General features: G+C 63.6%; 46 protein-coding genes and 2 pseudogenes (1 of these 48 running past the window's edge). 22 read left to right on the top strand and 26 right to left on the bottom strand.

Annotated elements, in window-relative coordinates; genetic code table 11:
* From DM374_RS25900 to DM374_RS25910, 4 genes are all read left to right on the top strand, one after another.
* Positions 1–332 (top strand): TonB-dependent receptor domain-containing protein (locus DM374_RS25900; RefSeq protein ID WP_157969748.1); only part of this gene is annotated, 332 nt, incomplete at its 5' end.
* A gap of 124 nt (positions 333–456) precedes the next feature.
* A complete protein-coding gene (locus DM374_RS25905; RefSeq protein WP_110972437.1) occupies positions 457–1569 on the top strand; it encodes a PepSY-associated TM helix domain-containing protein in 1113 nt (370 codons plus the stop codon).
* Positions 1566–1721: a hypothetical protein gene (locus DM374_RS33530; RefSeq protein ID WP_175653416.1), complete on the top strand. Its 156-nt coding sequence runs from the start codon at positions 1566–1568 to the stop codon at positions 1719–1721. Before DM374_RS25905 ends, DM374_RS33530 begins: the two co-directional genes overlap by 4 nt.
* 213 nt (positions 1722–1934) lie before the next feature.
* Complete coding sequence (locus DM374_RS25910; protein WP_110972438.1) at positions 1935–2522, top strand: DUF2780 domain-containing protein; 588 nt, start codon at positions 1935–1937, stop codon at positions 2520–2522.
* On the opposite strand, the gene DM374_RS25915 is transcribed toward DM374_RS25910, so the two are convergent.
* Positions 2514–3401, bottom strand: a complete 888-nt coding sequence (locus DM374_RS25915; protein WP_110972439.1) for an acyltransferase — start codon at positions 3399–3401, stop codon at positions 2514–2516. The genes DM374_RS25910 and DM374_RS25915 overlap by 9 nt on opposite strands.
* A 180-nt stretch (positions 3402–3581) precedes the next feature.
* Here DM374_RS25915 and rloA2 point away from each other — a divergent pair, with 180 nt between their 5' ends.
* From rloA2 to creD, 4 genes are all read left to right on the top strand, one after another.
* A complete protein-coding gene (rloA2, locus tag DM374_RS25920) occupies positions 3582–4079 on the top strand; it encodes a retropepsin-like aspartic peptidase RloA2 (RefSeq protein WP_110972478.1) in 498 nt (165 codons plus the stop codon).
* Between the two features lie 131 nt (positions 4080–4210).
* Entirely contained in the window at positions 4211–4897 is a 687-nt protein-coding gene (gene creB, locus DM374_RS25925; RefSeq protein ID WP_110972440.1) for a two-component system response regulator CreB, read from the top strand.
* On the top strand, positions 4897–6330 hold the full coding sequence (gene creC / locus DM374_RS25930) for a two-component system sensor histidine kinase CreC (RefSeq protein ID WP_110972441.1): 1434 nt from the start codon (positions 4897–4899) through the stop codon (positions 6328–6330). The genes creB and creC overlap by 1 nt, the downstream gene beginning before the upstream one ends.
* Positions 6331–6414: 84 nt before the next feature.
* Positions 6415–7749 (top strand): cell envelope integrity protein CreD, encoded by a 1335-nt coding sequence (creD, locus tag DM374_RS25935; protein ID WP_110972442.1) that lies wholly within the window; start codon positions 6415–6417, stop codon positions 7747–7749.
* Between the two features lie 262 nt (positions 7750–8011).
* Here creD and DM374_RS25945 read toward each other — a convergent pair whose 3' ends face one another.
* From DM374_RS25945 to aceE, 5 genes are all read right to left on the bottom strand, one after another.
* Positions 8012–8644, bottom strand: coding sequence for a glutathione S-transferase N-terminal domain-containing protein (locus DM374_RS25945; RefSeq protein WP_110972444.1), 633 nt, complete (start codon positions 8642–8644; stop codon positions 8012–8014).
* Between the two features lie 9 nt (positions 8645–8653).
* Complete coding sequence (msrA, locus tag DM374_RS25950) at positions 8654–9319, bottom strand: peptide-methionine (S)-S-oxide reductase MsrA (RefSeq protein WP_110972445.1); 666 nt, start codon at positions 9317–9319, stop codon at positions 8654–8656.
* A gap of 90 nt (positions 9320–9409) precedes the next feature.
* The gene (locus DM374_RS25955) at positions 9410–12100 is read right to left on the bottom strand and encodes a putative bifunctional diguanylate cyclase/phosphodiesterase (RefSeq protein ID WP_110972446.1); all 2691 of its coding nucleotides are present in this window, start codon (positions 12098–12100) and stop codon (positions 9410–9412) included.
* A 301-nt stretch (positions 12101–12401) separates the two neighbouring features.
* Positions 12402–14036: a dihydrolipoyllysine-residue acetyltransferase gene (aceF, locus tag DM374_RS25960; RefSeq protein WP_110972447.1), complete on the bottom strand. Its 1635-nt coding sequence runs from the start codon at positions 14034–14036 to the stop codon at positions 12402–12404.
* A 13-nt stretch (positions 14037–14049) separates the two neighbouring features.
* Positions 14050–16695 carry a pyruvate dehydrogenase (acetyl-transferring), homodimeric type gene (gene aceE / locus DM374_RS25965; protein WP_095156217.1) on the bottom strand — a complete coding sequence of 882 codons (2646 nt, stop codon included), beginning with the start codon at positions 16693–16695 and terminating at the stop codon, positions 14050–14052.
* 383 nt (positions 16696–17078) lie between these two features.
* Between aceE and glnE the strand changes: the two genes are divergently transcribed.
* From glnE to DM374_RS26005, 8 genes are all read left to right on the top strand, one after another.
* Entirely contained in the window at positions 17079–20012 is a 2934-nt protein-coding gene (glnE, locus tag DM374_RS25970) for a bifunctional [glutamate--ammonia ligase]-adenylyl-L-tyrosine phosphorylase/[glutamate--ammonia-ligase] adenylyltransferase (protein WP_110972448.1), read from the top strand.
* A gap of 133 nt (positions 20013–20145) precedes the next feature.
* The gene (gene waaF, locus DM374_RS25975) at positions 20146–21195 is read left to right on the top strand and encodes a lipopolysaccharide heptosyltransferase II (protein WP_110972449.1); all 1050 of its coding nucleotides are present in this window, start codon (positions 20146–20148) and stop codon (positions 21193–21195) included.
* Positions 21196–22257: a lipopolysaccharide heptosyltransferase I gene (gene waaC, locus DM374_RS25980; RefSeq protein WP_110972450.1), complete on the top strand. Its 1062-nt coding sequence runs from the start codon at positions 21196–21198 to the stop codon at positions 22255–22257.
* Positions 22257–23381: a glycosyltransferase family 4 protein gene (locus tag DM374_RS25985; protein WP_110972451.1), complete on the top strand. Its 1125-nt coding sequence runs from the start codon at positions 22257–22259 to the stop codon at positions 23379–23381. Before waaC ends, DM374_RS25985 begins: the two co-directional genes overlap by 1 nt.
* On the top strand, positions 23378–24184 hold the full coding sequence (gene rfaP, locus DM374_RS25990; protein ID WP_110972452.1) for a lipopolysaccharide core heptose(I) kinase RfaP: 807 nt from the start codon (positions 23378–23380) through the stop codon (positions 24182–24184). Before DM374_RS25985 ends, rfaP begins: the two co-directional genes overlap by 4 nt.
* Complete coding sequence (locus DM374_RS25995) at positions 24184–24918, top strand: lipopolysaccharide kinase InaA family protein (protein WP_110972453.1); 735 nt, start codon at positions 24184–24186, stop codon at positions 24916–24918. Before rfaP ends, DM374_RS25995 begins: the two co-directional genes overlap by 1 nt.
* A complete protein-coding gene (locus tag DM374_RS26000; RefSeq protein WP_110972454.1) occupies positions 24915–25667 on the top strand; it encodes a lipopolysaccharide kinase InaA family protein in 753 nt (250 codons plus the stop codon). Before DM374_RS25995 ends, DM374_RS26000 begins: the two co-directional genes overlap by 4 nt.
* The gene (locus tag DM374_RS26005) at positions 25667–27109 is read left to right on the top strand and encodes a lipopolysaccharide kinase InaA family protein (RefSeq protein WP_110972455.1); all 1443 of its coding nucleotides are present in this window, start codon (positions 25667–25669) and stop codon (positions 27107–27109) included. Before DM374_RS26000 ends, DM374_RS26005 begins: the two co-directional genes overlap by 1 nt.
* Positions 27110–27317: 208 nt before the next feature.
* Here the strand turns inward: DM374_RS26005 and fdhA are convergent, their stop codons facing one another.
* The 7 genes from fdhA to glyA form a co-directional block, all read right to left on the bottom strand.
* Complete coding sequence (gene fdhA, locus DM374_RS26010) at positions 27318–28517, bottom strand: formaldehyde dehydrogenase, glutathione-independent (RefSeq protein WP_095156226.1); 1200 nt, start codon at positions 28515–28517, stop codon at positions 27318–27320.
* 278 nt (positions 28518–28795) lie between these two features.
* Positions 28796–29653, bottom strand: a complete 858-nt coding sequence (gene purU, locus DM374_RS26015; protein WP_110972456.1) for a formyltetrahydrofolate deformylase — start codon at positions 29651–29653, stop codon at positions 28796–28798.
* A gap of 21 nt (positions 29654–29674) precedes the next feature.
* Entirely contained in the window at positions 29675–30307 is a 633-nt protein-coding gene (locus DM374_RS26020) for a sarcosine oxidase subunit gamma (protein WP_110972457.1), read from the bottom strand.
* 121 nt (positions 30308–30428) lie between these two features.
* Positions 30429–33446: a sarcosine oxidase subunit alpha gene (locus DM374_RS26025; protein ID WP_110972458.1), complete on the bottom strand. Its 3018-nt coding sequence runs from the start codon at positions 33444–33446 to the stop codon at positions 30429–30431.
* A complete protein-coding gene (locus DM374_RS26030; protein ID WP_095156230.1) occupies positions 33443–33772 on the bottom strand; it encodes a sarcosine oxidase subunit delta in 330 nt (109 codons plus the stop codon). Before DM374_RS26030 ends, DM374_RS26025 begins: the two co-directional genes overlap by 4 nt.
* Before the next feature lie 14 nt (positions 33773–33786).
* Positions 33787–35037 (bottom strand): sarcosine oxidase subunit beta family protein, encoded by a 1251-nt coding sequence (locus DM374_RS26035; RefSeq protein WP_110972459.1) that lies wholly within the window; start codon positions 35035–35037, stop codon positions 33787–33789.
* A gap of 15 nt (positions 35038–35052) precedes the next feature.
* Positions 35053–36306 carry a serine hydroxymethyltransferase gene (gene glyA, locus DM374_RS26040; RefSeq protein ID WP_110972460.1) on the bottom strand — a complete coding sequence of 418 codons (1254 nt, stop codon included), beginning with the start codon at positions 36304–36306 and terminating at the stop codon, positions 35053–35055.
* Positions 36307–36645: 339 nt separating this feature from the next.
* Here glyA and DM374_RS26045 point away from each other — a divergent pair, with 339 nt between their 5' ends.
* Positions 36646–37686, top strand: coding sequence for a threonine aldolase family protein (locus DM374_RS26045; RefSeq protein WP_110972461.1), 1041 nt, complete (start codon positions 36646–36648; stop codon positions 37684–37686).
* 86 nt (positions 37687–37772) lie between these two features.
* Here DM374_RS26045 and DM374_RS34520 read toward each other — a convergent pair whose 3' ends face one another.
* The 4 genes and pseudogenes from DM374_RS34520 to DM374_RS26060 form a co-directional block, all read right to left on the bottom strand.
* Positions 37773–38510 carry a methyl-accepting chemotaxis protein gene (locus DM374_RS34520; RefSeq protein WP_404821382.1) on the bottom strand — a complete coding sequence of 246 codons (738 nt, stop codon included), beginning with the start codon at positions 38508–38510 and terminating at the stop codon, positions 37773–37775.
* 129 nt (positions 38511–38639) lie between these two features.
* Positions 38640–39788, bottom strand: a pseudogene (locus DM374_RS34525) (HAMP domain-containing protein); the annotation flags it as partial.
* 99 nt (positions 39789–39887) lie between these two features.
* Complete coding sequence (locus DM374_RS26055; protein ID WP_095156235.1) at positions 39888–40190, bottom strand: cell division protein ZapA; 303 nt, start codon at positions 40188–40190, stop codon at positions 39888–39890.
* Positions 40187–40417 carry a hypothetical protein gene (locus DM374_RS26060; protein WP_095156236.1) on the bottom strand — a complete coding sequence of 77 codons (231 nt, stop codon included), beginning with the start codon at positions 40415–40417 and terminating at the stop codon, positions 40187–40189. The genes DM374_RS26055 and DM374_RS26060 overlap by 4 nt, the downstream gene beginning before the upstream one ends.
* 296 nt (positions 40418–40713) lie before the next feature.
* Between DM374_RS26060 and DM374_RS34670 the strand changes: the two are divergent.
* The 3 genes and pseudogenes from DM374_RS34670 to DM374_RS26070 all read left to right on the top strand — a co-directional run.
* Positions 40714–41469 (top strand): annotated as a pseudogene (locus tag DM374_RS34670) (MCP four helix bundle domain-containing protein); the annotation flags it as partial.
* On the top strand, positions 41461–42324 hold the full coding sequence (locus tag DM374_RS34675) for a methyl-accepting chemotaxis protein (protein WP_371864292.1): 864 nt from the start codon (positions 41461–41463) through the stop codon (positions 42322–42324). The pseudogene DM374_RS34670 and the gene DM374_RS34675, both read left to right, overlap by 9 nt.
* A gap of 364 nt (positions 42325–42688) precedes the next feature.
* Positions 42689–43564: a hypothetical protein gene (locus DM374_RS26070; RefSeq protein WP_110972464.1), complete on the top strand. Its 876-nt coding sequence runs from the start codon at positions 42689–42691 to the stop codon at positions 43562–43564.
* A gap of 9 nt (positions 43565–43573) precedes the next feature.
* On the opposite strand, the gene gbcB is transcribed toward DM374_RS26070, so the two are convergent.
* Positions 43574–44677, bottom strand: coding sequence for a glycine-betaine demethylase subunit GbcB (gene gbcB, locus DM374_RS26075; protein ID WP_110972465.1), 1104 nt, complete (start codon positions 44675–44677; stop codon positions 43574–43576).
* Positions 44678–44959: 282 nt separating this feature from the next.
* Here gbcB and gbcA point away from each other — a divergent pair, with 282 nt between their 5' ends.
* A complete protein-coding gene (gene gbcA, locus DM374_RS26085) occupies positions 44960–46249 on the top strand; it encodes a glycine-betaine demethylase subunit GbcA (RefSeq protein ID WP_110972466.1) in 1290 nt (429 codons plus the stop codon).
* 62 nt (positions 46250–46311) lie between these two features.
* Here the strand turns inward: gbcA and DM374_RS26090 are convergent, their stop codons facing one another.
* The 8 genes from DM374_RS26090 to DM374_RS26125 form a co-directional block, all read right to left on the bottom strand.
* On the bottom strand, positions 46312–47304 hold the full coding sequence (locus DM374_RS26090; protein ID WP_110972467.1) for an RHS repeat-associated core domain-containing protein: 993 nt from the start codon (positions 47302–47304) through the stop codon (positions 46312–46314).
* A gap of 127 nt (positions 47305–47431) precedes the next feature.
* Entirely contained in the window at positions 47432–48343 is a 912-nt protein-coding gene (locus DM374_RS26095) for an RHS repeat-associated core domain-containing protein (RefSeq protein ID WP_110972468.1), read from the bottom strand.
* Positions 48344–49114: 771 nt separating this feature from the next.
* Entirely contained in the window at positions 49115–49885 is a 771-nt protein-coding gene (gene etfB, locus DM374_RS26100) for an electron transfer flavoprotein subunit beta (protein ID WP_110972469.1), read from the bottom strand.
* Positions 49886–49900: 15 nt separating this feature from the next.
* A complete protein-coding gene (gene etfA, locus DM374_RS26105; RefSeq protein WP_110972470.1) occupies positions 49901–51124 on the bottom strand; it encodes an electron transfer flavoprotein subunit alpha in 1224 nt (407 codons plus the stop codon).
* Entirely contained in the window at positions 51124–53070 is a 1947-nt protein-coding gene (gene dgcB / locus DM374_RS26110) for a dimethylglycine demethylation protein DgcB (protein ID WP_110972471.1), read from the bottom strand. The genes etfA and dgcB overlap by 1 nt, the downstream gene beginning before the upstream one ends.
* A 152-nt stretch (positions 53071–53222) precedes the next feature.
* A complete protein-coding gene (dgcA, locus tag DM374_RS26115; protein ID WP_110972472.1) occupies positions 53223–55283 on the bottom strand; it encodes a dimethylglycine demethylation protein DgcA in 2061 nt (686 codons plus the stop codon).
* 17 nt (positions 55284–55300) lie between these two features.
* Positions 55301–55831, bottom strand: a complete 531-nt coding sequence (locus DM374_RS26120; RefSeq protein WP_110972473.1) for a DUF5943 domain-containing protein — start codon at positions 55829–55831, stop codon at positions 55301–55303.
* 74 nt (positions 55832–55905) lie between these two features.
* Entirely contained in the window at positions 55906–56883 is a 978-nt protein-coding gene (locus tag DM374_RS26125) for a dipeptidase (protein ID WP_110972474.1), read from the bottom strand.
* 247 nt (positions 56884–57130) lie between these two features.
* On the opposite strand from DM374_RS26125, the gene DM374_RS26135 reads away from it, so the two are divergent.
* Positions 57131–57671: the 5' portion of a hypothetical protein gene (locus DM374_RS26135; RefSeq protein WP_110972475.1), read on the top strand. It continues 209 nt past the right edge of the window; the window shows 541 of its 750 coding nt (coding positions 1–541); its start codon is at positions 57131–57133; its stop codon lies off the right edge, out of view.

The raw sequence follows: 57671 nt of genomic DNA on the forward strand, positions 1-57671 counted from the left end.
CCATCACCGCCAACGAAGGCAACGCCCCGACCAACGTCGCCAAGCAACTGGCCAAGGTCTACGCCGAGTACGACCTGGACGCGCTGCCGGGCGTAGCGCTGACCGGTGGTGCCTACTACACCGGCAAGCAATATGCCGATGAAGCCAACCACGTGAGCCTGCCATCGTTCACCACCTTCGATGCGGGTGCGCGCTACAAGACTCACGTGGCGGACAACGACGTGACCTTCCGGGTCAACGTCGCCAACCTGGCGAACAAGGAATACTGGCTGAACAGCTTCTACCTGGGTGATCCACGGACCGTGCAGTTCTCGGCTCAGCTGGAGTTTTAAGGCCCCCAATCGCGACGGTTCGGCGCCCCGACAAGCTCGCTCCTACAGGAAATCGTCTCTCCCTGTAGGAGCGAGCTTGCTCGCGATTATCTGCACCGCTTTCTACCGACGGTTAGCCAACCCCATGCAAGCCAAAACCATCCGCCGCTGGTCCGCGATCCACACCTGGACCAGCCTCATCAGCACCCTGTTCCTGCTGCTACTGGCAGTCACCGGCCTGCCGCTGATCTTCCACCACGAAATCGACCACCTGCTGGGTGACGCGCCCGAGCTGAAGGTGATGCCCGCCGACACCCCGAAACTGGACCTCGCGCAGCTTGTACTCAAGGCCGAGGCCCATCGTCCGGGTGAGGTGATGCAGTACTTCGGCTGGGACGAAGACGACAGCAACGGCGTGGTGGCGATCATGGCCGCCACCGCCGGCACCGAGCCCAACTCGTCGCACACCTTCATGCTCGACGCGCGTACCGGCGAGGCGGTGGAAATGCCGTCGGCCAACGGCGGTTTCATGATGACCATGCTGCGCCTGCACGTGGACATGTTCGCCGGCCTGCCGGGCAAGCTGCTGCTGGCATTCATGGGCGTGCTGTTTGTCGTGGCGATCATTTCCGGCGTGGTGCTTTATGCGCCGTTCATGCGCCGGCTGGACTTCGCCACGGTGCGCCACGACAAGTCGCGGCGGCTGCGCTGGCTCGACCTGCATAACCTGATCGGCGTCGTCACCCTGACTTGGGCGCTGGTGGTGGGCGTCACCGGGGTGATCAGCGCGCTGTCGGATCTGGTCATCGCAGCATGGCGCAACGACAGCCTGACGGCGATGGTCGCGCCGTACCGTGATGCACCGCCGCTGACCGTGCTGGCACCGGTCAGCCGGGTACTGGATATCGCCGCCGACGCTGCGCCGGGCATGACGCCCGACTTCATCGCCTTCCCCGGCACACGCTTCTCCAGCGAACACCACTACGCGGTATTCATGAAGGGCAGCAGCCACCTGACCGCCCACCTGCTGACACCGGTATTGATCGACGCCAGCACCCTGGCGGTCACCGCCGTGGGCGAGCGGCCGTGGTACATGGACGCCATGGGCCTGTCACAGCCGCTGCACTTTGGCGACTACGGCGGCCGGCCGATGCAGATTCTGTGGGCGGCGCTGGATGTGCTGACCATCATCGTACTGGGCAGCGGGCTCTATCTCTGGTGGGTGCGTCGGCGCACGGCCGCGGAGGGGGCGCGATGAACATGAAGGTGTTTGGCATGCCGCTGTTGATCGGGGTGCTCGGGGCGGCGGGGTTGTTTGCGGCGCTGCTTGGGGATGGTTGGTGGGATGCGCTGGCGTGGGTTGGATTGGGGTTGCCGGCCTGGTATGGGTTCAGGGGCTTTTTCAGGTAGATATCTGCCTTATCGCGAGCAAGCTCGCTCCTACCCCCTACCCTGTAGGCCTGTAGGCCTGTAGGCCTGTAGGCCTGTAGGAGCGAGCTTGCTCGCGATAAGGTCCCCCAACGCAGCCCCTCGTCGCGACACCGCCACCTCCGGGAACATTCCCCCGCCAATCCACTCCAACACCTCGTTTTCCCTGCCTTTACGGCTGACGAGGTCTTTGCCATGAAACGTTTCGCGCTGGTCACCCTGATGACCCTGGCCGCCAGTTCGGCCTTCGCTTTCAACCTCAACGACGCGGCCAATGCCGTGTCCGCCATGCAAGGCAAGTCCGATGACGCCGCCGTGCAGGCACCCGCCGCTTCGGCCAATCTGCTCAACACCCTCGGCAGCGAACTCAAGATCACCCCGGAACAAGCCATTGGCGGCACGGGCGCTCTGCTGGGCCTGGCGCGCAATCAGTTGAGCAGCGGCGATTACCAGCAACTGAGCAAGGCCGTGCCGGGCCTCGACATGTTGTCTGGCGAAAATGCCCTCGGCGGGCTGGCGGGGTTGGGGGATCTGCTCGGCAAGAGCGGTCAGGCTTCAGCGTTGAGCAATGCGCTCGGCGGAGAGGTGAAGAACGGGACGGACCTGAACAACGCGTTCAGCGCCCTCGGCATGGAGAACGGCATGATCGCCCGCTTCGCGCCACTGATCCTGCAGTACCTCGGCCAGCAAGGCGTGGCCGGGTCGTTGTTGCACAACCTGGCCGGCATCTGGGGCAACGGCACCGTCACACCGCTCGCCCCGGCAACCGTCCCGTCAGTTTAATTCCGCGCGCAGGGCCTCGATCCGCCCATCCTTCTCGCGCCACAACTGGTTGACCCAGTCCTGCACGGCCTGGCGCACCGCCGGGTCGGTCTCGTAGTCGCCGGCCCACAGCGCCGGGTCCAGTTCACGCACCTGAATATCGACGATCACCCGCGGCAACCCGCCGCTGACCAGATCCCAGAAGCCCGGCGCCTTGTCGCCGGGATAAACGATGGTCACGTCCAGCAGCGCGTCGAGCTGCTCACCCAAGGCCGCCAGCACAAAGGCGACACCACCGGCCTTGGGCTTGAGCAGGTGCCGATATGGCGACTGTTGTTCCTGGCGCTTGGCCTCGGTGAAGCGGGTGCCTTCCAGATAATTGACCACGGTCACCGGCTGACGCTTGAACAGCTCGCACGCCGCCTTGGTGATGGCCAGGTCCTGGCCCTTGAGGTGCGGGTGTTTGTCGAGGAAGGCCTTGCTGTAGCGCTTCATGAACGGGTAATCCAGCGCCCACCAGGCCAGGCCCAGCAGCGGCACCCAGATCAGCTCCTTTTTCAGGAAGAACTTGAAGAACGGGATCTTGCGGTTCAGGACCTGGATCAGCGCCGGGATATCGACCCAGGTCTGGTGGTTGCTGACGCAGAGGTAAGAAGTGTCCAACCGCAGGTTGGCATTGCCGCGCACATCCCAGCGGGTGGGGATGCACAGGGCGAAGATCAGCTTGTCGACTTCGGCCCAGGTCTCGGCAAACCACATCACCGCCCGCGAGGCGCGATCACGGTGATGGCCAGGCAGGACCAGCTTGAGCAGCGCGCAAAACAGCAGCGGTCCGATCATGATCAGGGTGTTGAGCAACAGCAACAGGATGACGAAACTGCCGGTGAGCAGGCGGCGCATAAATCCACTCTTATTGTGGGAAAGACGGCCGGTCATGATAAGCAGCCTCGCCATGAACGCCAAATTCTGCCCGGCGAGTGTCGTGAACAAATGTTTCACGTTGTGTTCATTACCGTAGCTTGCCGAACCTAAAGCACAACGGCAGTCTAACTGTCGTCTCGTCCCAAGGAAGTCATGCCATTGAAACCACTGATCGCCCTGCTTGGCCTGCTGTCGCTGCCGGTGATGGCCGCCGAGCCGACCCTCTACGGTCGCTACGAATACATCGGCCTGCCGGAAATCGGCCAGACCCTCAAAGCCAAGATGGACACCGGCGCCCTCACCGCCTCGCTGTCCGCCAAGGACATCGAACAGTTCAGCCGTAACGGCGAGGACTGGGTGCGCTTCCGCCTGGCCACCAGGGATGCCGACAGCAAGGTCTTCGAACACAAGCTGGCGCGCATCAGCAAGATCAAGAACCGCGCCGACGAAGAAGACGAAGAAGGCACCGAGATCGCCCACCGTCCGGTCATCGACCTGGAGCTGTGCCTGGGTGATGTGAAGCGCACCGTAGAGGTCAACCTGACCGACCGCAGCAGCTTCAACTACCCGCTGCTGATCGGCGCCAAGGCCCTGCGCGAATTCGGCGCCGCGGTAAACCCGGCCCGCCGCTTCACCGCCGACAAGCCGGACTGCTGACGCAGTAGCTGCAAGGGGCAAGCTTCAAGCTGCAAGTTAAAGCAGAGCGGCCGGGTTTGGACGTGAAAGCGCAGCCCGCAGCAAATCGCTTTAAACTTGCCGCTTCCAACTCGCCACTTGTAGCTGCCTTTATGCCGCACATATTGATCGTTGAAGACGAAGCGGCCATCGCCGACACCCTGATCTACGCCTTGCAGGGCGAAGGCCACAGTACCGAGTGGGTGACCCTCGGCCAGGCTGCACTGGAGCGACAGCGCCAGCAGCCGGCGGATCTGGTCATCCTTGATATCGGCCTGCCGGATATCAGCGGATTCGAGACCTGCAAGCAACTGCGCCGCTTCAGCGAAGTGCCGGTGATGTTTCTCAGTGCCCGCGACGGAGAAATCGACCGGGTGGTGGGCCTGGAAATCGGCGCCGACGATTATGTGGTCAAGCCGTTCAGCCCGCGGGAAGTCGCCGCCCGGGTGCGCGCCATCCTCAAGCGCATAACGCCCGCAGCCAGCACCGCCCCCGCCACCGGCACCACGCCGTTCAACATCGACACCCTGCGCATGCAGATCCACTACCGCGAACACCCGCTCAGCCTGACCCGCCACGAATTCCGCCTGTTGCAGTGCCTGCTGGAGCAGCCGCAGCGGGTCTTCAGCCGCGAGCAGTTGCTGGACGCCGTGGGCGTGGCGGCCGATATCGGCTACGAGCGCACCATCGACAGCCATATCAAGAGCCTGCGCGCCAAGCTGCGCCTGGTCGCCGCCGAAGCCGAGCCAATCCAGACCCACCGCGGCCTGGGCTACAGCTACAACCCGGACCAAAGCTGATGCGCCTGGGTATTCGTATCTTCCTGGTGTATTTCCTGTTTGTCGGGCTGACCGCGTATTTCGTCCTCAACACGGTGCGCGAGCAGGTGCGCCCGGCTGTGCGCCAGTCCTCCGAGGAAACCCTGGTGGACACCGCCAACCTGCTGGCGGAAATCCTTCGCGATCAGGTCAAGGCCGGCACCCTCGGCCAGAGCGCGCTGCCGCAGTTGCTCAAGGCCTACGGCCAGCGTCGCCCCAACGCGCAAATCTGGGGCCTGTCCAAGAACGAGGTGAATCACCGCATCTACGTCACCGACGCAAAGGGCATCGTTCTGCTGGACTCCAGCGGCGAGGCGCTGGGCCAGGATTACTCGCGCTGGAACGACGTCTACCTCACCCTGCGCGGCCAGTACGGCGCCCGCTCGACCCGCAGCGATCCGGACGATCCAGACTCCTCGGTGATGCACGTCGCCGCGCCGATCCTCGACAACGGCACGCTGATCGGCGTGGTCACCGTGGCCAAGCCCAACCGCTCGCTGCAACCCTACGTCGACCGTTCGGAACAACACCTGGTTACTCTCGGTATCGGCCTGATCGTGCTCGGCCTGCTGGTGGGCGCGGCGCTGTCATGGTGGCTGACCCGCTCGCTGCGCCGGCTGACCCGCTACGCCCAGGCCGTCAGCGCCGGCGAGCGCGTGGCCCTGCCGCACTACCGAGGCGGCGAGCTGGCGCAACTGGCGGACGCGGTAGAGCGCATGCGCACCCAGCTGGAAGGCAAAGCCTACGTCGAGCGTTACGTGCACACCCTGACCCACGAACTGAAAAGCCCGCTGGCGGCGATCCGCGGCGCCAGCGAGCTGTTGCAGGGACCGATGCCGGAAGAACAGCGCCAGCGCTTCAGCCAAAACATCGAGAGCGAAAGCGCGCGCATGCAGCAATTGATCGAGCGCCTGCTGGACCTGGCCCAGGTCGAGCAGCGTCAAGGGCTGGAGGACCAACAGCAAGTGGCGCTGGCGGAGATGGTCGACGCCCTGCTGCTGGCCCGCAGCGCCCGCATCGAAAGCGCCGGCCTGCAGGTGCGTCAGCACGTTCCGGCGGCGGCGTGGCTGTACTGCGAGCCATTTCTGATGCGTCAGGCGATCGGCAACCTGCTGGAAAACGCCCTGGACTTCACCCCGCCTGGCGGCCAGTTGGTGTTCGAACTGGAACACGATGCACAGCGCGTGGCCCTGAGCCTGTACAACCAGGGCGCGGCGATTCCCGATTACGCTCTGGGCCGTCTCTGCGAACGCTTCTATTCGCTGCCCCGGCCGGACACCGGACGCAAGAGCACCGGCCTTGGCCTGAACTTCGTCGAGGAAGTCATGCAACTGCATGGCGGCTCACTGGAGATCGCCAACGTCGAAGGCGGCGTGCGCGTGTGGTTGTGGCTGCCCGCCAATCGCCTGAGCTGAATCTCCACACAAACTCCACATTCACTCCCGCGTCGCTCCACACAGCGCTCGCAGACTGGGCTCCTTCTCAAGCGGAGCCCTTCCATGAACAAAACCCTGAGTATCAAACTCGGCATCATCGCCTTGCTGGTGATCGGACTGCTGATTCCCCTGGTGATGATCGGCGGCCTGATCAGCGAACGGCAGTCCCTGCGCGACAGCGTGGTCGAGGACATCGGCCAGAGCTCCAGCCATGCTCAGCAGATCAGCGGCCCGATCCTCGTGGTGCCGTACCGCAAGACCGAGCGCGTATGGAAAACCCAGGACGGCCGGACCTTCCAGGAAACCCGCGTACGCACCCTCCACCTGGCCTTTCTGCCAGAGACTTTCGTCCTCGATGCCGACGCCAACACCGAGCTGCGCTCGCGGGGCATTTACGAGGCGCGGCTGTACCACGCCAACAGCCATGTCAGCGGCCAGTTCAAGGTACCGGCCAACTGGGGCATCAAGGACGACCTCGACGACTACCGCTTCGAAACACCGTTCATCGCAGTGGGCATCAGCGATATCCGTGGCATCCAGAACGGCCTGCAACTGCAACTCAACGGTCAGACCCTCGACTTCGCCGCCGGCAGCGGCGCGGACTGGCTCGGCAGCGGCGTGCGCGCCAGCGTACCGGGGCTCGATAGCCAGAACGAAATGCGCCTGGACTACGCTTTCGACCTCAAGCTGCAAGGCACCGGGCAGTTGCATGTGCTGCCGGTGGGCCGCAGCAGCAATGTGAATCTCAGCGCCAACTGGCCGCACCCGGGCTTTATCGGCAACTACCTGCCCAACAGCCGCGAAATCACCGACAAGGGCTTCAACGCTCACTGGCAGACCTCGTTCTTCTCCACCAATATGGAAGACGCCCTTGAACGCTGCGTGACGACCGACCAGTGCACGGACTTCCAGAGCCGGCGGTTCGGCGTCAACTTCGTCGATCCGGTGGACCAGTACCTGAAAAGCGAGCGGGCGATCAAATACGCGCTGCTGTTCATCGCCCTGACCTTCGCCGGCTTCTTCCTCTTCGAAGTGCTGCGTAACCTCAGCGTCCACCCGATCCAGTACGCCTTGGTGGGCGTTGCGCTGGCGCTGTTCTACCTGTTGCTGCTGTCGTTGTCCGAGCACCTTGGCTTTGCCCTGGCGTATGGGTTGTCGGCGAGTGGCTGTGTGGCGTTGATCGGTTTCTACCTGTGCCATGTGCTGCACAGCCGGGCGCGAGGGTTGGGCTTCGGTGCCGGGTTGGCGGTGCTGTACGCGATGCTTTACGGGTTGCTCAGCGCTGAGGATTACGCGCTATTGATGGGGGCGTTGCTGCTGTTCGCCTTGCTGGGTGTGTTCATGGTGCTGACGCGGCGGCTGGACTGGTATCGCGCGGGCCAGGGGGTGGCGGCATGAGTGGGTTGCGCGAGGAGCGGGTGTTCGCGAACGAATTAGCCAAGGGGATTGGCCACGTGTGGGTAGCGGAGGTGAAGGCCGGCTGGAGGAAGGTCGAGGACGGTAGCGAAATACTGATCGCGGTGGTGCCCGGATTGCGACCGCTTCGCGGTCGTTCGCGAGCAAGCTCGCTCCCACAATGACTTAAACCAACATCAAAGCCCTATGGGAGCGAGCTTGTCGGGGCGCCGAACTGCCGCAAAGCGGCCCCGAAAATGCCGGATCAGGCCGCCGGCGGTGCCGTCAGCTTCATCGAAGGGCGCTGACTGACCTGCGCATACCACGCCGCCAGCTTCGGCTGCTGCTCACGCCAGCCGAAGTTCGGCATGCGCAAGTCGATATAGCCCAGCGCACAAGCCGCACCGATCGCCGCGACGTCGAACACCGAAGCGAGTTCAGCAATATGCTCGGCCTCGAAATCCGCCAGACCGCGGCGAATCTTCTCCTGCTGCGCGGTGAGCCATTCGTCCCACTGTTTCTCAGCAGGCCGCAGGAACTGCTCGTAACGCGCCAGCACCGAGGCGTCCATGATCGCGTCCGCCTGCGAAGCCAGGCTCAGGCGGCGCCAGCGCGCGTCGCCCTCACGCGGGATCAGCGGGTTGCCGACGTGTTGCAGGTCGAGGTATTCGAGAATCACCCGGCTGTCATGCAACACGGTGCCGTTGCCCAGCACCAGCGCCGGGATCTTGCCGACCGGGTTGTCGCGGTTCAGGCCGGCATCGGGGTTCACCGGGCTCATGTTGATGGTGTTCAGCGCGACCCGGTCGAACTGCCCGGTCTCGTGCAGGAACACCGTGACCTTGCGCACGAAGGGCGACAGCGGCGAGTGGTACAACGTCATGCTCGGCGTGGTCATGGCGCGTCCTCAGTTGCCTTGCAGGCTGGGCGGCAGGCAGACACCGGTACCGCCGATGCCGCAATAGCCCTCGGGGTTCTTCGCCAGGTACTGCTGGTGGTAAGCCTCGGCGAAATACACGGTCGGCGCCTGGGCAATCTCGGTGCTGATCTCGCCGTAACCGGCCTTGCTCAGTTCAGCCTGGTACTGCGCCTTGCTCGCCTCGGCTTCCTGCAAGTGCTGCGGGCTGGTGCAGTAGATCGCCGAGCGGTATTGGGTGCCGATGTCATTGCCCTGGCGCATGCCCTGGGTCGGGTTGTGCAGTTCCCAGAACATCTTCAGCAGCTCGCCGTAGCTGAGCTTGTCCTTGTCGAACACCACCAGCACCACTTCGGTATGCCCGGTCAGACCCGAGCAGACTTCTTCGTAGGTCGGGTTCGGTGTAAAGCCACCGGCATAACCGACCACGGTGCTGACCACGCCATCACGCTGCCAGAAGCGGCGCTCGGCGCCCCAGAAGCAGCCCAGGGCGAAAATCGCGAAGTCGACATTCTCGAAGAACGGGCCGAGCAACGGCGTCTCTTTGAACACGAAATGCCGCTCGGGCAGGGACATCGGGGTTTCGCGGCCAGGCAGCGCCTGTTCAGCGGTAGGCAGGACGTTTTTGTTCACCAGGATTTCCGAACGCAGGACCATGGACCCATTCCTCTTGTCAGGTAGGAGACATCGCCGAGCGATGTCGTCTATTGGGATAGACCCGTAGTGTGCCCGAGTGTTGCGTGACTGTCAGGCCACCGGGCCACGCGGATAGCGCCTGAGCTTTTCAACCAGCTCATCGCCGGGGATCGGCTTGTCGAACAGGTAGCCCTGGCCGACATCGCAACGGTGACGACGCAGGAACGCCAGTTGCTCGGCGGTCTCGATACCTTCGGCGACCACCTTGAGCTTGAGGTTGTGGGCCATGGCCACCACCGCCGAGGTGATTTCCATGTCGTCCTGGTTGTCGGGAATTTCGTTGATGAAGCTGCGATCGATCTTGATGATGTCGATCGGGAATTTCTTCAGGTAGCTGAGCGAGGAGTAACCGGTGCCGAAGTCGTCCATCGCCAGGGTCAGGCCCAGTTGCTTGAGCTGGTCGAGCTGGCGGCGGGTGTCTTCGGTGGCTTCCAGCAGCAGGCCTTCGGTCAGTTCCAGCTCCAGCAGGTGCGGCGGCAGCGCTTCTTCCTGGAGGATGTTGGCGATCGAGGCGACCAGGTCCGGATCGGAGAACTGCTTGGGCGACAGGTTGATCGCCACTTGCAGGTTGGGCATGCCCTCGGCGGCCAGTTGCTGGCTCATGCGGCACGACTGGCGCGCCACCCATTTGCCGATGGGGATGATCAGGCCGGTTTCCTCGGCCACGCTGATGAACTGGTCCGGGCGGATCATGCCCTTTTCCGGGTGGTTCCAGCGCAGCAGCGCTTCCAGGCCGAGCAGGCGGCCGGTGCGCAGGCACAGCTTGGGCTGGTAGAACACCTGCAATTCGTTCTGCGCCAGGGCTCGGCGCAGGTTGTTCTCGACGAACAGCTTGTAGCTGGCCTCGGCATTCAGCGCTTCGGTGAACACCTGGACCTGATGCTTGCCGTTGGCCTTGGCCTTGTGCAGCGCGAGGCCGGCGTTTTTCATCAGGGTCTGCGGGTCGCGGCCGTGCAGCGGCGCACACGCCAGCCCCACGGAGCCGGTCACGTTGATCAACTGGTTGTCGACGAACATCGGTTTGTCGAGGGTGTTGAGCAGCGACTGCGCGGTCTGCTGGCCGCTTTCCATGTCGGTGTTGTCCAGCAACACGGCGAACTCGTTACTGGCAAAACGCGCCAGGCTGCCACCGGGGCTGAGGCTGTTGCGCAGGCGCCGGGCGAGGCTCACCAGCAGCTTGTCGCCGGTCTGATGGCCGAGGCTGTCGTTGATCCGCTTGAAGTTGTCGATGTCCACCAGCAGCAGGCAGATCGGCGTGTCGCTGTCGCGGGCGAAACGCTCGTCGAGGCTGCGGATGAACGCCGGACGATTGCCGAGGCCCGTCAGGTTGTCGGTGTAGGCCAAGCGCTCGATGCGCTGCTGGGCGAGCTTGTTCTGGGTGACGTCTTCGTAGATGCCGATGTAGTGGGTCAACTCGCGGTTGTCGCCATACACCTTGGAAATCGACAGTTGCCCCCAGTAGGGCTCGAGGTTCTTGCGCCGGCTCTTGAACTCGCCCTGCCAGCTATTGCCCACGGCCAGGCTGGAATCGTCGAAAAGCAATTCGCTGAGATTTTCCAGCGCCGACAGCTCGGACAGCCGATGCCCCTGGACTTCGTCGGAGCTGTACTGGGTGATCGCGGTAAAGCTCGGGTTGACGTACTCGACCACGCCGTCGCGGTTGACCAGCAGAAAGGCGTTGGCGCTCTGCTCCACCGCGCGTTGGAACAGGTACAAGGCGTTGGTGGCGGTGCGTCGGTTGTGGTTGTTGATGACCTGGGCGAACTGGTCCGCCAGCTCGCCGGCGAAGGCAATCTCGTCGGTCTGCCAGGCACGCGGGCTGCCGCCGTGTTCGAGGCAAAGGACGCCGACCACCTGGCCGTCGATGCGGATACTGGCATCGAGCATGGCGATGATGTCGCGCGGGCGCAGGCTCTCGGTGATGTCACGGGTGCGCGGGTCATGGCTGGCGTTGTGCGCATCGATAGCGCGGCTGGTGTGCAGCGCTTCCAGGTAATCCGGAAACAGACCGGCGTCGATCGCCTCAGGCAGGCGGTACTCGCGGGTCTCGCGGTAGAACGCGGAAATCGGCTCCAGGCGCTGGCCTTCCAGGTACCAGATGCTGGCGCAATCGATGTTGTAGATCTCGCACGCGCTGCGGGTGATCAGCTCGGCGGCTTCCTGCAGCGAATTGCTGGCGCTGTAGCGGTGCCGGGCCAGGTGCAGGATGAGGTCCTGCTGGGCCCGCACTCGTTCCAGGTGTTCAAGTTGTTCCTGCTGCGCCTGCTGGTTCAGCTTGAGGGCGATCTGCAGGCGGCTGTTGCGGGTTTCCAGGTCGTCGGCGCTGAGTTCGGTCATCTCACCGGGCTGGTCGTCCAGCACCAGCAGGTAGCCGCGCAGCAGGTGGCGATTGTGCTGCCGGTAGGCTTCGCCCACTTCCAGCAGGTTCAGCGGGCCATGGCTGGTGTGCAGGGTGTAGCGGGTCAGGTAGTGATTGCCGAGCGCCAACTGCGCTTCGATGGCGTCGTGCAGCTTGTAGCGCGCCTCGGGGGCCATGAGGCTGGCGTAGGGCGAACCAACCAGGGCACACAGCTCCACCGCCGGCAGACCGAACTGCCGTTCGCAGCCCGGATCGAGGTAAAGCATCGCCCAGCTAGCTTCGTTCAGCCGCTCGAAACGCAGCATGCCGAGCCGTGATGGCACCGGTAACTGCGTCACTACCTCGGCCGCCGGACGGCTGGCAGCATCGGTTTGGCTTTTCATGGGAAGCTCGCTCGAAAAAGACTGATGGCACGGGCTTGGCACATTGCTGCTATGCACGATTGGGCAAGGTTGCATCATGCGCCAGAGGCTGACAAGTAATAGGTTGGCTGGCGTCTTGATCTATGTCGGCATGGCGGCGCTTTTCTTCAGCCCCGCTACCGGTAAACGCCAGGCGGGCCGGGGCGCTGAACCGTTTTTTCGCAGACAAAAAAAGCCCCGTCAGAGACGGGGTTGAGGTACGAGCGTGGCAGCTCGAAAGCGGGCCTGTCTCCCCCGGCAGAGGGAGACAGGTGAACAACGGTTACAGCAGGATGGTGCGGATGTCGCCCAGCAGGTCGCTCAGGCGCTTGGTGAAGCGCGCGGCGGCTGCGCCGTTGATCACACGGTGATCGTAGGACAGCGACAGTGGCAGCATCAGCTTCGGCTGGAAGGCTTTACCGTCCCAGACTGGCTGGATGGTGGCCTTGGAAACACCGAGGATCGCCACTTCCGGCGCGTTGACGATCGGCGTGAAGCCTGTGCCGCCAATGTGACCGAGGCTGGAGATGGTGAAGCAAGCGCCTTGCATGTCGTCGGCAGACAGCTTTTTGGTCCGGGCTTTTTCGGCCAGGGCCGCAGCTTCGGCAGCCAGTTGCAGCAGGCTCTTCTGATCGACGTTCTTGATCACAGGGACCAGCAGACCGTCCGGGGTGTCCACGGCGAAGCCGATGTTCACGTACTTCTTGCGGATGATCGCTTTGCCGCTTGGCGCCAGCGAACTGTTGAAGTCCGGCAGTTCCTTGAGCAGGTGAGCAGAGGCCTTGAGCAGCAGCGGCAGAACGGTCAGCTTGACGCCAGCCTTCTCGGCCACGGCTTTCTGCGCGATACGGAACGCTTCCAGCTCGGTGATATCCGCCGAGTCGAATTGCGTCACGTGCGGCACGTTCAGCCAGCTGCGGTGCAGGTTGGCAGCGCCGACCTGCATCAGGCGGGTCATTGCCACTTCTTCGACTTCACCGAACTTGCTGAAGTCCACGACCGGGATCGGCGGGATGCCCGCGCCACCGGTTGCGCCACCTGCGGCCGGTGCTTCCTTGGCCTTCTGCATCATGGCTTTGACGTAAACCTGCACGTCTTCTTTCAGCACACGGCCATGCGGGCCGGTGGCTGCGACGGCGTTCAGCTCGACACCGAACTCGCGGGCCAGTTGACGCACGGCTGGGCCGGCGTGAACTTTGGCACCGCTGGCGACCACAGGCGCGGCAGCAGGTGCTGCTGCAGCCGGTGCCGGGGCAGCAGCGGCAGCCGGAGCGGCCTCAGCCTTGGCAGCCGGCGCAGGTGCTGCGGCCGGAGCCGGAGCAGCGGCAGGCGCGGCGCCCGCGATTTTCAGCTTGAGGATCAGGTCGCCAGTGCCGACTTCGTCGTCCAGCTTGACGATCACGGCTTCGACCACGCCAGCGGCAGGAGACGGGATCTCCATGCTGGCCTTGTCCGACTCCAGGGTGATCAGCGACTGGTCGGCGCTGACGGTATCGCCAGCCTTGACCAGCACTTCGATGATCTTGGCCTTGCCCGACGAACCGATATCCGGAACGTGGATGTCCTGAACGGTGGCGGTTGCCGGTGCGGCAGCCGCTGCCGGAGCTGCTTCAGCAGCCGGTGCAGCGGCAGGCGCGGCAGCCGGAGCAGCAGCGGCCGGAGCCTCAGGCGCCGCGGCAGCGGCACCCTCGACTTCCAGTTCCAGCAACTCGTCGCCTTCTTTCAGGCGGTCGCCCAGCTTGACCTTCAGCGACTTGACCACACCGGCCTTCGGCGCGGGGATCTCCATGGAGGCCTTGTCGGACTCCAGGGTCAGCAGGCTCTGGTCGGCCTCGATACGGTCACCGACCTTGACGAACAGCTCGATGATTTCACCTTCACCGCTGCCGATGTCAGGTACGCGAATGAGTTCGCTCACTTAAAAATACTCCTCAGCAGTCCAGTGGGTTGCGCTTGTCCGGGTCGATGCCGAACTTGACGATGGCGTCGGCCACCACCTTGGGTTCGATCTCGCCACGGTCAGCCAGGGCTTCCAGTGCAGCCAGCACAACGAAGTTGCGGTCGACTTCGAAGAAGTGACGCAGTTTCTTGCGGCTGTCGCTGCGGCCGTAGCCATCAGTACCCAGGACTTTGAACTCTTTGCTCGGTACCCACTGACGAATCTGCTCGGCGAACAGCTTCATGTAGTCGGTGGACGCGATGACCGGACCTTTACGGCCGCTCAGGCATTCTTCGACGTAGGTGACCTGTGGTTTCTGACCTGGCTTGAGACGGTTGCTGCGCTCTACGGCCAGACCGTCGCGACGCAGTTCGTTGAAGCTGGTAACGCTCCATACGTCAGCGCCGATGTTGAACTCTTCACGCAGGATCTTCGCCGCTTCACGGACTTCGCGCAGGATGGTGCCAGAGCCCAGCAGTTGAACGTGATGCGCCGCGTCGCGGGTATCTTCTTCAAGCAGGTACATACCCTTGATGATGCCTTCCTCGACACCGGCCGGAATGGCTGGCTGGGTGTAGGCTTCGTTCATCACGGTGATGTAGTAGAAGACGTCCTGTTGCTCTTCGGTCATCTTCTTCATGCCGTCCTGGATGATCACCGCCAGCTCGTAGCCGTAGGTCGGATCATAGGTGCGGCAGTTCGGGATGGTCGCGGCCAGCATGTGGCTATGACCGTCTTCGTGCTGCAGGCCTTCACCGTTGAGGGTGGTACGGCCGGCGGTACCGCCGATCAGGAAGCCACGGGTGCGGCTGTCGCCGGCTGCCCATGCCAGGTCACCGATACGCTGGAAGCCGAACATCGAGTAGAAGATGTAGAACGGCAGCATCGGCTGGTTGTGGGTGCTGTACGAAGTACCGGCAGCGATGAAGGAGGACATGGCGCCCGCTTCGTTGATGCCTTCTTCGAGGATCTGGCCCTTCTTGTCCTCGCGGTAGAACATCACCTGGTCTTTATCGACTGGCTCGTAGAGCTGGCCGACGGACGAGTAGATGCCCAGTTGGCGGAACATGCCTTCCATACCGAAGGTACGGGCTTCGTCCGGGATGATCGGAACGATGCGCTGACCGATTTCCTTGTCCTTGACCAGTTGCGCGAGGATCCGCACGAAGGCCATGGTGGTGGAAATTTCGCGGTCGCCCGAACCGTCCAGGATCGCCTTCAGGGTTTCCAGTGGCGGAGTCGGGATGCTGATGCTCTTGGCGCGACGCTGAGGCACGAAGCCACCCAGTGCGGAGCGACGCTCGGCCAGGTAACGGGCTTCGGCGCTGCCTTCTTCAGGTTTGAAGAACGGCAGGTTTTCCAGGTCTTCGTCCTTGACCGGGATGTCGAAGCGGTCACGGAAGTGACGCAGGCTGTCGACGTCGACCTTCTTGGTGTTGTGCGCGGTGTTCTTGGCTTCGCCGGCACCGGTACCGTAACCCTTGATGGTCTTGGCCAGGATGACGGTAGGCTGGTCTTTGTGGTTGACCGCCTGATGGTAGGCCGCATAGACCTTGTACGGGTCGTGACCACCACGGTTGAGCTTCCAGATTTCGTCGTCGGACAGGTCAGCGACCATGGCCTTGAGTTCTGGAGTGTTGAAGAAGTGCTCACGGACGAACGCGCCGTCCTTGGCCTTGTAGTTCTGGTACTCGCCGTCGATGACTTCGTCCATGCGGCGCTGCAGGATACCGTCGGTGTCCTTGGCCAGCAGTGGGTCCCAGAAACGGCCCCAGACGACTTTGTTGACGTTCCAGCCACCGCCACGGAACACGCCTTCGAGTTCCTGGATGATCTTGCCGTTGCCGCGAACCGGGCCGTCGAGGCGCTGCAGGTTGCAGTTGATGACGAAGATCAGGTTGTCCAGCTTCTCGCGGCCAGCCAGGGAGATTGCGCCCAGGGATTCCGGCTCGTCGCACTCGCCGTCGCCCATGTAGCACCAGACTTTCTGCTTGCCGGCAGGGATGTAGCCGCGGGCTTCCAGGTACTTCATGAAGCGCGCCTGGTAGATCGCCTGGATCGGACCCAGACCCATGGAAACGGTCGGGAACTGCCAGAAATCAGGCATCAGCCATGGGTGCGGGTAGGACGACAGACCGTTGCCATCGACTTCCTGACGGAAGTTGTTCATCTGGTCTTCGCTGATGCGGCCTTCCATGAAGGCGCGAGCGTAGACGCCAGGCGAGGCGTGGCCCTGGAAGAAGATCAGGTCGCCGCCGTGCTCTTCGGTCGGAGCCTGGAAGAAGTAGTTGAAGCCGATGTCATACAGCGTGGCGCTGGAAGCGAAGCTGGAGATGTGGCCACCCAGATCCGAGTCTTTCAGGTTGGTGCGCATTACCATCGCCAAGGCGTTCCAGCGTACCAGCGAGCGAATGCGGCGTTCCATGAACAGGTCGCCAGGCATGCGTGCTTCGTGGGTAACTGGAATGGTGTTGCGGTATGGCGTGGTGATTGCGTACGGGAGCTGCGAACCGCTACGGGTTGCCAGCTCGCCCATACGGGTCATCAGGTAGTGAGCGCGGTCTTCGCCTTCTTTGTCGAGAACCGACTCCAAGGCGTCCAGCCATTCCTGGGTTTCGACGGGATCGAGGTCTTGCATGGCTTGCTCCAGGGCGGAAAGGCTACCAGAATCGGTTGCCTGAAGTTTGCGACTGGCCTTTTGGGCAGACGACATGAATTCTTGGATTACCGGAGGTAGTCCCGGCGGCGTGTAGTTTTACTACAAATCGTTCGTCATTACATGCCTTCAACTGAAAAAAGCAGTAGTAAAACTACATTTGTCTTATCAGCCGAAAGCATTCGGCTTGTGAGAAAAAACGATACCGGCGACGAAAAACCGGTTGAGAAAAGGCTTGCCGTGATGGTTTCTGCCAATAAATACGCAATTGCCGCTATTTCAAACTTTTGTACGACAGTCATACCCGGGGCGTACGACTTCTGCCCCGCCACTGCCTGCGTTTTCCCGCCGATCAAGGATAGACCATGAGCCTGCCGTCGCTGGTCGAACTGCCCGAAACCCTCAAACACCTGTCTATCAGCAACGAACAGGCGCTGCGCAGCGCCGTGGCCGCTCATGAAGGCCTGAGCCTGGACAGTTGGACCACCGAACGCTGGGCCGGGTTCGCCCGGGTCGCTGCGGCCAGCGAATTCGTCCTCGAACACAGCCAGCGCGACCCGGCCATGCTCCTCGACCTCGCCGCCAGCGGCGAGCTTGATCGCCCCTTCGCCCCCGGCGAGCTGTGTGCGCAACTGGCCGCCGCCGCCCAGGCCGCGACCAGCGAAGATGAACTGGCGCGCACCCTGCGCCGCCAGCGCACCCGTCATCAGGTGCGGATCATCTGGCGCGACCTGACCCGCCAGGCCGATCTGGTCCAGACCTGCCGCGACCTGTCCGACATGGCCGACGCCGCCATCGATCAGGCCTATCAGTGGCTGTACCCGCGCCTGTGCCAGCAATTCGGCACGCCCACCGGCCACCGCAGCGGCCAGCCGCAACAGATGGTGGTGTTGGGCATGGGCAAGCTGGGCGCGGTGGAGCTGAACCTGTCCTCCGACATCGACCTGATCTTCGCCTACCCCGAGGGCGGCGAGACCGAGGGCGTGAAGCGCTCGCTGGATAACCAGGAGTTCTTCACCCGCCTCGGCCAGCGCCTGATCAAGGCACTGGACCCGATCACCGTCGACGGCTTCGTGTTCCGCGTCGACATGCGCCTGCGGCCCTACGGTTCGTCCGGCGCGCTGGTGCTCAGCTTCAATGCGCTGGAGCAGTACTACCAGGACCAGGGCCGCGACTGGGAACGCTACGCGATGATCAAGGCGCGGGTGGTGGCGGGCGATCAGGTCGCCGGCAACCAGTTGCAAGAAATGCTGCGGCCCTTCGTCTATAGGCGTTACCTGGACTTCTCGGCAATCGAAGCGCTGCGCACCATGAAGCAGTTGATCCAGCAGGAAGTCCGGCGCAAGGGGATGTCCGAGAACATCAAGCTGGGGGCCGGCGGCATCCGCGAGGTGGAGTTCATCGCCCAGGCTTTCCAGTTGATCCACGGCGGCCGCGACCTGAGCCTGCAACAGCGTCCGCTGCTCAAGGTGCTGGCGACCCTCGAAGGCCAGGGTTACCTGCCGCCGGCGGTGGTGAGCGAGTTGCGCGACGGTTACGAATTCCTGCGTTATACCGAGCACGCCATCCAGGCCATCGCCGACCGCCAGACCCAGATGCTGCCCGACGGCGACCTGGACCGCGCACGCATCGCGTTCATGCTCGGTTTCCCTGACTGGGACGCCTTCCACGCCCAACTGATGCACTGGCGCGGGCGTATCGACTGGCATTTCCGCCAGGTCATTGCCGACCCGGACGACGAAGACGGCGAAGGCGAAGTGGTGGTCGGCGGCGAATGGCTGCCGCTCTGGGAAGAAGCCCAGGACGAAGAGGCCGCCTGCCGCCAGTTGCAGGACGCCGGGTTCCGCGACGCCGCCAAGGCCCTGAAACAACTTGCCGGCCTGCGCGCCAGCCCCAACCTGCGCTCCATGCAGCGCCTGAGCCGCGAGCGGCTGGACTCCTTTATTCCGCGCCTGCTCGCCCAGGCGGTTGAGCATGACGACCCGGACCTGGTGCTGGAACGGGTATTGCCCCTGGTGGAAGCCGTGGCGCGGCGCTCGGCCTATCTGGTGCTGCTCACCGAGAACCCCGGCGCCCTGCGCCGCCTGCTGACCCTGTGCGCGGCCAGCCCGTGGATCGCCGAGCAGATTGCCCGATTCCCGCTGCTGCTGGACGAACTGCTTAATGAAGGCCGCCTGTTCAGCCCGCCCAAGGCACCGGAACTGGCCGCCGAACTGCGCGAGCGCCTGACCCGCATTCCCGAGGACGACCTCGAACAACAGATGGAAGCGCTGCGGCACTTCAAGCTGGCCCACAGCCTGCGCGTCGCCGCCTCGGAAATCGCCGGCAACCTGCCATTGATGAAAGTCAGCGACTACCTGACCTGGCTGGCCGAAGCCATCCTCAATCAAGTGCTGGCCCTGGCCTGGCGCCAGACCGTCGCCCGCCACGGCCGGCCCCAGCGCAGCGACGGCAGCCCGTGCGATCCGGGCTTCATCATCGTCGGCTACGGCAAGATGGGCGGCCTTGAACTGGGCCATGGTTCGGACCTGGACCTGGTGTTCATCCACGACGGCGACCCGCAGGCGGAAACCGACGGCGACAAGCCAATCGACAGCGCGCAGTTCTTCACCCGCCTGGGCCAGCGCATCATTCACCTGCTGACCACCCAGACCAACTCCGGGCAACTGTACGACGTCGACATGCGCCTGCGGCCGTCCGGAGCCTCGGGCTTGCTGGTCAGCTCGGTCGGCGCCTTCGAGCGCTACCAGCAGAACGAAGCCTGGACCTGGGAACACCAGGCCCTGGTCCGCGCCCGCGTACTGGTGGGCTGCCCGCAAGTGGGTGCGGCCTTCGAAGACGTGCGGGCGCGGGTGCTGGGCAAGCAGCGCGACCTGGCCGGGCTGCGTACCGAAGTCAGCGAGATGCGCGCCAAGATGCGCGACAACCTGGGGACCAAATCCACCGCCGCCGGCACCGCGGCCAATGCCTATGACCCCGGCGTTCCCTTCGATATCAAGCAGGATGCCGGTGGTATCGTGGATATTGAATTTATGGTGCAATACGCCGCGCTCGCCTGGTCCCACAGCCATCCCGCCTTGCTGCGCTACACCGACAACATCCGCATTCTCGAAGGCCTCGAGGAAGCCGGGCTGATGCCCGCCAGCGATGCGGTGCTGCTGCGCGAGGTATACAAGGCGTTCCGCTCGGCAGCCCACCGCCAGGCCTTGCAGAAACAGGCCGGGGTGATCGACGCGGGGCAATTCGTCAATGAACGCCAGGAAGTACGGCGGATCTGGGGCGAACTGGGACTCAGTTGAACAGGCAGATCCGGCTGGCAGGAGGCCAGCCCCGGATCAGTGGCGTACACTGATGGACCGAGCCTGAATATAAAGAAGGGAGGCCAGGCTGTTAAAACAGACTGATGCCTCCCTGATCGTTTCTGGAATTTGCATGAGAATTTTGATAATCGGGCCCAGTTGGGTGGGCGACATGGTGATGGCGCAAACGCTGTTCCAGGTCCTGAAGCAGCGTCACGCCGATTGCGTGATCGATGTGCTGGCCCCCGAATGGAGCCGGCCGATCCTCGAGCGCATGCCCGAAGTCCGCCAGGCCTTGAGCTTCCCGCTCGGCCACGGCGCACTGGAACTGGCTACGCGCCGGCGCATCGGCAAATCCCTGGTCGGCCAGTACGATCAGGCGATCCTGCTGCCCAACTCGCTGAAGTCGGCGCTGGTGCCGTTCTTCGCCGGCATCCCGCAGCGCACCGGCTGGCGCGGCGAATTCCGCTATGGCCTGCTCAATGACGTGCGGCGCCTGGACAAGGCCCGCTACCCGTTGATGATCGAGCGCTTCATGGCCCTCGCCTTCCCCGACGGCAGCGACCTGCCGAAACCTTATCCACGTCCGAGCCTGAGCATCGAGGCCGCCAGCCGCGATGCCGCGCTGGCCAAGTTCGGCCTGGAGCTGGACCGTCCGGTGCTGGCGCTGTGTCCGGGTGCCGAGTTCGGCGAAGCCAAGAAGTGGCCGGCGGAGCACTACGCCAAGGTCGCCGAACTGAAGGTCCGCGAGGGCTGGCAGGTCTGGCTGTTCGGTTCGAAGAACGATCACCCGGTGGGTGAGCAGATCCGCGACCGGTTGATTCCGGGCTTGCGTGAAGAATCCTTCAACCTCGCTGGCGAAACCTCGCTGGCCGAGGCTATCGACCTGCTCTCCTGCGCCGACGCCGTGGTCTCCAACGACTCCGGCCTGATGCACGTCGCCGCGGCGCTGAACCGTCCGCTGGTGGCGGTCTACGGTTCCACATCCCCCGGCTTCACGCCACCGCTGGCCGATCAGGTCGAAGTGGTGCGCCTGGGCCTGGAATGCAGCCCCTGTTTCGACCGGACCTGCCGCTTCGGCCATTACAACTGCCTGCGCCAGTTGGAGCCCGACGCGGTGTCCGCGGCGCTGCAGCGGCTCGACGGCCCGTCGCTGGTCGACGTCAGTGCAGAGGTCGATTAAGTGCGGGTCCTGCTGATCAAGACATCCTCCCTGGGCGACGTGATCCACGCCCTGCCGGCGCTCACCGACGCGGCCCACGCCATCCCCGGCATCACCTTCGACTGGGTGGTGGAAGAAGGCTTCGCCGAGATTCCCACCTGGCACCCGGCGGTGGACCAGGTGATTCCGGTGGCCATCCGCCGCTGGCGCAAGAACCTCTGGCAAACCTTCAAGAGCGGCGAGTGGCGCCAGTTCAAGAAGCGTATTCGCGAGCGCAAGTACGACCTGGTGATCGACGCTCAAGGGCTGGTCAAGAGCGCCTGGCTGACCCGTTACGTGAAGAAGACGCCAGTGGCCGGCCTGGACCGCTATTCGGCGCGGGAAGGTTTTTCCAGCCGCTTCTATGACCGCCGTCTGTCGGTTGCCACCGGCCAGCACGCCGTTGAACGGGTGCGCCAGTTGTTCGCCCTCGCCCTGGGCTACGACCTGCCCGAAGGCATCGGTGACTACGGCCTGGACCGCAGCCGCCTGGAGCAAGTAGGCGTCGCGCCTTACGTGGTGTTCCTGCACGGCACCACCTGGGACACCAAGCACTGGCCCGAGTTGTACTGGCGCCAACTGGCCGAGCGGCTGGGCCGCGCCGGCCTGCAAATCTGCCTGCCGTGGGGCAACCCGGCGGAGAAGGCCCGCGCCGAGCGTATCGCCCAGGGCTTGAAGAACGCCCAGGTACTGCCCAAATTGAACCTTGTCGGGGTGGGTCGTGTGCTGGCCTCGGCCAAGGCCTGCGTGGCGGTCGATACCGGCCTTGGCCACCTCGCGGCGGCGCTGGACGTGCCGACCCTGTCGCTGTTCGGCCCGACCAACCCGGGCCTGACCGGGGCCTACGGGAAATCCCAGGTCCATGTCGCCAGCGACTTCCCTTGCGCACCCTGCCTGCGCAAGAAGTGCACCTACAAGCCGAGCGCCGAAGAACAGCGCCGGTTCGATCTCAAACGTGAGTGGCCGCTGTGCTTCACTCGCCTGAATCCCGAACGTGTGGCACGCCAGTTGGGCGAGCTGCTGCGGGTTGAGGATGTTCGTTGATGCAACTGGCTTTCGTGCTCTACAAGTATTTCCCCTTCGGTGGCCTGCAGCGTGACTTCATGCGCATCGCCCTGGAGTGCCAGCAGCGCGGGCATCAGATCCGCGTCTACACCCTGATCTGGGAAGGCGACGTGCCGCCCGGCTTCGAGGTGCTGGTGGCGCCGGTCAAGGCGCTGTTCAACCATCGGCGCAACGAGAAACTCAGCGCCTGGATGGAAGCGGACCTGGCCAAGCGCCCGGTAGACCGCCTGATCGGTTTCAACAAGATGCCCGGCCTGGACGTCTACTACGCCGCCGACGGCTGTTTCGAAGACAAGGCCCAGACCCTGCGCGGCAGCCTGTACCGGCGCTGGGGCCGCTACCGGCACTTCGCCGAATACGAGCGCGCGGTGTTCGACAAGAACGCTCGCACCGAAATCCTGATGATTTCCGAAGTCCAGCAGCCGCTGTTCGTGAAGCACTACGGCACCCAGGCCGAGCGCTTCCACTTGCTGCCGCCGGGCATTTCCCAGGACCGCCGGGCCCCGGCCAACGCCGCCGAAATCCGCGCCGAGTTTCGCCGCGAATTCGACCTGAAAGACGACGAACTGCTGCTGGTGCAGATCGGTTCCGGCTTCAAGACCAAGGGTGTGGACCGCAGCCTCAAGGCCCTCGCCGCCCTGCCCTCGGCCCTGCGCAAGCGCACCCGGCTGATGGTCATCGGCCAGGACGATCCCAAGGTGTTCCAGTTGCAGAGCACCGCCCTGGGCCTCAATGACCAGGTGCAGTTCCTCAAGGGCCGCAGCGACATCCCGCGTTTCCTGCTCGGCGCCGACCTGCTGATCCACCCCGCCTATAACGAGAACACCGGCACGGTGCTGCTCGAAGCGCTGGTGGCCGGCTTGCCGGTGCTGGTCACGGCCGTTTGCGGCTACGCCCACTACATCGCCGAGGCCGACAGCGGCCTGGTGCTCGACGAGCCTTTCGAACAGGAGCAGCTCAACAGCTACCTGCAACGTGTGCTCGAAGACGACGCCGCCCGTGCCGACTGGAGCCGCAACGGCCTGGCCTTCGCCGACACCGCCGATCTGTACAGCATGCCGCAGCATGCCGCCGACGTGATCCTCGCGCAGGAGCGCGCATGAAACTTGTACTGAACGAGACCTTCAAACGGCTCTGGGCCGGACGCGACGCCTTCGACGCCGTCGAGGCGCTGCAAGGCGAGGTCTACCGCGAGCTGGAAGGTCGCCGCACCCTGCGTACCGAAATCGAGGGCCGTGGCTACTTCGTCAAGATCCACCGTGGCATCGGCTGGGGCGAGATCGTCAAGAACCTGCTCACCGCCAAGCTCCCGGTGCTCGGTGCCGGCCAGGAATGGAAAGCCATCCAGCGCCTGCACGAAGTGGGCGTACCGACCATGACCGCCGTGGCCTACGGCGAGCGCGGCAGCAACCCGGCGACCCAGCATTCGTTCATCGTCACCGAGGAACTGGCGCCCACCGTCAGCCTGGAAGACTTCAGCATCGACTGGGTCAAGCAGCCGCCGGAGCCGCGCCTGAAACGCGCGCTGATCGCCGAGGTGGCGAAGATGACCGGCGGCATGCACCGTGCCGGGGTCAACCACCGTGACTGCTATATCTGCCACTTTCTGCTGCACACCGATCGCCCGGTGACGGCGGATGATTTCAAACTGTCGGTCATCGACCTGCACCGCGCCCAGACCCGGGCGACAATCACCCGCCGCTGGCGCGACAAAGACCTCGCTGCCCTGTATTTCTCGGCGCTGGACATCGGCCTGACACGGCGCGACAAATTGCGCTTCCTGCGCGGCTATTTCCAGCAGCCGCTGCGGCAGATCCTCGCCGAACATGCCGGCCTGCTGGCGTGGCTGGACGGCAAGGCACAGAAGCTCTACGAGCGTAAGCAACGGTATGGGGACGCGCTCTGATGGCGGGTTGGACACTGGAGCCGAAATATTCGGCCCTGGCGCATGATTTCGGCAGTATCGAAGCGGTGTTCGCCCTTCAGGGCGAGCGCCTGACCCGCGACCCGCTGAGCGAAGTGATTCGCGTGCAGCGTGACGGGGTCAACTATTACGTCAAACGCTACACCGGCGCCGGCAAGGGCCTGCGCCGCTACCTGGGGCGGCCGCGCATCAAGGCCGAGTGGCAGAACCTCAAGCAGTTCGCCAAATGGCAGATACCCACCGCGGAAGTGGTCGCCTGCGGCCTGGAGCGCAACGGCCTGAGCTTCGGCCGCGGCGCGATGATCACCCGCGAGCTGCCACGCACCGAAGACCTCTCGGTGCTCGCCGAACGCAATGACCCGCGCCTGGCCGACCGCCGCTGGGTCGACAACATCAGCCAGCAACTGGCCCGCCACACGCGGATCATGCATGACCACCACTTCACCCATAACGACCTGAAGTGGCGCAACCTGCTGGTGGATGACCAGGGCACGCTATTCTTCATCGACTGCCCCACAGGCGACTTCTGGTGGGGCTTCATGCTGCGCTACCGGATCACCAAAGACCTGGCGTGCCTGGACAAAGTGGCCAAATACCACCTGTCGGCGACCCAGCGCCTGCGTTTCTACCTGCAGTACCGCAACCGCAACCGGTTGAATGCATCGGACAAGAAACGCGTCCGGCATATCGTGAAGTTTTTCGAGGGACGCGAATGAGTGATTTCCTGGCCAGTGCCGACACGGCGCTGCTCGAACGTCATGGACTGAACGGCTTCGACCCGCTCTGGGCACTGCAACTGGACGCCGTGGACGAGCCCAACACCGGCCGCGGCGGCTGGAGCAGCGTGTTCCGCCTGGAGCTGGAGGGCAAGGGCTACTACCTCAAGCGCCAGAGCGATTACCTGACCCACACGCTGCACAGCCCGTTCGGCGAACCGACCTTCGCCCGCGAATTCCGCAATATCAGCCGCTACCAGAAGCTGCACATCCCGGCCCTGCAGGCGGTGTACTACGGCGAGCGCAAGGTGAACGGCGAACGCCGGGCGATCCTCATGACCCGCGCGCTGGACGACTGGAACGACCTCGACAGCCTGCTCGGCCAGTGGCCGCAACTGCCGCTCCCGCAGCGCCAGGGCATCCTCCGCGCCTGCGGCCAGTTGGCCCGCACGCTGCACGCCGCCCGCCAGGTGCACGGCTGCTTCTACCCCAAGCACATCTTCCTGCGCGAACGCGGCGAGGGGTGGCAGGCGCAACTGATCGACCTGGAAAAAACCCGCCCGCTGCTGTTCGGCCAGCGTGACCGAATCAAAGACCTGGAGCCGCTGCTGCGCCGCGCGCCGGTGTGGAGCGAGGCCGACATCCGCCTGTTGCTGTCGGCTTACCTGGATCAACCGGGCGACAGCCCATTGGTACATACCTGGCTGCAACGCCTGGTGCGTCGTCGTCGTCACAAAGAGGCCCGCTGATGCGTTTGTCCGAACTCAAGGATGCCGGGCGCAGCCCGCAACTGCCGTTGAGCATCACCTTAGCCGATGCCGCTGGCAGCGCCGAACTGCAACTGCTCACCCTGCTACGCGTACTGCCGGGGCAGCGTTATGTCGGTGCTGGCGTGTGGCGCGGCAAGCCGGTGCTGGCCAAGCTGCTGGTAGGCGGCAATGCCGCCCGCCACTTCCAGCGCGAGCTGTCTGGCGTGCGCCTGCTGGCGGACAACGGCGTGACCACCCCGCTGCTGCTTGCAGATGGTCTGCGTGAAGGTGAAGGCGGCTGGCTGCTGTTCGAATACCTCGAAGGGTCCACCAGCCTCGGCGACGCCTGGGCCGACGTCGAAGGGCAAACGCCGCTGAGCGACGAGCAAAGCCTGGTCCTCGGCGAAGCCCTGGCCGCCGTGGCGCACCTGCACGCCAAAGGGCTCTGGCAGGACGACCTGCACCTCGACAACCTGCTGCGCTACAACGGCCAACTGCACGTTATCGACGGCGGCGGCATCAAGGCGCAAACCCCGGGCCAGCCGCTGTCGCGCGAGCAGGTGCTACAGAACCTCGGCGTGTTCTTCGCCCAGTTGCCCAAGCGCCTGGAACCGTTCATCGAAGAACTGCTGGTGCATTACCTGCTGGCCAACAGCGAGCACGCCCTGCCGCTGGAAGCCCTGCAAAAACAGATCGACAAGGTGCGCCACTGGCGTCTGAAAGACTACCTGGACAAAGCCGGCCGCGACTGCACGCTGTTCAGCGTCGAATGCGGCGCCTCCGGCCTGCGCGCCATCGTCCGTGGTGAGCAGGCGGCGATGCTGCCGGTGCTTGACAACGCCGACACGCTGATCGACGCGGGCCACCTGTACAAGACCGGCGGCGCGGCCAGCGTGGCGCGGGTCGAAGTGCAAGGTCGGCCGCTGGTGATCAAGCGCTACAACATCAAAGACACCGCCCACTGGTTCAAGCGCTTCTGGCGCCCGAGCCGGGCCTGGCATTCGTGGATCGAAGGGCACCGCCTGGAATTCCTTGGTTTCGCCACGCCCAAGCCGCTGGCGGTGCTGGAAACCCGCTGGCTGGGGCTTCGGGGCAAGGCGTATCTGGTGACCGAGTTGCTCGACGGCCCGGACCTGATGACCGCCTTCGCGCCTTATGTGGAAAGCGGCGACGTGCCGGACGAGCAGTTGGATGCGCTGCAACGGCTGCTGGCGCAACTGATTCACGAACGCATCAGCCACGGCGACCTGAAAGCCTACAACCTGTTCTGGAAAGACGGTGACTGGGCGCTGATCGACCTGGATGCGATGAGCCAACACGTGACCCAGATGAGCTTCGCCCCGGCCTTCGCCAAGGACCGCGCGCGGTTGCTACGCAACTGGCCGGTGGAGAGTGCGCTGTACAAGCGGCTGGATGAGTGTTTGCCGAAGCTACCGATCTGATGGACGGCTCAGGACATTGTAGGAGCGGCTTTAGCCGCGAACGGGCGCGAAGCGGCCGTAAAACCTGCCTCCTCAGTGTGTCAGGCAAATCAGGGGCTTCGGATTACGACGGCTTCGCCGCCGATCGCGGCTAAAGCCGCTCCTACAGGTTTGGCGGTGACGTACTCAAAGAAGAAGGGGCCAATCACGGCCCCTTCTTCATTTTCGCTTACGCCGCACTGAACATCTTGTGCGGATCGATCACAAACTTCTTCGGCACGCCGGCATCGAACTCGCCGTAGCCTTCCGGCGCCTGGTCGAGGCTGATGACCTGCACGCCCACCACTTCGGCGATGTTGATGCGGTCCCACATGATGGCCTGCATCAGCGCACGGTTGTATTTCATCACCGGGGTCTGGCCGGTATGGAAGCTGTGGGATTTGGCCCAGCCCAGACCAAAGCGGATGCTCAGGCTGCCGATCTTCGCCGCAGCGTCAATCGCGCCCGGGTCTTCAGTTACGTACAGGCCGGGAATACCGATCTTGCCCGCCACGCGAACAACCTGCATCAACGAGTTGAGCACGGTCGCCGGCGCTTCCGCCTTGGCGCCGGCATGACCGTGACCGCGGGCTTCGAAGCCCACTGCATCCACCGCGCAATCCACTTCTGGCTCGCCGAGGATGTCGACAATCTGTTCGTGCAACGGGGTGTCCTTGGACAAATCGACGACTTCGAAGCCTTGAGCCTTGGCATGCACCAGACGCACCGGGTTGACGTCACCGACGATCACCACCGCCGCACCCAGCAAGCGCGCCGATGCGGCAGCCGCGAGGCCCACCGGACCGGCACCGGCCACGTACACCGTGCTGCCTGGGCCAACGCCCGCAGTGACCGCGCCGTGGTAGCCGGTCGGCAGAATGTCGGAGAGGCAGGTCAGGTCACGAATCTTCTCCATGGCCTTGTCGCGATCGGGCAGTTTCAGCAGGTTGAAGTCGGCGTAAGGCACCAGCACATACTCGGCCTGGCCACCGGTCCAGTCACCCATGTCGACGTAGCCGTAGGCGCCACCGGCACGGGCCGGGTTGACGGTCAGGCAGACGCCGGTGTGTTGTTCTTTGCAGGAACGGCAGCGGCCGCAGGCCACGTTGAACGGGACGGAGACCAGATCGCCGATCTTCAGGTTCTCGACGTCACTGCCCTTCTCGACCACCTGGCCGGTGATTTCATGGCCCAGGACCAGACCGACCTGGGCAGTGGTGCGACCGCGAACCATGTGCTGGTCGGAGCCGCAGATATTGGTGGAGACCACTTTGAGGATGACGCCGTGTTCGATCTTGCGACCGCGCGGGTCTTGCATTTTCGGGTAGTCGATTTTCTGCACCTCGACCTTTCCGGAGCCGAGATACACCACTCCACGATTGCCAGACATGCTCTTACCTCGCTTGATTTGTAGTTATACAGCGTTGGTTGCAGCGCCACCGTCCATGGGCGGCATGTGTTACTGGAATGGGGGAATTGTGGGCCCGGTTGGCGCAAATGCAGGGGCTGGATGCGACAGCGAGTTATCTGTGGGCGGCAGGTTTTTTGTCGGTTTCAGAAATGCAAATCGCGACGGTTCGGCGCCCCGACAAGCTCGCTCCTACAAGGCAATGGTGACCCTGTAGGAGCGAGCTTGTCGGGGCGCCGAACCGTCGCGATGAGGCCCGTTTAAAGAACGACTGTTCTGTTGGCGTTCAGAAACACCCGCCGCTCAATGTGATAACCAACCGCCCGCGCCAGAGTCAGGCACTCGATATCCCGCCCCTTGGCAATCAGGTCTTCGGGGTAATGGCTGTGATCCACCACCTCTACCCCTTGGGCGATGATCGGGCCTTCGTCGAGGTCGTTATTGATGTAGTGCGCAGTGGCACCAACCATCTTCACGCCCTTGTTGTAGGCCTGGTGATACGGCTTGGCGCCCTTGAAGCCGGGCAGCAGCGAGTGGTGGATGTTGATCGCCCAGCCATCCAGGCGCCGGCACAGCTCCGGCGACAGCACCTGCATGTAACGGGCGAGGATCACCAGCTCGGCGCCGGACTCTTCGATCACCTGCACCACCTTGCGCTCCTGCGCCGGCTTGTCATGGGGATCGAGCGGAAAGTGGTGGTACGGAATGTGGTGCCACTCGGCCAGCGGTTCCAGGTCCGGGTGGTTGGAAATCACCGCGACCACGTCCATCGACAACTGTCCGATGCGTTGGCGATAAAGCAGGTCGTTCAGGCAGTGGTCGGCCTTGGAGACCATGATCACCACCTTGGGTCGATGGTTCGGCGCGGTCAGTTCGAACAGCATGCCGAATGCCTCGCCGCGCTCGGCGAGGCCGGCGCGAAAGCCCGCCTCGTCGAAGTCGTCGGGCTGGCGGAACTCCACGCGGATGAAGAAGCGTCCGGAGAGCCGGTCATCGAACGAGTGGTGCTCGGTGACGTAGCAGCGCTGCTCATAGAGGAAGCGGGTAACCGCATCCACCGTGCCGAGCAGGCTCGGGCAGTCGGCGGTGAGGATCCAGGTGTCCGGGGCACGGCTCATGACGACTCTCCTGTGCGGGGCTCAGGCCTGGATGGCCAGGCCGTATTCGGCGGAAGCGTCCTGCAACCACAGCCACCAGTAGTCGGAGAAGCTGCGACGGATCAGCAGTTCCCAGGTTTCCTCGCCGGTACGGCGGATCACCAACTGCGACTTGGCGAAGACAGTGCCGACTGCCTTGCCTACCGGGAAGTTATTGGGGTGCACATCGTAGCTGGTGGACTTCATCAGCACGTCGCGCACGTTAGGACCGCTCAGCTCCAGCAGGGTCTGGCCGCCGCTGACGTTGACGATCTGGATGTGCTGGTCAGCCAGCGCTTCGCGCAGGGCGTTTTCCACCGGAACTTCCTGGCCGCCGGGAACGATCAGCAGCCACTCGTCCGGACCGAGCCATTGCAGCGACATCTCGCCGTTGGCGACCACGGTCAGGGCGACCGGCAGTTCCAGGCCGATGGCCTTGAACACGCCGCCAGCGAAGGCCGGGTCGTGGCCGTTGCCACGCAGGGTCAGGTGACCGAGGAATTGTTTCTCGCGCAGGGTCACCCCGGCGTTCTTGCGACCCTTGCCGACCAGGCTGGACAGGTCGGCGTGGTGCAGCGGCGACTCGGCCTTGGCGTCGTTGCCGGGGCGTTGCTCGTAGACGTTGATGGCGCTCATCTTTTTATACCTGCCTGAATTCTGGAAACCGGTTTGGGGCTGCTGTGCAGCCCATCGCGAGCAAGCTCGCTCCTACAGAGGAACGAGCCGCTCTTGTAGGAGCGAGCTTGCTCGCGAAGCCTCAAACGTTCTGCCGCTCACCCTTCGGATCGAAGAACACCGAGGAGCAGATTTCCGCCTCGATCACGCTGCCATCCGCCTGGGGCGAATACACCCGTTCGCCGATGCGCTTGAGGCCACCCTTGACCACACCCATGGCGAAGGAATAACCCAGCGAGTTGGCGGCGTAGCTGGAGGTGACGTGACCAACCATCGCCACCGGGATCGACTGTTTCGGGTCGAACACCAGTTGCGCGCCTTCCGGCAGCCATTTGGTCGGGTCGACCGGCTTGAGGCCCACCAGTTGCTTGCGGTTCTCGCGCACGCAGTCTTCGCGGTTCATGCCACGCAGGCCGATCCACGAGAACGGCTTGTTGCGGCCCACGCACCAGCTCATGTTGAGGTCGTCCGGGGTCATCGAGCCGTCAGTATCCTGGCCGACGATGATGAAGCCCTTCTCGGCCCGCAGGACGTGCATGGTCTCGGTGCCATACGGGGTCAGGTTGTACTTTTTGCCGGCCTCGACGATTTTTTCCAGGACGCCCATGGCGTAGTTGGCCTGGATGTTCACTTCGTACGACAGCTCGCCGGTGAAGGAAATACGGAACACCCGCGCCGGCACGCCGCCGACCTGGCCTTCCTTCCAGCTCATGAACGGGAAGGCGTCCTTGTCCAGGTCGATGTCGCTGACCTCGGCCAGCAGCTTGCGGCTGTTCGGCCCGGACAGGGTCAGGGTCGCCCAGTGGTCGGTGACCGAAGTGAAGTACACCTTCAGGTCTGGCCATTCGGTCTGCTGGTAGATCTCCAGCCATTGCAGCACGCGGGCCGCGCCGCCGGTGGTGGTGGTCATGATGAAGTGGTTGTCGCCGACGCAGGCGGTCACGCCGTCGTCGAAGACCATGCCGTCTTCCTTGCACATCAGGCCGTAGCGGGCCTTGCCCACGTCGAGCTTGGTCCAGGCGTTGGTGTAGATGCGATTGAGGAACTCGCGGGCATCCGGGCCCTGGATGTCGATCTTGCCCAGGGTCGAGGCGTCCAGCAGGCCCACGCTGTCGCGCACGGCCTTGCATTCACGGGCGACGGCAGCGTGGATGTCTTCGCCGGCACGCGGGAAGTACCACGGCCGTTTCCACTGGCCGACGTCTTCGAACTCGGCGCCGTTCTTCACATGCCAGGCATGCAGCGCGGTGAAGCGCACAGGCTCGAACAGGTGACCGCAATGCCGGCCCGCCACGGCGCCGAAGGTGATCGGCGTGTAGTTGGGGCGGAACATGGTGGTGCCCATTTCCGGGATGCCGATGCCCAGCGAACGGGCGGCGATGGCCAGGCCGTTGACGTTGCCCAGCTTGCCCTGGTCGGTACCGAAGCCCAGCGCGGTGTAGCGCTTGACGTGCTCGACCGACTCGAAGCCTTCGCGGGTCGCCAGTTCAATGGCGGCGGCGGTAACGTCGTTCTGCTGGTCGACGAATTGCTTCGGCGCCCGCGCGGTGTTCTTGTCATGCGGCACCTGGAACAGTGCCAGGGTCGCTTCTTCCTGGCGGACCAGGGCTTTGGGCAGGGTTGCCGTGCCAGCCTTGAAGCCGGCTTCGGTCACGGCGCGGGCGCCGCCTGCGAAACCGTCGGCCAGGGCATCACCAAGGGCGAACACGCCGTTGATGCCGCCCACGCACACGCGCTTCTGCGGCGCTTCGCCCGGCACGAAGCCGAGGATGTCTTCGCGCCAGATCGGCTTGCCGCCCAGGTGCGAGGCCAGGTGAACCACCGGGCTGTAGCCGCCGGACGTGGCAACCAGATCGCAATCCAGCCATTCGCCGGGGCTGGTGACTTTGTGCGCTTTGACGTCGATGGCCGCGACCCGCGCACCGGTGACGCGCTTGCTGCCACGGGACTCGACCACGGCGCTGGAGGTCAGGATGCGGATGCCTTTGGCACGGGCTTCTTCCACCAGCGAGCCACGCGGGTTGTGCCGCGCATCGGCAACGGCGACCACTTGCAGGCCGGCGTCGTGCCAGTCGAGGGCAACGCGGTAGGCGTGATCGTTGTTGGTCGACAGCACCAGCTTGCGGCCCGGCGCTACGCCGTAGCGACGCACGTAGGTGGAGACGGCACCGGCGAGCATGTTGCCCGGCACGTCGTTGTTGCCGTAAACCAGCGGACGCTCGTGAGCGCCGGTCGCCAGTACCACGCGCTTGGCGCGGACGCGGTGCATACGCTGGCGGACCTGGCCGATCGGCGCACGGTCACCGAGGTGATCGGTGAGGCGTTCGTGGATCGTCAGGAAGTTGTGGTCGTGGTAGCCGTTGACCGTGGAGCGTGGCAGCAGGGTGACTTCCGGCAGGCTCTTCAGCTCGGCGACCACTGCGGCGACCCAATCGGTCGCCGGTTTGCCGTCGAGGCTTTCGCGGCTGTCCAGCAGGCTGCCGCCGAATTCTTCCTGTTCATCGGCGAGGATCACCCGCGCCCCGCTGCGCGCAGCAGCGAGGGCTGCGGCCAGGCCGGCAGGGCCGGCGCCCACCACCAGCACGTCGCAGTGCTGGTTCATGTAGTCGTAGGTGTCCGGGTCGTTCTGCAGCGGCGCGCGGCCAAGGCCGGCGGCTTTACGGATGTACTTCTCGTAGGTCATCCAGAACGACTGCGGGTACATGAACGTCTTGTAGTAGAAGCCCGGCGGCATCAGCTTGCCGCCGACCTTGCCGAGAATCCCCATGACGTCGTTGTTCACGCTCGGCCAGCCGTTGGTGCTGGTCGCGACCAGGCCGGCATACAGCGCCTGCTGGGTAGCACGCACGTTGGGGATCTGGGTGGCTTCGCTGGCGCCGATCTGCAGGATGGCGTTCGGCTCTTCGGAGCCGGCCGCGATGATCCCGCGGGGACGCGAATACTTGAAGCTGCGCCCGATGATATCGACACCGTTGGCCAGCAGCGCGGCGGCCAGGCTGTCGCCGGCATAGCCCTGGTAGGTCTGGCCGTTGAAGGTGAAGCTCAACACGGTGCTGCGGTCGATGCGACCGCCGCTGGAAAGGCGATAAACCTGGCTCATACCTTTTCTCCCTGGCCGTTGGCGACCAACTGCGGGGCGGTGCCTTTACCGGTGACCTGTGGCTTGCTGCCGATCTTGTAGGTTTCCAGGATCTCGTAGGTCACGGTGTCGCGCGTGGCGTTGAAGTACTGGCGGCAGCCGGCGGCGTGGATCCACAACTCGTGGTGCAGGCCGCGCGGGTTGTCGCGGAAGAACATGTAGTCGCCCCACTGTTCGTCAGTGCAGGCGTTCGGGTCCAGCGGACGCGGGATGTGAGCCTGGCCGGCCGCGTGGAATTCTTCCTCGGAGCGCAGTTCGCCGCAGTGTGGACAGAAGATGTGCAACATGATGATTTCTCCTGTTAGTGGGCGACGGCGGCTGCGCCGTGTTCGTCGATCAGGGCGCCGTTGTGGAAACGGTCGATGGAAAACGGTTTGGCCAGCGGGTGCATTTCGCCCTTGGCCAGGCTCGCGGCGAAGACGTTGCCCGAACCCGGGGTCGCCTTGAAGCCGCCGGTGCCCCAACCGCAGTTGAAGAACATGTTCTTGACCGGGGTCTTGGAGATGATCGGGCAGGCGTCGGGGGTGGTGTCGACGATGCCGCCCCACTGGCGGTTCATGCGCACGCGGGAGAGGATCGGGAACATCTCGACGATCGCCTGCAGGGTGTGTTCGATGACCGGGTACGAGCCGCGCTGGCCGTAGCCGACCCAGCCGTCGATACCGGCGCCGATGACCAGGTCGCCCTTGTCCGACTGGCTGATGTAGCCGTGCACGGCGTTGGACATGATCACGCTGTCGATGATCGGCTTGATCGGCTCGGACACCAGCGCTTGCAGCGGATGCGATTCGACCGGCAGGCGGAAGCCGGCCAGGCCCGCCATGTGCCCGGAGTTACCGGCGGTGACCACACCAACGCGCTTGGCGCCGATAAAGCCCTTGTTGGTTTCGACACCGATGACGGCGCCGTTTTCCTTGCGGAAACCGATGACCTCGGTCTGCTGGATCAGGTCCACGCCCAGGGCGTCGGCGGCACGGGCGAAGCCCCAGGCCACGGCGTCGTGACGGGCCACGCCGCCGCGCCGTTGCACAGTGGCGCCGATGATCGGATAGCGGGTGTTCTTGGTGCAGTCGAGGTACGGAATCTCGTCGCTCACCTGCTTGGCGTTGAGCAGCTCGCCGTCCACGCCGTTGAGGCGGTTGGCGCTGACCCGACGTTCGGAGTCACGCATGTCCTGCAGGGTGTGGCACAAGTTGTAGACGCCGCGCTGGGAGAACATCACGTTGTAGTTGATGTCCTGCGACAGGCCTTCCCAGAGTTTCATCGCGTGCTCGTAGAGGTGCGCCGATTCATCCCACAGGTAGTTGGAGCGGACGATGGTGGTGTTGCGGGCGGTGTTGCCGCCGCCCAGCCAGCCCTTTTCGACCACTGCGACGTTGGTGATGCCGTGTTCCTTGGCCAGGTAGTAGGCCGTGGCCAGGCCGTGGCCGCCACCGCCGACGATGACCACGTCATAGACCTTTTTCGGGGTCGGCGTGCGCCACATGCGCTGCCAGTTTTCGTGGTGGCTGAGGGAGTGTTTGAAGAGGCCGAAGCCCGAATAGCGTTGCATGGTCTGTTACTCCACTCAGCGGTAAACCGGGAAGTCCGCACACAGTGCCGACACGTTGCGCGCCACATCGGCTTCCACATCGGCGTCGCCGAGGTTGTCGAGGATGTCGCAGATCCAGCCAGCCAGTTCCACACACTGGGCGACCTTGAAGCCGCGCGTGGTGACGGCCGGGGTGCCGATACGCAGGCCCGAGGTCACGAACGGCGATTGCGGGTCGTTCGGCACGGCGTTCTTGTTGACGGTGATATGGGCGCGGCCAAGGGCGGCATCGGCCTCTTTGCCGGTCAGGCCCTGACGGATCAGGCTGACCAGGAACAGGTGGTTGTCGGTACCGCCGGACACTACATCGTAGCCACGCTTGATGAACACGCCAGCCATGGCCTGGGCGTTATCGATAACCTGCTGCTGGTAGGTCTTGAAGCCGGGCTCCTGCGCTTCCTTGAAGCACACGGCCTTGCCGGCGATGACGTGCATCAGCGGGCCGCCTTGCGCGCCGGGGAAGACCGCGGCGTTGAGCTTTTTCTCGATCTCTTCGTTGGCCTTGGCCAGGATCAGGCCGCCACGCGGACCGCGCAGGGTCTTGTGGGTGGTGGTGGTGACCACGTCGGCGAACGGCAGCGGGTTCGGGTACAGGCCGGCGGCAACCAGGCCGGCGACGTGGGCCATGTCGACGAACAGCAGCGCACCGACCTTGTCGGCGATGGCGCGGAAGCGCGGGAAATCGAGGGTCTTGGAATAAGCGGAGAAGCCGGCAACGATCATCTTCGGCTTGTGCTCGACGGCCAGGCGCTCGACTTCGTCGTAATCGATCAGGCCGGTGTTGGTGTCGATGCCGTATTGAACGGCGTTGTACAGCTTGCCCGAGGACGACACTTTGGCGCCGTGGGTCAGGTGACCGCCGTGGGCCAGGCTCATGCCGAGGATGGTGTCGCCGGCTTGCAGCAGGGCGAGATAGACGGCGCTGTTGGCGGAAGAGCCGGAGTGCGGCTGGACGTTCGCGTAGTCGGCACCGAACAGTTGCTTGGCGCGCTCGATGGCCAGCGCCTCGACCTTGTCGACGTGTTCGCAGCCGCCGTAGTAGCGCTTGCCAGGATAGCCTTCGGCGTACTTGTTGGTCAGGCCGCTGCCCTGGGCCTGCATCACCCGCTTGCTGGTGTAGTTTTCGGAAGCGATCAGCTCGATGTGATCTTCCTGACGTTGCTCTTCGGCATTCATCGCCGCCAGCAGTGCATCGTCATAACCTTGAATCTGGTCTTGCTTGCTGAACATCGCATCTCTCCCGGCAGCGGCATAGGTCTTGTAGGCGGGCGCCGTGGCATTGACGGCATCCTTTGCAGCGATGGTATGGCCGGGCCCCGCAGGCCAGATGCCTGCGCACGCCACGGAAAGGTGCGTTTACGACATTGTTTTGTCTTGTTTGCGATAGTCGGTGGGTTGGGGGCCTCATCGCTGGCAAGCCAGCTCCCACAGGTGTGGTGCATGCAGTCCTTGTGGGAGCTGGCTTGCCAGCGATGAGGCCCCAAAAACGACACAAGAATCAGGTTGTATAGGCAACTGCTTAATCGATGCATTAGAGTGCTCCCCTGCCTCGCTCACAGGACTCGCGCCATGACAGAACAAAGCCAACAATTCGCCAGCGACAACTATTCCGGCATCTGCCCCGAGGCCTGGGCCGCCATGGAAAAGGCCAATCACGGCCATGAACGCGCCTACGGCGACGACCAGTGGACGGCCCGCGCCTCCGACCATTTCCGCCAGTTGTTCGAAACCGACTGCGAGGTGTTCTTCGCCTTCAACGGCACCGCGGCCAACTCGCTGGCGCTGTCGTCGTTGTGCCAGAGCTACCACAGCGTGATCTGCTCCGAGACCGCCCACGTCGAGACCGACGAATGCGGCGCGCCGGAGTTCTTCTCCAACGGATCCAAACTGCTCACCGCCCGTAGCGAGAACGGCAAGCTGACCCCGGAATCGATCCGCGAAGTCGCGCTCAAGCGCCAGGACATCCACTACCCCAAGCCGCGCGTGGTCACCATCACCCAGGCCACCGAAGTCGGCAGCGTGTACCGCCCCGAAGAACTCAAGGCGATCAGCGAAACCTGCAAGGAACTGGGCCTGAACCTGCACATGGACGGCGCGCGCTTCACCAACGCCTGCGCCTTCCTCGGCTGCTCGCCGGCCGAGCTGACCTGGAAAGCCGGGATCGACGTGCTGTGCTTCGGCGGCACCAAGAACGGCATGGCGGTCGGTGAGGCGATCCTGTTCTTCAACCACAAGCTGGCCGAAGACTTCGACTACCGCTGCAAACAGGCCGGGCAACTGGCGTCGAAAATGCGCTTCCTGTCGGCGCCGTGGGTCGGCCTGCTGGAGAACGGCGCCTGGCTGCGCCACGGCACCCATGCCAACCACTGCGCGCAGTTGCTCAGCAGCCTGGTGGCGGACGTGCCGGGGGTTGAACTGATGTTCCCGGTGGAAGCCAACGGCGTATTCCTGCAGATGCCGGAGCCGGCACTGGAAAAGCTGCGTAATAAAGGCTGGCGGTTCTACACCTTCATCGGCAGCGGCGGGGCGCGATTCATGTGTTCCTGGGATACCGAAGAGGCGCGGGTGCGGGAGTTGGCGGCGGATATTCGGGCGGTGATGGGCGTCTGATCATGTGCAGCCCTTCGCGGGCAAGCTCGCTCCTACAGGATCGGCGCAATCTGTAGGAGCGAGCTCGCTCGCGAAGGGCCTGCAATCTAGAGCTTGAATCCACCCATCTGCTTGGCCAGATCATCGGCCAACCGCTGCAACGCCTCGCAATCCTTCCGGCACGCCTCCACTTCCGTCGCCGTCGTCCGCGCCAGGTCGGAAATCCCCTGCACGTTGCGGTTGATCTCCTCGGTCACCGCCGACTGTTCTTCAGTCGCCGTCGCTACCTGCAGGTTCATGTCGCTAATGCGCTCCACCTGCCCGGTGATGGTGGTCAATGAATCACCCGTGAGCTGACTCGACTCGACCCCCGTCCCCGTCGCTGTCTGCCCGGCATGCATCGAGGCCACTGCGGTGCCGGTGCCTTGTTTGAGGCGCTGGATCATCTGCTGGATTTCCCCGGTCGAGACCTGGGTACGTTGCGCCAGGGTGCGGACTTCATCCGCCACCACAGCAAAGCCGCGGCCCATTTCCCCGGCCCGCGCCGCCTCGATGGCGGCATTGAGCGCCAGCAGGTTGGTCTGTTCGGAAATGCTGCGGATCACCGCCAGCACCTTGTCGATGGACGCCACTTCCTCGGCCAGTTCACTCACCGCATCCGCTGCCGTGCCGATCTCGCCGGACATTCCTTCGATATGCGCAATCGAGCGCTGCACCACGTCCCGCGCCTGCAAGGCTTCGTCGCGGGCGGTCTGCGAGGCATGCGCCGCGTCGCCGGCGTTCTGCGCGATTTCTTGCACGGTCAGGCCCATCTGGTGCACGGCAGTGGCGACCATTTCGGTCATTTCCTGCTGCTTGAGCGAGCGATCGGCGGTGCTGACCACCACATGGATCACCTGCCCGACCGCCTTGCGCAACTGCTCGCTGGTGCGCAGGACTTCGCCGATCAGGTTGCGCTGGCCATCGAGGAAGCGGTTGAAGCCCCGGGCCAGGTCGCCCAGTTCGTCACGGCGGCTTTCGTCGAGGCGGTGACTGAGGTCGCCGCCGCCATCGCCGATGGCGATCAGCGCGTCGGTCACCTGGCGAATCGGCCGCGCGATGCCCCGCGCCAGCAGCACCACCAGCAGCAGCGAGAGCAAGGCCACGGCGCCGCCGATCAATGAGGTCAGCCAGACCGCGTCATGCATCTGCCCGTAAATCTGCGACTCCGGCACCTCGGCCACCAGGCGCCAGTTCAAGTCGCGCAGTGGCAGGCTCAAGGCCAGATAGCGCTCGCCGTCACGCTCGAAGCGGCTGCTCTGCAAACCCTCGGTTTTCGCCAGGATCGCCTGCGCTGCGGCCTCGCCAATCTGCTCGGACAACTGCCGCTTGCCGCCATGCTCGTTCTGCGGATGCACCTGGATCAGGCCATCGCCGCGCACCAACATCACCCGCCCGCGCTCGCCGAAGCTGAAGTTGTGGATCAGTTCGGACATCTCGGTCATGCGCAGGCCAAGCCCGCCGATGCCCACCAGCTTGCCGGCCTTCTCGATCCGGTAGTCGATGAACAGCGCCAACTCGCCGGTGGCGCCATCGGTATCGATATTGAGCATGCGATTGTTGCCACTATCGACGAATCCGAAGAACCATTTATCCGCCGGATTGTTGCGGCTCAGAGTCCGGTCCAGGCCCTTCTCGTTGTAGTAGTGGTTGGTGTCGGTGGAGACGAACACCGACGTGAAGGCCTGGTTCTTCTCGCGCATGATTTCCAGGTACTCGACCACTGCCGGCGCCCCGGCAGGTTCCTCGCCAGCGGCGAGCCAGTCGCGCAGATAGGTGTTGTGGGCAATGTCGGCGGCCGCGGTCAGGGGCCGGCTGAGCATCCGCTCGATGTCGTTACGAATCGCCTCAATGCTGGCCGGCAATGCCGTGTCGACCAGGTAACGCTCGGTCAACCGGTTGACCGCCACCGTGTAGATACCGACCACGATCAGAATGCTCACCAACAGGGCTGCGCCCATGCTTGTGATCAGTTGCCACTGGATACTGCGCCGCCAGAAGTGCATGGAGTTCCCTCGGAGAAATAAGACCTGTACTGCAAATGACAGGCCAATTGTATACACATTGGTATCCAATAATTCCATACGAGCAGCACAATGCCCCTCACGAATGTAAGGTCGGACTGAAAAACACGAGGGAAAGGGATGTAGGTGTGGGAGCCGGAACGCTCCCACACAAGGCGATCAACTGTTGACGATGGCCTGGGAGATGGCGTCGACCGTGGCGCTGACTTGCTCTTGATAACGGTCGAGGGCCTGCTGGTGCGACTGCTGCAGTTCGATCTGTCGCGAGCACAGGTTCAGGGCCGCGAGAACCAGCAACTTGTCACCAATCAGCGACGGGTAATTGCGCTTGGTATCGGCCAGGGAAGCCTTGAGCATCCGGACCGCCTCGTGGAGCACGTGCTCCTGGCCTTCCGGGGCCTTGATCGAGTAGTCGTTGCCCATGATCGAGACGACATTGATCGTCTGCGCGGTCTCGTTCATGCGCTAACAGCACCCGCGCTGGCACGCTCGATCAGCGCCTGCAGGCGTGCGGTGGTGGCGCCATTCTTGTCTTCCTGTTCCATCAGGCTCAGTTGCAGGCTTTCGTTCTCGTCCTTGGCCTGGCTCAGCTCGGTGTCCAGTTGTGCATTGCGCTCGGCCAGTTGCTGATTCTTTTGCAGCAGCTCGCCGACCAGTTGTTCCAGTTGACTCAGAGTGGTGTCCAACATGATTGCCTTCTCGGGGGTGATTGCGGGGGGCGCACACGATAAAGAAATCTCGACATGCCCGCCAGAGATATCGGGGCCAGAGCCCCGCGTTGGTGCACATTGACCTGATATAGGTCATCCGGTTCCCGCATTTGGTCGGACAACCCCTACATGAAAGACGATGGGCGGCTCATATTTTGTCAGACAAAACCTCAAGTCCAGCCCGCGTTTACCGATAGGCAAGTAGTACTCCTCCAAAACAGGCGCATGGATCGCGTCCCTTCTTGACTCGGATCCGACCCATGTCCCTACGCAACATGAATATTGCCCCGCGAGCACTGCTGGGGTTCGCGCTGATCGGCGCGCTGATGCTGACTCTGGGCATCTTTGCCCTCAACCAGATGAGCAAGATCCGCGAGGCCGGCGCGAACATCGAAAGCGTCACGGTGCCGAGCATCAAGAGCCTGGACCAGATCAGCCTGATGACCCTGCGCCTGCGCACGCTGTCCTACCGCCTGATGATCAACCGCGAGCCGGACCTGCTGCAGACCACCCTCACTCAACTCGACCAGCGCAACGAGCAGATCGATGCCCAGCGCAAGATCTACGAGCCGCTGATTGCCGCCGATGAAGAGCGCGCCACATACAACCAGTACGTACAGGTGCTCGGCCAGTACCGCCAGCTCGAAACCCGCATGCGCCAGTTGTCGCAGAGCGGCGACCTGCCGGCCCTGCGCGACATGATCAACCGCGATTTGCTGCAGAACATGGAGCAGGTCACCGCGCTCCTGGACAAGCTGATCAAGATCAACACCGAGCAGACCCGCGACTTCAACCAGGCGGCCACCAACGAGTATGAATCCGCGTTCAGCCTGGTCATCGCCCTGCTGGTCGCGGCGACGGTGCTGACCTTCCTCTGCGCCGTGCTGCTGACCCGCAGCATCGTCAAGCCGATCGAAGACGTGCTGGGCGTGGCCGAGAAGATTGCCGAAGGCAACCTGACCCACGTCATCCACCCGGAAGGCAAAGACGAAGCCGCACGCCTGCAACGTGCCATCGCGCAGATGCAGGAGCAGTTGCGTGACACCTTGCAGCAGATTTCCGGCTCGGCCACGCAACTGGCGTCGGCGGCTGAAGAGCTGAACAGCGTCACCGAGGAAAGCGCCCGCGGCCTGCAACAGCAGAACAACGAAATCGAGCAGGCGGCTACCGCCGTGACCGAGATGACCAGCGCCGTCGAGGAAGTGGCGCGCAATGCGGTGAGCACCTCCGAAGCGTCGCAGGAAGCCACCCGCTCCGCCGGCGACGGCCGTGACCTGGTCATGGAAACCGTCAGCGCCATCGAGCGCATGAGCAACGATGTGCAGAGCACCTCGGTGCTGGTGGGCAACCTGGCCGAACAATCGCGCGACATCGGCAAGGTGCTGGACGTGATCCGCGGCCTGGCCGACCAGACCAACCTGCTGGCCCTCAACGCGGCGATCGAAGCGGCGCGTGCCGGTGAAGCCGGCCGTGGTTTCGCGGTGGTCGCCGATGAAGTCCGCGCCCTCGCCCACCGCACCCAGCAGTCCACCGCCGAGATCGAGCGGATGATCGGCAGCATCCAGGGCGGCACCGAACAGGCCGTCAGCTCGATGCGCAACAGCACCGAGCGCGCCGAGTCAACCTTGAGCATCGCCCGTGGCGCCGGCATGGCGCTGGAAACCATCACCGGCGCGGTAGCGCAGATCAACGAGCGCAACCTGGTGATCGCCAGCGCCGCCGAGGAGCAGGCGCAGGTCGCCCGCGAAGTGGACCGCAACCTGGTGAACATCAACGACCTGTCGGTGCAGTCGGCCACTGGTGCACACCAGACCAGCGCGGCCAGCGCCGAGCTGTCGCGCCTGGCGGTGGACCTGAACAACCTGGTGGGTCGCTTCAGGATCTGATCCTGGTCTTCGGGGCGGTACGCCGCCCCTGAAGGCTTCGCACATCCCTGTACCCTGAACGAGCGAGCGTGTCGGGACGCCGAACCGTCGCGAAACCACGTCACCCGTAATCTGGACAGCACCACCAAGAATCCACCTACAAAACTCAACTCTTAGCGACTTAACCTACCGCCACCCGCGCCAGCACCAAACCGCATCAACGCCCCTGTCCTACAAATCCCGCCTAAATCCCCCGGAAACCCCTGATTCCGCCGTCATCCCCCCCTTCTCCCCTCGCATGATTTGATGCAATTTCCCCCTGTGAACATTCCGACCAGTCCCTAACCTCTCGGCGTCCAGACCTCTTCCGAACGCCGGATCGCCCATGAACGAGGCTCAAGCCAGCCTGCTCCAAGAATCGTCCGACAGCACGTGTCGCGCGCCCTCTCAGACCGCCGCCTTCTGGTTCGCCAGCCACTTTCTCCCCGTACCCCTTGCGATTGGCTTTCTCGGCCCGCTGCAAGGCCTGTCGCTCTGGCAATCGCTGCTGGCGATCATCCCTGCCGTATTGCTCGGTAGCCTGGCTCCCGCCCTGTGCCGATCCCTGCGCTGCGCAATCCTCCTGCTGCCGATCGCCCTGCTGCTGCATGTCCTGAATCTGGAAACCCTCTCTCGCGTGGCGATTCACCTGCTGCCCGGCACACCCGTCAACTGGCAAGCCCTGGCGCTGATGTTGGCGGCGCTGGCCGCGTTTATCGGCCCGACGCTGCTGTGCCGCGTGCAAGTCATCCTCGCGCCGCTGCTGGCGTTGGTGTTCGGCCTGCTGACGATGGGCGCGATGTTGTTGCTGGAAACGGACACGGCGCAGCGCCAGTTGCAATTCTCCTGGTCGGCATTCGTGCTCCAGGCGGTAGCGGCGGCGCTCTGGCAGATCAGCCTCACACCGCTCGCCAGCAAAGGCACGCCGCATTACCTCGGCATCGCGCTGCCCGGGCTCTGGCTGATGTCGTTGGGCGCACTGATGGCCTCGGCCATTCCGGCGGTGGATACCGTCGTCAGCCTGCGCCTGGTGGGCGAGCGGTTCTATCCGGGGCTGGGCAGCCTCGCAGTGCTGCTGGGCGCGCTAGCGATGGTCGGCTCCATGGCGACCCACGCCCACGCGGTGCTGGCGGGTTGGCGCCTGAATGAAAAAGCCCGCGGGCTGGCACTCGCGGGCTTTGCATTGCTGGCGCTCTGGATTGAGCGCCAGTTCCATTCGTGACGCCCGACCTCAGTACTCGATCCGCACATCCCCTTTCGGCACGCTGCAGCACGACAGGATATAGCCCTCGGCCACGTCCTCGTCGGTAATGCCGCCGTTGTGCTCCATCTCCACTTCGCCGCCCAGCTTGAGCACCTTGCAGGTGCCACAGATGCCCATGCCACAGGCCTTGGGAATCATCAGCCCGACCTTCGCCGCTGCGGCGTGTACCGTCTCGCCGGGGGCAATGCGGCTGCTCTTGCCGGTGGCGGTGAACTCCACCAGGTGCAGGTCGCTGGCTTCCACTTCTTCCGCCGCTTCGGCCGCCTGTTCGGCATGCTCCACTGCGTCGGCCTTGGCTTCCGGCGGCGTCGCGCCGAACGACTCCTCGTGATACCGGCGCATGTCGTAGCCGGCGGCTTCGAGCAGGCGCTTGACCGCAGTCATGTACGGCGTCGGGCCGCAGCAGAAGATCTCTCGCTCCATGAAATCAGGCGCGATAAGTTCCAGCAGCTTGTGGTTCAGGTAGCCGCGATAGCCGGCCCAGGGCTCGCCCAGGCCGTGCTTCTCGCAAATGATGTGCAAGCTGAAGTTGTCGATCCGCGACGCCATGTGCTCCAGCTCGCGGTGGTAAATGATGTCCTTGGGCGAACGGGCGCTGTGGACGAAGACCATGTCGACATTGCCGTTGGTGTCGTAGAACCAGCGGGCCATGGACATCACCGGGGTGATGCCGACGCCACCGCTGAGGTAGAGCACTTTCGGGCTGGGGAAGTCGATGGCGTTGAACAGCCCGACCGGACCGTGCACCGCCAGTTCCTGGCCTTCGTGCAAGGTGTCGTGCAGGTAGTTGGAGACCTTGCCGCCGGGGACGCGCTTGATGGTGACCGAGAAGCTGTAGGGCACCGACGGCGAGCTGGAAATGGTGTAGGAACGCATCACCGGCTGGCCTTCGATTTCCAGCTCCAGGGTGACGAACTGGCCCGGCTTGAAGAAGAACATGATCGGCTGGTCGGCCATGAAGCAGAAGGTGCGAACGTCCCAGGTCTCCTGGATCACTTTGACACAACGCACGATATGGCGACCGTTGGCCCAGGTCTGGGTGGTCACCGGATTCAGAAAGGGATTGGACATGCTCTTCGTCTCCACGGCCGACTGCGGCTCTATGGCCACGATAATGCGCAAGCCGCGAGCGTCCCACTTACCCATTCACGACATCGGCGTGCTTATCGCGACCAGCCCCCGGCAGCAAGGGCTTGCTCGTCGGAAACGGATTCGGCCATGTCGCCCATGGATATGGTTCGTGGCGTGCCCGGACGCACACTCCGTCGCAAATGATCCCGCAGTCATTGCCTTGCGTCGCATAACAACGATTAGCCACTTTCGCCGGCCGGACAGGCCATGAGGACCGACACGATGGACGCTACCACCACCCTGAGCCTGGGCGACCCGCTGGAACCTGCACGCAAGGCCACTGCCGAGATGCTGCAGAAACGCGAGCGCACCTACTCCCTGCCACAACCGTTCTATACCGACGAGCGCCTGTTCGAAATCGACATGCAGGAGATCTTCCACAAGGAATGGCTGATCGCCGGCATGACCTGCGAGATCCCGGCCAAGGGCAACTTCCTCACGCTGGAAATCGGCAAGAACCCGATCATGGTGGTGCGCGGTGCCGAGGGTCAGGTCCACGCGTTCCATAACGTCTGCCGGCACCGCGGCTCGCGCCTGTGCACCAGCGACAAGGGCAAGGTGGCGAAGCTGGTCTGCCCGTATCACCAGTGGACCTACGAACTGGACGGCCGACTGCTGTTTGCCGGCACCGAAATGGGCGCCGATTTCGACATGAAGCAGTACGGGCTCAAGCCTGTGCATGTGAAGGTCGCGGGCGGCTACATCTTCATCAGCCTGGCGAAGAACCCGCCGGCCATCGACGAGTTCCTCGCCACCCTGGCGCACTACATGGAACCGTACGACATGGAGAACACCAAGGTGGCGGTGCAGACCACCCTGATGGAAAAGGCCAACTGGAAACTGGTGCTGGAAAACAACCGCGAGTGCTACCACTGCAGTGGTTCGCACCCGGAACTGCTCAACACCCTGCTGGAGTGGGATGACACCAACGACCCGCGTGCCACCCAGTCGTTCAAGGACCATGTGGCCGCGTCCGCCGCCGCCTGGGACGCCGAGAAGATCCCGTACCTGCACAAGAGCCATGGCCTGCGTAACCGCATCGTGCGTATGCCGCTGCTCAAAGGCACCGTGTCGATGACTATGGATGGCAAGCAGGCGTGCCAGAAACTCATGGGTCGCATCCAGAACCCCGACCTCGGCTCGATGCGCATCCTGCACCTGCCGCACTCGTGGAACCACTGCATGGGCGATCACATGATCGTCTTCACCGTGTGGCCGATCAGCGCCCAGGAAACCAAGGTCACCACCAAGTGGCTGGTGCACAAGGACGCCGTCGAAGGGGTGGACTACGACCCGCAGCGCATGCGTGAAGTCTGGGACGCCACCAACGACCAGGACCGTCGCCTGGCCGAAGAAAACCAGCGCGGCATCAACTCCACCGCCTACCAGCCAGGGCCGTATTCGAAGACCTATGAATTTGGCGTGGTGAACTTCATCGACTGGTACAGCCAGCGCGTGCTGGCGAACCTGGGGGCGGAGCCGGCGCCTTATTTGAAGGATGTTTCGGTGTAGTGAGACAGGCGCGCGGGGTACGCCCCGCGCGCTCGTTGGTCACCCTTGGGGCACTCGCCTCATCAGACCCTTGTCTCTTCTAAATCTGCGTGATTACCGCGCAGGGCTTTTCGAACAGTGGCGTTTCGGTTGAATGGCGTTTGCTGAGGCCCCTGGGGTACCGGTGAGGGCGAAGTACGCGGACTGGGATTTGGTGGAGCAGGAGGTTGTCCAGAAGTCGCCCGGCTCGCATTGCCGCCAACTGCACCGTCCGCCAAGGTGCCTTTGATACCTGCTGTATTGGCAGCCTCAATTTTGTGCCTGCCATGAATCCACCTGGCTCCGCGCGAAAGACGTCCTGACGTGGGAACGACCGGATAGAGTTGCACAATCGCCCGCCCGAAGATCTGTTGCGCCCCCAAGACAGTGCTGGCCATCATGAGCGCTGTGGAGATGTCTTTCATGACCCCCGCAGGTTGTTCAGTTGAACTGAGTCCGATCCCGGCAAAACCCGGAACCGCACCTCCAATCCCGACCAGTGCGTTGATGCGATCGAGGCCGCCCAAGGTGGAGCTGAGAATGGGCGGCTTGGCATTGAAGTAACTCGTCAGCCAGACAATGTTTTTCTTGGCCGCCATCTTCGCGAGCATGGGAAGAAACATCGCTTTGACCCCCAACACCAACCCCACTCCGATGGTCACGCCAGTCACAATGTGATGCCAGCTAGCCGCACGGCCGGTCGGGTCGACGTAATTCAGCGGATCGCCAAGGCAATAGGCATAGGGATTGAGCCCGCCCTCGGCAAACGGACTGAGTCGGTCCGGGCTGTGGAAACGCATCAACACCGGGTTGTAGACGCGGTGGCCATTGCCCAGGTGATACCAGCCCTGTGGTCGTTCCCTGAACTCGCCATTGAAGCCCAGACGCGATTGCGGCGGGCGGTTGGCGGTCGGGCTGCCGTAGGGGCTGTAAGCGATTCGGTTGATCGCCCCGGGCGTGCTCTCGGCCAATACGCTGCCACTGCGGTCAGTGGCCAAGAGTACGGTGCTACCCGATGCAAGTCCCAGGCGGTTCATGGGTTTCTCCTTGGAACAGTCGGCAGATCCGTCTTCGAAAATACCGTCATGTGCATGCAGGTCCTACTCACGCTTTTAGCAGGGTCGTACCGGTCACACAGCTGCCAGGGAAGGCGACAAACGTGCACTAGCCCCACGGCCCCAACGACATCCACGTCCTGATACCAACAGGCTCGGCAACTCCGTCCAGAATACTTGGGACACTCATTTGGGAGTGAGTACTTGCGAAACTCCATTCGTTCATGGCGGCCCTAATCGTAGGTGCAGTAGATGACGAGGCGCTAGAAGATGACGAGGCGCGACGTATCGTGGACGCAGCAACGGCAGAGGCAAGCGAAGGGGGAGGTGTACCGGTAGCGCCCGGTGGCACTTTACCCGGCCCGAGAAACAAGGTTCTCATCCCCTTGGAAACGGCCGTTTGAATTCCAACGAGGTTGCGGTTGTCATAAATCGTCTGAATGCCAAGCCCCACGCGCAGGCTGGCACCTGCCAACGAACCGAGGGTGCCGGCAATCGAGACCGCTTTTGCCGCCTGAATTCCGCCTAACTGCATACTGGCTCCCGCAGCACCCAATGTGGCACCGAGCAGACTAAAACGTGTGGACCACAACGCGGCACCGCCTACGGGTGACAGGATAGTCGTCACGATGTTGCCCAGCATCAGTGCGATATTCACGCCCAGGCTGTGAAGCGGGTTGCTGCCCAGCCACTCAATGAACTGCCCCGTCGGATCGGTATGGTTGACCGGATCTCCCTGGCAATACGCATAAGGGTTGATGCCCCCCTTGCCGAACGGGCTGATGCGGTCCGGACTGTGGAATCGTTTCAGTACTGGGTTGTACACCCGATACCCATTGCCCAGGCAATACCAGCCCTGCGGCTCCCTGAACTGACCGTTGAAACCCATACGGATCGCCAAGGGTGCGTCCGAACTCTGCACTCCATAGGGCGTATGCAACACCGGGTTCAGTGCTGAACGGCCAACTTCGGCCAGGGGCGTGTTGTGCACATCAGGGGCTATGAGCAGAGTCTTTGGCATGAGGACAATCTCCAGATTCCGGCGATCGGCAACCTACACGCTAGCCTGACTGCTTCCGCCCCTCTACTGGCATTTTTATCAGGTGGCAACATGACATGCCACGGCCTGTATGTTTTTTGATCACCCACCGCAAACACCCGTGTTCATTGGGCCATTGAGGGATGGTGAACACTTTATCCACAGGACGACTCACAGCAATTGTGGGCAACCGCTGTGGAAAACCCCGTTTGCGCTGGATTTTGTTCACAAGCGGGTTTTGGTTATTTTTCGATCAAAACCCTACAAGCCTTTGAATTAAAGGCGTGTAGCGGTTGGCGAACACCTTATCCACAAGCAGGCCAACAGAGAATGTGTGGAACTTTTCCCGTCTGAAGAGCAGAAGTGGATAACTCGCCAACGCTGCGGTTTTTGGGGCTTTAACGGGGATTCGGAGAGAGAAAGGCGGGGTTTGGTTGTTTTTTGATCAAAAACGACAAGCTGTTGTATTTAAAGGATTTATATTGATACAGAACAGTTTATCCACAGAGGCGCTAACAAGGATTGTGGGCAAGTGCTGGTTTTTGTCTGCGAGGGGATTCAACCAAGGCCGAGACGTACCACCCACGTATTTTTTGGGGGGCCGAACCGTCGCGATAAGGCCCGCACGGCCTGGCCGCCGCAGAAAACTGATCAAAATTCGACCAATTCTCTGAGAGCCCCGCCCCGCATGGCCTCCAGCGGACAGCAAACACTTTATCCACAGTCAGGCCAACAGCCTCTGTGCACAACCGCTCAGCGCAGCACGCCTTCCTCCACCAGCAACTTGATGATGGCCTCAGCGCCCGCCTGCGGGCTGACATCCTTGAGCACCTGCCCACCGCCGCCGCTGGCCTTGGCCGTCGCGGCTTTCATGCGGTCGGCACCGCTCTTCGCCTTGATCACCTTGAGCCGCTTGGGCCGGGGTTTGGCCGGTTGCAGTTCGGCGCTGGCGAGCAGTTCATCCTCGACAATCGCCACTTCCCGCGCCGCCAACACACCCCGCCGCGCCGGGCCGAATGCAGTCTGCCGGGGTTTGGGTGCAGCGTTATCCACAGAGGCGAGAAACGGCAGGCGCACTTTGAGCCGGCGCCGTTGACCACGCGGTAGCGCCTGCAGCACCTGGGCGGTGCCGTTGTCGATGGATTCCACCTCGGCCAGGCCCACCACCAGCGGCCAGCCCAGGCGCTCGGCCAGCAGGTACGGCAGCATGCCCGAGCCTTCGCCGGTTTCCGCCTGGCTGCCGGTCAGCACCACTTGTGCGCCGGCATCGCGCAAATAATCGCCCAACACGCCGAGCACATCGGTGCCAGCGGGCTGTTCCAGCACATCCAGGTGCGCCAGCCCCATGCCCAGATAGGCGCGCAAGGCGTCTTCGTGCGGGTCGCCGGCGTGCAGCACCTGCAAGCCTTCGCCTGCCAGTTGCAGGCCCAGTTCCACGGCGCGGGCGTCCTGTTCGGCGCGGCGGCTGCGTCCCGAGAGAGGATGGGCGCCGACCGAAACCAGGCTGATGACCTTCGTGTTCATAACTGTCCCCTGCCCTTATGCCGCGTCGCGCCGGGCGCCGTTGCGGAAGTTTTCCACAGCCTCGATCAGCGCCTGGAGGATTGCCGCGCTGTCGCCGATCACTGACAGGTCGGCCCGTTTGATCATGTCGCAACCTGGGTCCATGTTGATGGCCACCACCTTGTCGCAGGCGCCAATGCCTTGCAGGTGCTGAATCGCCCCGGAGATGCCCACCGCCACATAAACCCGTGCAGTGACCCAGGTACCGGTGGCACCGACCTGGCGATTGCGCGGCATGAAGCCGTCGTCCACCGCCACCCGCGAGGCGCCTTCAGTGGCGCCGAGCGCAGCGGTGGCGCGGTGGAACAGTTCCCAGTCCTTGACGCCGTTGCCGCCGGAAACAATGAATTCGGCCTCGGCCATGGCTATCGCCGCCGGGTCCACGGCCACCGGACCGAGGTCCTCGATCCGCGACAGGCTACGGGCCACGCCTGTGGACAACTCCACCGGCAGGGCTTCATGACGGGTTTCGCTGACTGGCTCGGCGCACTCGGCCGACGCCAGGATCAGCCGCGGCAACGCGCGCACCAGATCCTGCTGGCCGGCCCCGGCACGGCCGCTGCTCACGCCATCCTTGACCTGCCAGACGCGTGTGGCCGGGCGTTCGCCCAGGGCCGCGGCAAAGCGCCGGCCCAGTTCGCCGCCGCCGGTACGGCTGTCAGGCAGCAACCAATGGCGTGGACCGAGCTGGTTATCCACAGCCCGCAGGCCCTGGATACGTTGCTCCGGTGCATAACCCTGGAATTCGTCGCCATCGATCACCAACAGGCGATCGACGCCGTTGCCGCCGAAGTTGCTTTCCTTCTGCTCGCCGAACACCACCGCCAGCACCGCGCCGTCGCTGCCGGCCAGGCTGTGGGCCAGGCCGAGCAGGTCGCGGTCGTGGCTGCTCAGGCGGCCGCCGACCATGTCCGGAACCACCGCAATGTAGAACGCCGGCGCCGGCACCTGATGCAGCGGCAACTGCACTTCGGCCGCAGCGCTGCGCTTGCCGCTGGCGCCACCCTGCTGGGCGCCGCTGCGGTCGATGCGCTTGATACCGTTGGGGCCGATGAAGCCCACTGCATGCGGGTTCTTGCGAATGACGCCGTTGGGCCCCATCCAGGTGGTCTGTTGCACCTGCATGGCCGCGTGCAGCGGGTGCAGGCGGTTACGGGCGATCCATTCGGCACGGGGGTCGCGGCGGATAATGTCGCTCATCAGTGCACCTCCGCGGGTTCACGTTTGTTCGCGGCCGGCTTGCTTGGCGCCTCGGTTTCCACCAGGGCGTCGGCCACCAGCTCGGCCAGGTCCTTGATCAGCGGACGGGGTTCGACCACGCCTTCAAGCATCGCCGTGCATTGTGGGCAACCCACGGCCACCACTTCGGCACCGGTCTGGCGGATATCGTCCATACGCATGTCGGGGATCCGCTGCTTGCCGGGAATGTCGGTGATCGGCGCACCGCCACCGCCGCCGCAGCAGCGCGAGCGGAAGCCGGAACGCTCCATTTCCTTGACCTCGATGCCAAGGGCGCGCAGTACCTGCCGCGGCGCCTCGTATTCGCCGTTGTAGCGGCCGAGGTAACACGGATCGTGGTAGGTCACACTGCCGCCTTTGTGGGCGTCGAGGTTGAGTTTGCCGGCGTCGAGCAGTTCGGCGATGTAGGTGCTGTGGTGCTGCACCTGATAGTCGCCGCCGAAGGCGCCGTATTCGTTTTTCAGCACATGGAAGCTGTGCGGATCGCTAGTGACAATGCGCTGGAAGCGGTACTTGCCCATCGTCTGGATATTGCGCTTGGCCAGTTGCTGGAAGGTCGCCTCGTCACCCAGGCGCCGCGCCACGTCACCGCTGTCGCGCTCTTCCAGGCCGAGCACGGCGAAGTCCACGTTGGCGGCTTTGAGCACCTTGACCAGGGCGCGCAGGGTACGCTGGTTGCGCATGTCGAAGGCGCCGTCGCCGACCCAGAACAGCACGTCGGTGCTCTTCACCTCGGACAGCAGCTTGAGGTTGAGGTCGGCGGCCCAGTTCATCCGCCCGCCCGGGTTGAAGCCGCCGGGGTTGTCGGTGGCGATCAGGTTGTCCAGCACTTCGGCGCCCTTGTTCGGCGTGGCGCCTTTTTCCAGGGTCAGGTAACGGCGCATGTCGACGATGGCATCGACGTGCTCGATCATCATCGGGCATTCCTCGACGCAGGCGCGACACGTGGTGCAGGACCACAGCGTCTCGGCGTCCACCAGGCCGTTGACGATCGGCTGGTGCGGATTGCCGCCGTGTTCGCCGATGGCTTTGCCTGGGTACGGGCTGCCGGCGAATTGCGCGTCAGTACCACCGGCCAGACCGATGACCATGTCTTGAATCAGCTTTTTCGGGTTCAGTGGCTGGCCGGCGGCGAAAGCCGGGCACATGGCTTCGCATTTACCGCACTGCACGCAGGCGTCGAAGCCGAGCAACTGGTTCCAGGTGAAGTCCTTGGGTTTTTCCACGCCGAGCGGCGCGCTGCGGTCTTCCAGGTCCAGCGGCTTGAGACCGGTGGAGCGGCCGCCGCCGAAGCGTTCGGCGCGGCGGTGCCAGGCAAGGTGCAGGGCGCCGGCGAAGGCGTGCTTCATCGGGCCGCCCCAGGTCATGCCGAAGAACAGCTCCGACACTCCCCAGACAACGCCCAGCCCGAGCAGGGCAACCACGAACCAGCCACCGAAACCTTCCGGCAGGATCCCGGCCACCGGCAAGGTGGCGATGAAGAAGGTGGTGGAGAACACCAGCAGGCTTTTCGGCAGGCGCATCCACGAGCCTTTCGACAGCCGCGCGGGCGGGTTGAGCCGGCGTTTGAAGACAAACAGCGCGCCGCAGAACATCACGACGGTGGCGGCCAGCAGCGCGTAGCCGAGGATCTGGTTATGCAGGCCGAAACCGTGCACGACGATGGCCAGCACGGCGGACAGGACGAAGCCGCCAGCGGTGGCCACGTGGGTTTTCGACATGTACTTGTCGCGCTCCACCACATGGTGGAGATCGACCAGATAGCGGCGCGGCATGGCCAGCAGGCCGGCCAGCAGGTTGACCTTCGACGGTCGCCCCTGGCGCCACATGCGCACCCGCCGCACGGCGCCGAGCACGGCCAGGCCGAGCGCGGCGAACAGCAGGATGGGAAGAAGAACGTTCAGCATGGGAAGCTCCCACTGGAGTGGTTGCATGGGGCCGGCCTCATCGCGAGCAAGCTCGCTCCTACAAGAACTGCGGCGCACCGATTATCTGTAGGAGCGAGCTTGCTCGCGATGGGCCGCAACGCGGCCCCCGAACAGCCCGCTCCCGCGCCCGATCAGAAGTCCTTGCAGAGCCGCAAGGCGTCATAGATCGCCGCATGGGTATTGCGCTGGGCCACACAGTCGCCGATGCGGTACAGCAGGTAACCCGAACCCGGCTGGCTGAGGATCGGCTGCGGCTGGATGGCGAACAGGGCTTCGACGTCGATCTGGCCCTTGTTGCGCGAGTCCTCCTTGAGCGCGTAATACAGCGCCTCGTCAGGCCGCACGCCGTTCTCGATCACCACCTGGTCCACCACCCGCTCTTCCTTGGCGCCGGTGTATTCGTTCTCCAGCACCGCCACCAGCTTGTCGCCCTCGCGGTAGACCTTTTCCAGCATCAGGTCGCCGGTCATGATCACTTCCTTGGGGTACATGCTGCGGTAGTACGTGGGGAACGAGGTCCCGCCAATCGCGACCCCAGGCTTGATATCGTCGGTGACGATTTCCACCTGGCTGCCTTTGTCGGCGAGGAAGTCGGCCACTGACATGCCGGTGAATTCGCAAATGGTGTCGTAGACCAGCACGTTCTTGCCCGGCGCCACCTTGCCGTCGAGCACGTCCCAACTGCTGACCACCAGCCCTTCGGCGGCGCCCCAGTGTTCGTTCTGCTCGACGAAAGGATGGCCGCCCACTGCCAGCACCACGATGTCCGGGCGCAGGTCCATGATGGTGTCGGCATCGGCTGCAGTGCCCAGGCGCAGGTCGACTTTCAGCCGCGCCAGCTCCAATTGATACCAGCGGGTGATGCCGGCGATCTGGTCACGTTGCGGCGCCTTGGAGGCAGTGGTGATCTGCCCGCCGATCTGGTCTTTCTTCTCGAACAGGGTCACGTCGTGGCCACGCTCGGCGGCAACCCGCGCCGCTTCCATGCCGGCAGGGCCGGCACCGACGATCACCACCTTGCGTTTGGCCCCTGTGGATTTCTCGATGATGTGCGGCACGCCCATGTATTCACGGGAGGTCGCGGCGTTCTGGATGCACAGCACATCCAGGCCCTGGTACTGGCGGTCGATGCAGTAGTTGGCGCCGACGCACTGTTTGATCTGGTCGATCTGGCCCATCTTGATCTTGGCGATAAGGTGCGGGTCGGCGATGTGCGCGCGGGTCATGCCGACCATGTCGACGTAGCCGCCTTCGAGGATGCGCGTAGCCTGGTTCGGGTCCTTGATGTTCTGCGCGTGCAGCACCGGAACCTTCACCACCTCCTTGATGCCCGCCGCCAGGTGCAGGAACGGCTCCGGCGGATAGCTCATGTTCGGGATGACGTTGGCCAGGGTGTTGTGGGTGTCGCAGCCCGAACCGATCACGCCGAAGAAGTCCACCATGCCGGTGGCGTCGTAGTACTGGGCGATCTGCTTCATGTCCTCGTGGCTGAGGCCATCGGGGTGGAATTCGTCACCGCAGATACGCATGCCGACACAGAAGTCCGGGCCAACCTCGGCGCGGACCGCCTTGAGCACTTCCAGACCGAACTTCATCCGGCCTTCGAAGCTGCCGCCCCATTCGTCGGTACGCTTGTTGACCCGCGGGCTCCAGAACTGGTCGATCATGTGCTGGTGCACCGCCGACAGTTCCACGCCGTCCAGGCCGCCGGCCTTGGCGCGGCGGGCCGCTTGCGCATAGTTGCCGATCACCCGCCAGATCTCTTCCGGCTCGATGGTCTTGCAGGTGGCGCGGTGCACGGGTTCACGGATACCCGACGGCGACATCAGGGTCGGCCAGTTGAAGCCGTCCCAACGCGAGCGACGGCCCATGTGGGTAATCTGGATCATGATCTTGGCGCCATGCTTGTGCATGGCGTCAGCGAGGTTCTGGAAGTACGGAATGATCCGGTCAGTAGACAGGTTCACCGACGCCCACCACTCCTGCGGGCTGTCGATGGCAACCACCGAAGAGCCGCCGCAGATGGCCATGCCGATGCCGCCCTTGGCCTTCTCTTCGTAGTACTTCACATAGCGGTCGGTGGTCATGCCGCCGTCGGTGGCATACACCTCGGCGTGCGCGGTACTGAGCACGCGGTTGCGGATGGTCAGTTTGCCGATCTGGATCGGCTGGAACATAGCTTCGAACGCCATGGCGCGGGCTCCTCGGCTTACAACGGCTTGACGATGAACAGGCCGTCGTCGTGGCCTTCTTCAGAACCGCCGTAGACCTGCTCGGCGACCGTGCGGATCGAACTGCCGCGGGCGGCGAGGATCTGGTCCATGGCCCCGGCGAACCAGCCGGTGAACATGTAGTCGACCTTGCGCCCGACCTTGCCGTAGACGTAGACGAACGCGGAGTGTTCGAGCTTGACGCTGGCGGTACCCTTTTCCAGGTCGATGTCCTGGATCTTGAACAGGCCCCAGCCGCGCTGGGACAGGCGTTTCATGTAGTGCTCGAACACCGCCACGCCTTCCAGGCCATGACATTCAGCCTCTTTCTCGCACCAGTGCCAGGCGGACTTGTAGCCGGCCTTGTAGAGGATCTCGGCGTAGGCCTCAGCGCCCAGCACTTCCTCGATGCCCATGTGGTTGTTGACGAAGAAATGCCGTGGCACGTAGAGCATCGGCAGGGCGTCGCTGGTCCAGACACCGGTCTCGCTGTCGACTTCGATTGGCAATTGCGGGGCGATCTTGGCCATGGAAACTCAACTCCAGAAAATTTGGTTGGCTGCCCCCGCCCTGATGCGGGGGTTAGAAGAAGTGCTTCGGAGGCTTATTCGCCCCAGACATCACGCAGGACATTGACCCAGTTTTCGCCCATGATCTTGCGCACCACGCGCTCGGAATGGCCGCGCTTGAGCAGGGTCTCGGTGAGGTTGGGGAACTCGCCCACGGTGCGGATGCCCAGCGGGTTGATGATCTTGCCGAAACTGGTCAGACGACGGGCGTAGCCCTTGTCGTGGGTCAGGTACTCGAAGAAGTCCTGGCCGTGCCCCTGGGTGAAGTCGGTACCGATACCGATGGCGTCTTCACCGACGATATTCATCGTGTATTCGATGGCTTCGGCGTAGTCGTCGATGGTCGAGTCGATGCCCTTGGCCAGGAATGGCGCGAACATGGTCACGCCGACGAAACCGCCGTGGTCGGCGATGAACTTCAGTTCGGCATCGGACTTATTGCGCGGGTGTTCCTTGAGGCCGGAAGGCAGGCAGTGGGAATAGCAGACCGGTTTTTTCGATTCGAGGATGACTTCCTCAGAGGTCTTGGAACCGACGTGGGACAGGTCGCACATGATGCCGACACGGTTCATCTCGGCGACGATTTCGCGACCGAAGCCCGACAGCCCGCCATCACGCTCGTAGCAGCCGGTGCCGACCAGGTTCTGGGTGTTGTAGCACATCTGCACGATGCCCACGCCGAGCTGCTTGAACACGTCGACGTAGGCGATCTGATCTTCAAACGCATGGGCGTTCTGGAAGCCGAAGAGGATGCCGGTCTTGCCCAGTTCCTTGGCCTTGCGGATGTCGGCGGTGGTGCGCACCGGCATGACCAGGTCGCTGTTCTCGCGGATCAGCTTCTGGCTGGCAGCGATCTGGTCGACCGTGGCCTTGAAGCCTTCCCAAACCGACACGGTGCAGTTGGCCGCGGTCAGGCCACCTTTGCGCATGTCCTCGAACAGTTCACGGTTCCATTTGGCGATGATCAGCCCGTCGATAACGATGCTGTCTGCGTGTAATTCGGCTGGGCTCATCAGGCAGTCCCCTTTTTTGGTATTCCCGCGCCGAATCGTCTGCCGGCGCTATTGGGGCCAGCATATGCCTCGGGGGATTGTCGCCCCGGTGCAAAAACGACAGGGGAATTGCCGAAAGCGTCAAAGCGCGACAAAGCGTCGCGAGCAGGCGGGGAAAGGCAGGCCGGGCGTGAAGGGTGTCCATCTGCCAGCAAGGGGCGGGCAGCCGCCAGTATCGGCGGCGCTGACCACTTCAAAGGAGTTCGTGATGACCCACTCAACCGAAATACTCGATTTCATCGCTGGGCTGTCGCTGCCGGATGCCGGCGCCCCACTGCTGCAAACCCCGGCCGTGCCGATAACCGACAGCGTCGACACCGACAGCGCCCGCATCGCCGGGCACAGCGTAGTGTCCTTTGTCTCCGGCTTGAGCCAGCAGAACCGCGAAGATGTGCTCAACAGCACCCTGCTCATGCAACTGGCCGCGAGCAAAGCCTTCGACAAGGCGCAGCAACGTGAACAGTGGTTCCGTTTCTATACCGAAGGGCTGGGCAAACTGGGCTGGACCGTCTCCAACAGCTCGATCGAGCACTATGTGCCCAAACGCGAGACCTTCACCATGGATCAGGTGGCCCTGGAAATCATCGAGTCTACGGTGGGCGGCGCCGGCTTCGAGCCCGTGATGAAGAAGACCTTCGAGGCGCTGAAGAAACAGCCGCAGGCCCTGGCACTCTTCGAGCGCCACAGCGATCACGGCTGGCTGGGCATGTTCCAGGTTCTACCGTGCTCGCAGACGGCCGAAGGTAACG

The sequence above is a fragment of the Pseudomonas huaxiensis genome, from assembly GCF_003231275.1.
GTDB classification, from domain to species: Bacteria; Pseudomonadota; Gammaproteobacteria; order Pseudomonadales; family Pseudomonadaceae; genus Aquipseudomonas; species Aquipseudomonas huaxiensis.

What these genes read in the sequence shown, in the direction of transcription:
- fdhA (WP_095156226.1), bottom strand. Translation starts at nt 28,517, where the DNA reads ATGTCTGGCAATCGTGGAGTGGTGTATCTCGGCTCCGGAAAGGTCGAG.
- DM374_RS26090 (WP_110972467.1), bottom strand. Translation starts at nt 47,304, where the DNA reads ATGAACCGCCTGGGACTTGCATCGGGTAGCACCGTACTCTTGGCCACT.
- aceE (WP_095156217.1), bottom strand. Translation starts at nt 16,695, where the DNA reads ATGCAAGACCTCGATCCCGTCGAAACCCAGGAATGGCTGGACGCCTTG.
- creB (WP_110972440.1), top strand. Translation starts at nt 4,211, where the DNA reads ATGCCGCACATATTGATCGTTGAAGACGAAGCGGCCATCGCCGACACC.
- DM374_RS26125 (WP_110972474.1), bottom strand. Translation starts at nt 56,883, where the DNA reads ATGAGCCCAGCCGAATTACACGCAGACAGCATCGTTATCGACGGGCTG.
- gbcA (WP_110972466.1), top strand. Translation starts at nt 44,960, where the DNA reads ATGGACGCTACCACCACCCTGAGCCTGGGCGACCCGCTGGAACCTGCA.
- DM374_RS26000 (WP_110972454.1), top strand. Translation starts at nt 24,915, where the DNA reads ATGAGTGATTTCCTGGCCAGTGCCGACACGGCGCTGCTCGAACGTCAT.
- DM374_RS25985 (WP_110972451.1), top strand. Translation starts at nt 22,257, where the DNA reads ATGCAACTGGCTTTCGTGCTCTACAAGTATTTCCCCTTCGGTGGCCTG.
- gbcB (WP_110972465.1), bottom strand. Translation starts at nt 44,677, where the DNA reads ATGTCCAATCCCTTTCTGAATCCGGTGACCACCCAGACCTGGGCCAAC.
- DM374_RS34520 (WP_404821382.1), bottom strand. Translation starts at nt 38,510, where the DNA reads ATGACCGAAATGGTCGCCACTGCCGTGCACCAGATGGGCCTGACCGTG.
- glnE (WP_110972448.1), top strand. Translation starts at nt 17,079, where the DNA reads ATGAGCCTGCCGTCGCTGGTCGAACTGCCCGAAACCCTCAAACACCTG.
- rfaP (WP_110972452.1), top strand. Translation starts at nt 23,378, where the DNA reads ATGAAACTTGTACTGAACGAGACCTTCAAACGGCTCTGGGCCGGACGC.
- DM374_RS25945 (WP_110972444.1), bottom strand. Translation starts at nt 8,644, where the DNA reads ATGACCACGCCGAGCATGACGTTGTACCACTCGCCGCTGTCGCCCTTC.
- creC (WP_110972441.1), top strand. Translation starts at nt 4,897, where the DNA reads ATGCGCCTGGGTATTCGTATCTTCCTGGTGTATTTCCTGTTTGTCGGG.
- msrA (WP_110972445.1), bottom strand. Translation starts at nt 9,319, where the DNA reads ATGGTCCTGCGTTCGGAAATCCTGGTGAACAAAAACGTCCTGCCTACC.
- DM374_RS26025 (WP_110972458.1), bottom strand. Translation starts at nt 33,446, where the DNA reads ATGAGCCAGGTTTATCGCCTTTCCAGCGGCGGTCGCATCGACCGCAGC.
- creD (WP_110972442.1), top strand. Translation starts at nt 6,415, where the DNA reads ATGAACAAAACCCTGAGTATCAAACTCGGCATCATCGCCTTGCTGGTG.
- DM374_RS25955 (WP_110972446.1), bottom strand. Translation starts at nt 12,100, where the DNA reads ATGAAAAGCCAAACCGATGCTGCCAGCCGTCCGGCGGCCGAGGTAGTG.
- DM374_RS26095 (WP_110972468.1), bottom strand. Translation starts at nt 48,343, where the DNA reads ATGCCAAAGACTCTGCTCATAGCCCCTGATGTGCACAACACGCCCCTG.
- DM374_RS26045 (WP_110972461.1), top strand. Translation starts at nt 36,646, where the DNA reads ATGACAGAACAAAGCCAACAATTCGCCAGCGACAACTATTCCGGCATC.
- etfA (WP_110972470.1), bottom strand. Translation starts at nt 51,124, where the DNA reads ATGAGCGACATTATCCGCCGCGACCCCCGTGCCGAATGGATCGCCCGT.
- DM374_RS26020 (WP_110972457.1), bottom strand. Translation starts at nt 30,307, where the DNA reads ATGAGCGCCATCAACGTCTACGAGCAACGCCCCGGCAACGACGCCAAG.
- etfB (WP_110972469.1), bottom strand. Translation starts at nt 49,885, where the DNA reads ATGAACACGAAGGTCATCAGCCTGGTTTCGGTCGGCGCCCATCCTCTC.
- DM374_RS26035 (WP_110972459.1), bottom strand. Translation starts at nt 35,037, where the DNA reads ATGCAACGCTATTCGGGCTTCGGCCTCTTCAAACACTCCCTCAGCCAC.
- DM374_RS33530 (WP_175653416.1), top strand. Translation starts at nt 1,566, where the DNA reads ATGAACATGAAGGTGTTTGGCATGCCGCTGTTGATCGGGGTGCTCGGG.
- DM374_RS26005 (WP_110972455.1), top strand. Translation starts at nt 25,667, where the DNA reads ATGCGTTTGTCCGAACTCAAGGATGCCGGGCGCAGCCCGCAACTGCCG.
- glyA (WP_110972460.1), bottom strand. Translation starts at nt 36,306, where the DNA reads ATGTTCAGCAAGCAAGACCAGATTCAAGGTTATGACGATGCACTGCTG.
- DM374_RS26030 (WP_095156230.1), bottom strand. Translation starts at nt 33,772, where the DNA reads ATGTTGCACATCTTCTGTCCACACTGCGGCGAACTGCGCTCCGAGGAA.
- dgcA (WP_110972472.1), bottom strand. Translation starts at nt 55,283, where the DNA reads ATGGCGTTCGAAGCTATGTTCCAGCCGATCCAGATCGGCAAACTGACC.
- DM374_RS26120 (WP_110972473.1), bottom strand. Translation starts at nt 55,831, where the DNA reads ATGGCCAAGATCGCCCCGCAATTGCCAATCGAAGTCGACAGCGAGACC.
- DM374_RS25910 (WP_110972438.1), top strand. Translation starts at nt 1,935, where the DNA reads ATGAAACGTTTCGCGCTGGTCACCCTGATGACCCTGGCCGCCAGTTCG.
- DM374_RS25915 (WP_110972439.1), bottom strand. Translation starts at nt 3,401, where the DNA reads ATGCGCCGCCTGCTCACCGGCAGTTTCGTCATCCTGTTGCTGTTGCTC.
- DM374_RS25995 (WP_110972453.1), top strand. Translation starts at nt 24,184, where the DNA reads ATGGCGGGTTGGACACTGGAGCCGAAATATTCGGCCCTGGCGCATGAT.
- DM374_RS26055 (WP_095156235.1), bottom strand. Translation starts at nt 40,190, where the DNA reads ATGAACGAGACCGCGCAGACGATCAATGTCGTCTCGATCATGGGCAAC.
- dgcB (WP_110972471.1), bottom strand. Translation starts at nt 53,070, where the DNA reads ATGCTGAACGTTCTTCTTCCCATCCTGCTGTTCGCCGCGCTCGGCCTG.
- purU (WP_110972456.1), bottom strand. Translation starts at nt 29,653, where the DNA reads ATGAGCCGTGCCCCGGACACCTGGATCCTCACCGCCGACTGCCCGAGC.
- DM374_RS26070 (WP_110972464.1), top strand. Translation starts at nt 42,689, where the DNA reads ATGAACGAGGCTCAAGCCAGCCTGCTCCAAGAATCGTCCGACAGCACG.
- waaF (WP_110972449.1), top strand. Translation starts at nt 20,146, where the DNA reads ATGAGAATTTTGATAATCGGGCCCAGTTGGGTGGGCGACATGGTGATG.
- DM374_RS26060 (WP_095156236.1), bottom strand. Translation starts at nt 40,417, where the DNA reads ATGTTGGACACCACTCTGAGTCAACTGGAACAACTGGTCGGCGAGCTG.
- DM374_RS25905 (WP_110972437.1), top strand. Translation starts at nt 457, where the DNA reads ATGCAAGCCAAAACCATCCGCCGCTGGTCCGCGATCCACACCTGGACC.
- DM374_RS34675 (WP_371864292.1), top strand. Translation starts at nt 41,461, where the DNA reads ATGCAGGAGCAGTTGCGTGACACCTTGCAGCAGATTTCCGGCTCGGCC.